The organism is Deltaproteobacteria bacterium (genome assembly GCA_016874775.1).
Lineage (GTDB): Bacteria > Desulfobacterota > Binatia > Bin18 > Bin18 > VGTJ01.
In genome coordinates, this window is the sequence record VGTJ01000010.1 from 1 (window position 1) to 56,826 (window position 56,826).

At 52.5% G+C, this 56,826-nt stretch carries 56 protein-coding genes; 24 read left to right on the forward strand and 32 right to left on the reverse strand.

Annotated elements, in window-relative coordinates:
* Nucleotides 1-508 precede the first annotated feature (508 nt).
* The 5 genes from pqqB to FJ147_02725 are packed head-to-tail and all read left to right on the forward strand — an operon-like array spanning nucleotide 509 to nucleotide 4,209.
* The gene (pqqB, locus tag FJ147_02705) at nucleotides 509-1,432 is read left to right on the forward strand and encodes a pyrroloquinoline quinone biosynthesis protein PqqB (protein MBM4254787.1); all 924 of its coding nucleotides are present in this window, start codon (nucleotides 509-511) and stop codon (nucleotides 1,430-1,432) included.
* A gap of 35 nt (nucleotides 1,433-1,467) precedes the next feature.
* The gene (gene pqqC / locus FJ147_02710) at nucleotides 1,468-2,208 is read left to right on the forward strand and encodes a pyrroloquinoline-quinone synthase PqqC (protein MBM4254788.1); all 741 of its coding nucleotides are present in this window, start codon (nucleotides 1,468-1,470) and stop codon (nucleotides 2,206-2,208) included.
* A gap of 11 nt (nucleotides 2,209-2,219) precedes the next feature.
* On the forward strand, nucleotides 2,220-2,501 hold the full coding sequence (gene pqqD / locus FJ147_02715; protein MBM4254789.1) for a pyrroloquinoline quinone biosynthesis peptide chaperone PqqD: 282 nt from the start codon (nucleotides 2,220-2,222) through the stop codon (nucleotides 2,499-2,501).
* Between the two features lie 5 nt (nucleotides 2,502-2,506).
* Nucleotides 2,507-3,613 (forward strand): pyrroloquinoline quinone biosynthesis protein PqqE, encoded by a 1,107-nt coding sequence (pqqE, locus tag FJ147_02720; protein ID MBM4254790.1) that lies wholly within the window; start codon nucleotides 2,507-2,509, stop codon nucleotides 3,611-3,613.
* The gene (locus FJ147_02725) at nucleotides 3,610-4,209 is read left to right on the forward strand and encodes a hypothetical protein (GenBank protein MBM4254791.1); all 600 of its coding nucleotides are present in this window, start codon (nucleotides 3,610-3,612) and stop codon (nucleotides 4,207-4,209) included. Before pqqE ends, FJ147_02725 begins: the two co-directional genes overlap by 4 nt.
* 50 nt (nucleotides 4,210-4,259) lie before the next feature.
* Here the strand turns inward: FJ147_02725 and FJ147_02730 are convergent, their stop codons facing one another.
* A complete protein-coding gene (locus tag FJ147_02730; protein ID MBM4254792.1) occupies nucleotides 4,260-5,600 on the reverse strand; it encodes a hypothetical protein in 1,341 nt (446 codons plus the stop codon).
* A 63-nt stretch (nucleotides 5,601-5,663) separates the two neighbouring features.
* The gene (locus tag FJ147_02735; protein ID MBM4254793.1) at nucleotides 5,664-8,258 is read right to left on the reverse strand and encodes a M1 family metallopeptidase; all 2,595 of its coding nucleotides are present in this window, start codon (nucleotides 8,256-8,258) and stop codon (nucleotides 5,664-5,666) included.
* A gap of 310 nt (nucleotides 8,259-8,568) precedes the next feature.
* On the opposite strand from FJ147_02735, the gene FJ147_02740 reads away from it, so the two are divergent.
* Complete coding sequence (locus FJ147_02740) at nucleotides 8,569-9,495, forward strand: HAMP domain-containing histidine kinase (protein MBM4254794.1); 927 nt, start codon at nucleotides 8,569-8,571, stop codon at nucleotides 9,493-9,495.
* A 73-nt stretch (nucleotides 9,496-9,568) separates the two neighbouring features.
* Nucleotides 9,569-9,919: an ArsC family transcriptional regulator gene (locus tag FJ147_02745; protein ID MBM4254795.1), complete on the forward strand. Its 351-nt coding sequence runs from the start codon at nucleotides 9,569-9,571 to the stop codon at nucleotides 9,917-9,919.
* 237 nt (nucleotides 9,920-10,156) lie between these two features.
* Here the strand turns inward: FJ147_02745 and FJ147_02750 are convergent, their stop codons facing one another.
* Nucleotides 10,157-10,930, reverse strand: coding sequence for an N-acyl homoserine lactonase family protein (locus FJ147_02750; protein MBM4254796.1), 774 nt, complete (start codon nucleotides 10,928-10,930; stop codon nucleotides 10,157-10,159).
* 131 nt (nucleotides 10,931-11,061) lie between these two features.
* On the opposite strand from FJ147_02750, the gene FJ147_02755 reads away from it, so the two are divergent.
* The 5 genes from FJ147_02755 (at nucleotide 11,062) to FJ147_02775 (ending at nucleotide 17,227) form a co-directional block, all read left to right on the forward strand.
* Entirely contained in the window at nucleotides 11,062-12,786 is a 1,725-nt protein-coding gene (locus FJ147_02755; protein MBM4254797.1) for a PQQ-dependent dehydrogenase, methanol/ethanol family, read from the forward strand.
* A 151-nt stretch (nucleotides 12,787-12,937) separates the two neighbouring features.
* Nucleotides 12,938-14,680 (forward strand): PQQ-dependent dehydrogenase, methanol/ethanol family, encoded by a 1,743-nt coding sequence (locus tag FJ147_02760; protein ID MBM4254798.1) that lies wholly within the window; start codon nucleotides 12,938-12,940, stop codon nucleotides 14,678-14,680.
* Nucleotides 14,681-14,704: 24 nt separating this feature from the next.
* Nucleotides 14,705-15,727, forward strand: a complete 1,023-nt coding sequence (locus FJ147_02765; protein MBM4254799.1) for a transporter substrate-binding domain-containing protein — start codon at nucleotides 14,705-14,707, stop codon at nucleotides 15,725-15,727.
* A 38-nt stretch (nucleotides 15,728-15,765) separates the two neighbouring features.
* Nucleotides 15,766-16,170, forward strand: coding sequence for a hypothetical protein (locus tag FJ147_02770; GenBank protein ID MBM4254800.1), 405 nt, complete (start codon nucleotides 15,766-15,768; stop codon nucleotides 16,168-16,170).
* A gap of 100 nt (nucleotides 16,171-16,270) precedes the next feature.
* Nucleotides 16,271-17,227, forward strand: a complete 957-nt coding sequence (locus tag FJ147_02775; GenBank protein MBM4254801.1) for a hypothetical protein — start codon at nucleotides 16,271-16,273, stop codon at nucleotides 17,225-17,227.
* A gap of 103 nt (nucleotides 17,228-17,330) precedes the next feature.
* Here FJ147_02775 and trpS read toward each other — a convergent pair whose 3' ends face one another.
* Together trpS and FJ147_02785 are read right to left on the reverse strand one after the other, a co-directional pair.
* Nucleotides 17,331-18,308 carry a tryptophan--tRNA ligase gene (gene trpS, locus FJ147_02780; GenBank protein ID MBM4254802.1) on the reverse strand — a complete coding sequence of 326 codons (978 nt, stop codon included), beginning with the start codon at nucleotides 18,306-18,308 and terminating at the stop codon, nucleotides 17,331-17,333.
* Nucleotides 18,309-18,353: 45 nt separating this feature from the next.
* The gene (locus tag FJ147_02785) at nucleotides 18,354-19,511 is read right to left on the reverse strand and encodes a Glu/Leu/Phe/Val dehydrogenase (GenBank protein MBM4254803.1); all 1,158 of its coding nucleotides are present in this window, start codon (nucleotides 19,509-19,511) and stop codon (nucleotides 18,354-18,356) included.
* A gap of 124 nt (nucleotides 19,512-19,635) precedes the next feature.
* Between FJ147_02785 and FJ147_02790 the strand changes: the two genes are divergently transcribed.
* Nucleotides 19,636-20,631: an oxidoreductase gene (locus tag FJ147_02790; GenBank protein ID MBM4254804.1), complete on the forward strand. Its 996-nt coding sequence runs from the start codon at nucleotides 19,636-19,638 to the stop codon at nucleotides 20,629-20,631.
* A 227-nt stretch (nucleotides 20,632-20,858) separates the two neighbouring features.
* On the opposite strand, the gene FJ147_02795 is transcribed toward FJ147_02790, so the two are convergent.
* The 4 genes from FJ147_02795 to FJ147_02810 form a co-directional block, all read right to left on the reverse strand.
* On the reverse strand, nucleotides 20,859-22,004 hold the full coding sequence (locus tag FJ147_02795; protein MBM4254805.1) for an LLM class flavin-dependent oxidoreductase: 1,146 nt from the start codon (nucleotides 22,002-22,004) through the stop codon (nucleotides 20,859-20,861).
* A gap of 409 nt (nucleotides 22,005-22,413) precedes the next feature.
* Nucleotides 22,414-23,301, reverse strand: a complete 888-nt coding sequence (locus FJ147_02800) for a TIGR03619 family F420-dependent LLM class oxidoreductase (protein ID MBM4254806.1) — start codon at nucleotides 23,299-23,301, stop codon at nucleotides 22,414-22,416.
* A gap of 96 nt (nucleotides 23,302-23,397) precedes the next feature.
* Nucleotides 23,398-23,898: an isoprenylcysteine carboxylmethyltransferase family protein gene (locus tag FJ147_02805; protein ID MBM4254807.1), complete on the reverse strand. Its 501-nt coding sequence runs from the start codon at nucleotides 23,896-23,898 to the stop codon at nucleotides 23,398-23,400.
* A 2-nt stretch (nucleotides 23,899-23,900) separates the two neighbouring features.
* Nucleotides 23,901-24,671, reverse strand: a complete 771-nt coding sequence (locus FJ147_02810) for a hypothetical protein (GenBank protein ID MBM4254808.1) — start codon at nucleotides 24,669-24,671, stop codon at nucleotides 23,901-23,903.
* A 61-nt stretch (nucleotides 24,672-24,732) separates the two neighbouring features.
* On the opposite strand from FJ147_02810, the gene FJ147_02815 reads away from it, so the two are divergent.
* Nucleotides 24,733-25,890: a HAMP domain-containing histidine kinase gene (locus tag FJ147_02815; protein ID MBM4254809.1), complete on the forward strand. Its 1,158-nt coding sequence runs from the start codon at nucleotides 24,733-24,735 to the stop codon at nucleotides 25,888-25,890.
* A 114-nt stretch (nucleotides 25,891-26,004) separates the two neighbouring features.
* Nucleotides 26,005-26,421, forward strand: a complete 417-nt coding sequence (gene mscL / locus FJ147_02820) for a large conductance mechanosensitive channel protein MscL (protein MBM4254810.1) — start codon at nucleotides 26,005-26,007, stop codon at nucleotides 26,419-26,421.
* Between the two features lie 15 nt (nucleotides 26,422-26,436).
* Here mscL and FJ147_02825 read toward each other — a convergent pair whose 3' ends face one another.
* The 8 genes from FJ147_02825 to FJ147_02860 form a co-directional block, all read right to left on the reverse strand.
* Complete coding sequence (locus FJ147_02825) at nucleotides 26,437-28,113, reverse strand: response regulator (GenBank protein ID MBM4254811.1); 1,677 nt, start codon at nucleotides 28,111-28,113, stop codon at nucleotides 26,437-26,439.
* Between the two features lie 14 nt (nucleotides 28,114-28,127).
* Nucleotides 28,128-30,014, reverse strand: a complete 1,887-nt coding sequence (locus FJ147_02830) for a response regulator (GenBank protein ID MBM4254812.1) — start codon at nucleotides 30,012-30,014, stop codon at nucleotides 28,128-28,130.
* Between the two features lie 440 nt (nucleotides 30,015-30,454).
* Nucleotides 30,455-30,925 (reverse strand): hypothetical protein, encoded by a 471-nt coding sequence (locus FJ147_02835; GenBank protein MBM4254813.1) that lies wholly within the window; start codon nucleotides 30,923-30,925, stop codon nucleotides 30,455-30,457.
* Between the two features lie 103 nt (nucleotides 30,926-31,028).
* On the reverse strand, nucleotides 31,029-32,258 hold the full coding sequence (locus tag FJ147_02840) for a thiolase (protein ID MBM4254814.1): 1,230 nt from the start codon (nucleotides 32,256-32,258) through the stop codon (nucleotides 31,029-31,031).
* A gap of 141 nt (nucleotides 32,259-32,399) precedes the next feature.
* A complete protein-coding gene (locus FJ147_02845) occupies nucleotides 32,400-33,425 on the reverse strand; it encodes a TIGR03617 family F420-dependent LLM class oxidoreductase (protein ID MBM4254815.1) in 1,026 nt (341 codons plus the stop codon).
* Nucleotides 33,426-33,568: 143 nt separating this feature from the next.
* Nucleotides 33,569-34,723: an acyl-CoA dehydrogenase gene (locus tag FJ147_02850; GenBank protein ID MBM4254816.1), complete on the reverse strand. Its 1,155-nt coding sequence runs from the start codon at nucleotides 34,721-34,723 to the stop codon at nucleotides 33,569-33,571.
* 134 nt (nucleotides 34,724-34,857) lie between these two features.
* Nucleotides 34,858-36,186, reverse strand: coding sequence for a 4-hydroxybutyrate CoA-transferase (locus tag FJ147_02855; GenBank protein MBM4254817.1), 1,329 nt, complete (start codon nucleotides 36,184-36,186; stop codon nucleotides 34,858-34,860).
* 85 nt (nucleotides 36,187-36,271) lie between these two features.
* Nucleotides 36,272-37,024, reverse strand: a complete 753-nt coding sequence (locus tag FJ147_02860; protein MBM4254818.1) for an enoyl-CoA hydratase/isomerase family protein — start codon at nucleotides 37,022-37,024, stop codon at nucleotides 36,272-36,274.
* 168 nt (nucleotides 37,025-37,192) lie between these two features.
* On the opposite strand from FJ147_02860, the gene FJ147_02865 reads away from it, so the two are divergent.
* From FJ147_02865 to FJ147_02885, 5 genes are all read left to right on the forward strand, one after another.
* Complete coding sequence (locus FJ147_02865; GenBank protein MBM4254819.1) at nucleotides 37,193-37,963, forward strand: SDR family oxidoreductase; 771 nt, start codon at nucleotides 37,193-37,195, stop codon at nucleotides 37,961-37,963.
* Between the two features lie 92 nt (nucleotides 37,964-38,055).
* Nucleotides 38,056-38,871, forward strand: coding sequence for an enoyl-CoA hydratase/isomerase family protein (locus FJ147_02870; protein MBM4254820.1), 816 nt, complete (start codon nucleotides 38,056-38,058; stop codon nucleotides 38,869-38,871).
* 10 nt (nucleotides 38,872-38,881) lie between these two features.
* Nucleotides 38,882-40,012: a cobalamin-independent methionine synthase II family protein gene (locus tag FJ147_02875; GenBank protein MBM4254821.1), complete on the forward strand. Its 1,131-nt coding sequence runs from the start codon at nucleotides 38,882-38,884 to the stop codon at nucleotides 40,010-40,012.
* A 42-nt stretch (nucleotides 40,013-40,054) separates the two neighbouring features.
* Nucleotides 40,055-40,291, forward strand: a complete 237-nt coding sequence (locus FJ147_02880; protein MBM4254822.1) for a hypothetical protein — start codon at nucleotides 40,055-40,057, stop codon at nucleotides 40,289-40,291.
* Between the two features lie 18 nt (nucleotides 40,292-40,309).
* Entirely contained in the window at nucleotides 40,310-40,435 is a 126-nt protein-coding gene (locus FJ147_02885; GenBank protein ID MBM4254823.1) for a hypothetical protein, read from the forward strand.
* A gap of 250 nt (nucleotides 40,436-40,685) precedes the next feature.
* Here the strand turns inward: FJ147_02885 and FJ147_02890 are convergent, their stop codons facing one another.
* From FJ147_02890 to FJ147_02905, 4 genes are all read right to left on the reverse strand, one after another.
* A complete protein-coding gene (locus FJ147_02890; protein MBM4254824.1) occupies nucleotides 40,686-41,204 on the reverse strand; it encodes a hypothetical protein in 519 nt (172 codons plus the stop codon).
* On the reverse strand, nucleotides 41,201-41,935 hold the full coding sequence (locus tag FJ147_02895; protein ID MBM4254825.1) for a sigma-70 family RNA polymerase sigma factor: 735 nt from the start codon (nucleotides 41,933-41,935) through the stop codon (nucleotides 41,201-41,203). The genes FJ147_02890 and FJ147_02895 overlap by 4 nt, the downstream gene beginning before the upstream one ends.
* Before the next feature lie 69 nt (nucleotides 41,936-42,004).
* A complete protein-coding gene (locus FJ147_02900) occupies nucleotides 42,005-42,667 on the reverse strand; it encodes an HAD family hydrolase (protein ID MBM4254826.1) in 663 nt (220 codons plus the stop codon).
* Between the two features lie 108 nt (nucleotides 42,668-42,775).
* Nucleotides 42,776-43,378 (reverse strand): dephospho-CoA kinase, encoded by a 603-nt coding sequence (locus FJ147_02905; protein ID MBM4254827.1) that lies wholly within the window; start codon nucleotides 43,376-43,378, stop codon nucleotides 42,776-42,778.
* A gap of 36 nt (nucleotides 43,379-43,414) precedes the next feature.
* On the opposite strand from FJ147_02905, the gene FJ147_02910 reads away from it, so the two are divergent.
* Both FJ147_02910 and FJ147_02915 read left to right on the forward strand, forming a co-directional pair.
* Entirely contained in the window at nucleotides 43,415-44,257 is an 843-nt protein-coding gene (locus tag FJ147_02910) for an alpha/beta hydrolase (GenBank protein MBM4254828.1), read from the forward strand.
* Nucleotides 44,258-44,270: 13 nt separating this feature from the next.
* Entirely contained in the window at nucleotides 44,271-44,879 is a 609-nt protein-coding gene (locus FJ147_02915; GenBank protein ID MBM4254829.1) for a 2-hydroxychromene-2-carboxylate isomerase, read from the forward strand.
* Nucleotides 44,880-44,993: 114 nt separating this feature from the next.
* Here the strand turns inward: FJ147_02915 and FJ147_02920 are convergent, their stop codons facing one another.
* The 7 genes from FJ147_02920 to FJ147_02950 all read right to left on the reverse strand — a co-directional run bounded on the left by FJ147_02920 (nucleotide 44,994) and on the right by FJ147_02950 (nucleotide 50,644).
* On the reverse strand, nucleotides 44,994-45,347 hold the full coding sequence (locus FJ147_02920) for a 4Fe-4S dicluster domain-containing protein (protein MBM4254830.1): 354 nt from the start codon (nucleotides 45,345-45,347) through the stop codon (nucleotides 44,994-44,996).
* Nucleotides 45,348-45,513: 166 nt separating this feature from the next.
* Entirely contained in the window at nucleotides 45,514-46,335 is an 822-nt protein-coding gene (locus FJ147_02925; protein MBM4254831.1) for a hypothetical protein, read from the reverse strand.
* Nucleotides 46,336-46,397: 62 nt separating this feature from the next.
* On the reverse strand, nucleotides 46,398-48,581 hold the full coding sequence (locus FJ147_02930; protein ID MBM4254832.1) for a hypothetical protein: 2,184 nt from the start codon (nucleotides 48,579-48,581) through the stop codon (nucleotides 46,398-46,400).
* A 381-nt stretch (nucleotides 48,582-48,962) separates the two neighbouring features.
* Nucleotides 48,963-49,616 carry a riboflavin synthase gene (locus FJ147_02935; GenBank protein MBM4254833.1) on the reverse strand — a complete coding sequence of 218 codons (654 nt, stop codon included), beginning with the start codon at nucleotides 49,614-49,616 and terminating at the stop codon, nucleotides 48,963-48,965.
* A gap of 94 nt (nucleotides 49,617-49,710) precedes the next feature.
* A complete protein-coding gene (locus tag FJ147_02940; GenBank protein ID MBM4254834.1) occupies nucleotides 49,711-50,028 on the reverse strand; it encodes a hypothetical protein in 318 nt (105 codons plus the stop codon).
* Nucleotides 50,018-50,305 (reverse strand): DUF454 domain-containing protein, encoded by a 288-nt coding sequence (locus FJ147_02945; protein MBM4254835.1) that lies wholly within the window; start codon nucleotides 50,303-50,305, stop codon nucleotides 50,018-50,020. Before FJ147_02945 ends, FJ147_02940 begins: the two co-directional genes overlap by 11 nt.
* Nucleotides 50,306-50,308: 3 nt before the next feature.
* A complete protein-coding gene (locus FJ147_02950; protein ID MBM4254836.1) occupies nucleotides 50,309-50,644 on the reverse strand; it encodes a zinc ribbon domain-containing protein in 336 nt (111 codons plus the stop codon).
* A gap of 149 nt (nucleotides 50,645-50,793) precedes the next feature.
* Here FJ147_02950 and FJ147_02955 point away from each other — a divergent pair, with 149 nt between their 5' ends.
* On the forward strand, nucleotides 50,794-51,528 hold the full coding sequence (locus FJ147_02955; GenBank protein ID MBM4254837.1) for a rhomboid family intramembrane serine protease: 735 nt from the start codon (nucleotides 50,794-50,796) through the stop codon (nucleotides 51,526-51,528).
* 80 nt (nucleotides 51,529-51,608) lie between these two features.
* On the opposite strand, the gene FJ147_02960 is transcribed toward FJ147_02955, so the two are convergent.
* The 4 genes from FJ147_02960 to FJ147_02975 all read right to left on the reverse strand — a co-directional run bounded on the left by FJ147_02960 (nucleotide 51,609) and on the right by FJ147_02975 (nucleotide 55,459).
* Nucleotides 51,609-52,313 (reverse strand): CDP-diacylglycerol O-phosphatidyltransferase, encoded by a 705-nt coding sequence (locus tag FJ147_02960; protein MBM4254838.1) that lies wholly within the window; start codon nucleotides 52,311-52,313, stop codon nucleotides 51,609-51,611.
* A gap of 31 nt (nucleotides 52,314-52,344) precedes the next feature.
* Nucleotides 52,345-52,755, reverse strand: coding sequence for a VOC family protein (locus FJ147_02965; protein MBM4254839.1), 411 nt, complete (start codon nucleotides 52,753-52,755; stop codon nucleotides 52,345-52,347).
* A gap of 110 nt (nucleotides 52,756-52,865) precedes the next feature.
* Nucleotides 52,866-54,248 (reverse strand): transglycosylase, encoded by a 1,383-nt coding sequence (locus FJ147_02970; protein MBM4254840.1) that lies wholly within the window; start codon nucleotides 54,246-54,248, stop codon nucleotides 52,866-52,868.
* A 29-nt stretch (nucleotides 54,249-54,277) separates the two neighbouring features.
* Nucleotides 54,278-55,459, reverse strand: a complete 1,182-nt coding sequence (locus FJ147_02975) for an alanine--glyoxylate aminotransferase family protein (protein MBM4254841.1) — start codon at nucleotides 55,457-55,459, stop codon at nucleotides 54,278-54,280.
* Nucleotides 55,460-55,617: 158 nt separating this feature from the next.
* Between FJ147_02975 and FJ147_02980 the strand changes: the two genes are divergently transcribed.
* Nucleotides 55,618-56,664 carry a cobalamin-independent methionine synthase II family protein gene (locus FJ147_02980; protein ID MBM4254842.1) on the forward strand — a complete coding sequence of 349 codons (1,047 nt, stop codon included), beginning with the start codon at nucleotides 55,618-55,620 and terminating at the stop codon, nucleotides 56,662-56,664.
* Nucleotides 56,665-56,826 lie beyond the last annotated feature (162 nt).

Genomic DNA, 56,826 nt, shown 5'->3' on the forward strand with positions numbered 1-56,826 from the left:
CAAAGGCCTACAGGTCTCCGACGATGAGTTTCAAGCGCTCAATATCAAACCCGGTAAGTTTCATGGCGATTGGAACTATACGCTTCTTCCTCGCTCTTAATCGGTAACTTAATTCTTGCCCATGCCTTACCCTTTGAATTTTGCTAATTTTCGCCAAAATGAAGCCTTTTTGATGCTCAAGAGGAAACGTCATTATCTTGCCTGTAAGTTTTATCAAGAGGGCACGATCTTTTTTGTCATAGACAAACCACTTCTGCCGATATAGTTTATAGAGATCATGACAAGAAGGAGGTGATTCGCACATGACATGGACAACTCCCGATTTCCTCGAAGTGCGCATGGATGCAGAAGTCAGCTCATATATTTTCGTGGACTAATCAGCGATCACTTTGGTATTGTTAAAGGCGAGCTTTTTTCCGCATAAGGGGAAGCTCGCCTTTCCGTACCTGCCTCATGTCTCTCCTAACTAATTACGTAGCGATTGTTGCACGACCGTGAGGAACGTAACGTGCGGGTAAGAGTGCTTGGATCAGCAGCAGGTGGTGGCTTCCCGCAGTGGAACTGTAATTGCGTCAATTGTCACGGGTTTCGCTCAGGCACGCTACGTGCTCAAGCACGGACACAATCTTCGCTGGCTCTGAGTGCGGACGGACAGCGTTGGTATCTGCTTAATGCCAGTCCTGATATTCGTCAACAAATCAATTCTTCTCCTTGCTTGTCGCCCCAGGCCGTCCCACGCGACACGCCGATTCAAGCGGTTCTACTCACTAATGGTGAGATCGACCATATAACTGGCCTTCTCTCTTTGCGCGAGTCGCAACCCCTTTGCGTGTACTCGACGGCCCAGGTGCAGCAGTGGGTGCTAGAGACCAATGCGGTGTTTCGCGGCTTGTTTCGCGCGCCAACCTTGAGCCAATGGAAGATTGTGAAGCCAGACACCCGCCAGGAGCTGGTTGGCATAGATGGTAAGAGTAGCGGCCTCTCGTTTGAAGCAGTGCGTGCCCCAGGAAAGCCGCCTGCGTATCTCACCGGCTTGGTGCCTGAGTCGGATGAAGCGACCATCGCATATAAAGTGACCAATGATGCGACTGGCCGTACGCTGGTCTATCTTCCGGCGGTAAAAAGTATTGACGCGGTGGTCCGCTCCATGTTGGACAATTGTCAGGGCTTCTTTTTCGATGGCACCTGTTGGTCTGACGATGAGTTGGTTCGCTTGGGCCTCTCGCAGAAGACCTCTCTTTCAATGGGCCATGTTCCCATCAGCGGACCAACAGGCAGCTTAGCGCAGTTGGCGTCGTTGCAAGGGGTGCGAAAAATTTATACGCATATGAACAACACCAACCCGCTGCTCATTGAAGATGCGCCCGAGCGGCGGATTGTCGCCGAGGCTGGCTGGGATGTGGCATTTGATGGTATGGAATTCGAGGTTTGAAGAAGTCTGGAGATGGTGAAGACTGAGACGCGTATATGAGTACAACTGAAACCCGACCACTGTGGACACCGAAGGAGTTTGAACAGCAACTACGTGCGGTAGGTGAGGAAGGGTATCATGATAAGCACCCTTTCCATGTATTGATGCACGAGGGCAAGCTCACCAAGCGCCAATTGCAAGCGTGGATTGAGAATCGCTTTTACTATCAGGTCATGATTCCCAAGAAAGATTCGGCGATCATGGCTAAGATGACCACGCCAGTCGAACGACGGGCATGGATTCAGCGGATTATCGACCACGATGGTACACCTGGCCAGGAAGCGGGCGGTATTCACAAGTGGCTGGTGTTGGGTGAGGCAGCCGGACTGCGCCGCGAAGACATGGAAAGCCTTCGCTACGTGCTTCCTGCGGTGCGATTCGCTGTCGATGCCTATTTGACCTTAGTACAGACCCATTCGTTGGTTGAAGCGGTGGGGTCGTCTCTCACTGAACTTTTCGCGCCAACGCTGATGTCGCGCCGACTGCCCGCCTTTGAAGTGCACTATCCGTGGGTGGAGCAGCGCGGACTGGAGTATTTTCGTTCGCGCCTTATTCAGGCGCCGCGCGATGTTGAGTTTGGTCTTGATTACGTGGTAAAGAACTGCACAACCCGAGACTTGCAAGAGCGTGTCGTGCGTGTCTTAACTATCAAGTGCCATATATTGTGGAGCCTGCTTGACGCCGTGCATTTCGCCTATGTCACTCCAGGATTGCCACCGCCGTTGTGGGGAAAGTGAGCGATTGATCGATGGCTGAACTACCGGCTGATTTCCGTCCGCGACTGGCTTCGAAAGCGCGCTTGCGTTGGGACGCGGTTGAGAAGAAGCACATGCTCGTGTTTCCTGAAGCGGCGTTGGTATTAAATGATAGTGCGGCTGCTATCCTCAAACTGTGCGACGGCGAGCGCGTGGTGTCGCAAGTTATCGATGCTCTGGTTGAGCAATTTACTGGGGCGGATCGTAACGTGATTGCGCAAGAAGTGAACGTCCTGCTTGAACGCTTGCAAACCCGCGGTTTGCTGGAGTCGTAGATTATATGGCTGCTCCTCGCCCGTATACGCTCGTTGCCGAGCTGACTTACCGCTGCCCATTACGCTGTCCGTATTGTTCGAATCCCATCGATCTGCAGCTCAAAAAAGGTGAACTGACCACCGAGCAGTGGTGCCAAGTGTTTTCTGATGCTGCTGAGTTAGGTGTTATTCAGCTGCATCTCTCTGGCGGTGAGCCCACGGTTCGCAAAGACCTGCCGGAGTTGATACGTCACGCGCGCAAATGTGATCTGTACACCAACCTCATTACGGGTGGGACGTTAGTGAGTGAGGACGACTTGCGGGAGTTTCGAGACTGCGGTCTTGATCACGTGCAGTTAAGCATCCAAGATACCGATCGCGAAACAGCGGAGCTGATTGCTGGCGTCCGTTCGTATGACAAGAAGTTAGAAGTCGCGCGACAAATTACCAAGCTTGGCTTGCCACTAACGCTGAATGTTGTGGTGCATCGCTATAACATTGGCCATGTGCCAGAGCTTATTGCTCTCGGCGCGGAACTTGGTGCTCAGCGACTAGAGCTTGCCAATAGTCAATACGTGTCGTGGGCATTGCAAAATAGGAACACCCTGTTGCCAACCCAAGCGCAACGTGATGAGGCCGCGGCCATAGCCCGGGAGGCACGCGAACGCTATCGCGGCAAAATGGAAATTGTCTTCGTGCAGGTTGACTATCTGACGAAGGAACCTAAACCCTGTATGGGAGGGTGGGCACGGACGTACATGCTCATCACACCAACCGGCGAAGTATTGCCGTGTCACGCTGCCCACACCATTCCCAATCTCCACTTTGATAATGTGCAGCAGCAATCGTTGAAGACGATATGGCCTGAGTCGCCAGCACTGAATGCGTTTCGTGGCGATGCGTGGATGGAAGAGCCGTGCCGTAGTTGCCCGAATAAAGCGAAGGATTTTGGCGGTTGCCGCTGTCAGGCGTTTCTATTGACCGGTGACCCTGCCGCTACCGATCCTGTTTGTCATCTGTCTCCTCGCCATGATGTCATTGTTGAGGCTATAGCTACGGCAGAACACGTGGACAATGCTCCGCTTGTGTATCGGGATCAAAAAAACAGCGAACGATTATTGAGTCGCTTATGAGCAAACCAGTGGAATCGAGTACGGCAAACGCGAAAGCGACAGACAACCCGACAGGTGCTCCAAGTGGGCGTGGTCGGCAAAAGGGGAAGAAGGGCGTGGATTCCTCGATTTGGGTAATGGGTGGCTTGACCCTGTTGATGGTCATCTTGGCGTATCTGAAAAGTCCTGACTTGCCAATGCGTGGGTTACAGACCTCAATGTCGCTCTTACAGGATGTGTGGTTACCACTGCTGCTAGGATTTCTGCTGGCAGGTTTCTTTGATGTGTTAGTGCCGCGTGAGTTCCTGGTTAAATGGATGGGCGAACAGTCTGGTATCAAAGGGATCTTGATTGGGTGGCTGATCGGTCTTGCTATGCCCGGTGGTCCTTATGTCGTGTTTCCCATTGCCGCCTCTCTGTTCAACCAAGGTGTCGGCGTTGGTCCATTAGTGACTTTCATTACGGCTAAGTCTCTTTTGTCCCCGACCCGCCTATTTTCTTGGGAGGCGCCATTCCTTGGTTGGCCCTTTGCAGCAGCACGGGCGATCCCGAGTTTGCTCCTTCCGCCGTTGGTGGGGATTATCGGCCAACGGCTATTCTCGTATTTCAATCGGTAGTCAGTGGTGTTTGGTATTTGTTGTGTGGTACGTCTATAGGTTCCTTCTTCCTAAGGGAGATCGTTAGTCCCAGCAGCCAGGGCCAGCAACCCGCTCCCAACTTGTAGTGATACGAGTTTTTGCAGAGGGAGTATCTGCAGGGCCCCTTCGGCTTCGATCTGCGCCATGCGCTCCTCGATATGTGTACGCATCGCCACAGCCCGCTCTCTCTCGCCGATGTCGCTTGCCAATCGATACAGTTCTCCCAAATACAGTAGACAATGAAAGCTGCGGCACACGCGTGCATCGAAGGCTTGTGCTCCTGTCGCTTCCTGCTGATAGGCGGGATTGGCCAACGCATTACGCTGCGCGATCAGTCGCTTTGGTGTACGGCGCAGATATTCAGCCACTGAACGAAACAAGCGGTTCTGTGGTAGCCGTTCTCGTAGTGCACTGAAATGCGTTTCAAGAATCCGCACCGTTGCTTCGGTACGTTGCAGTCCGTCTTCCATAGCTTTACGCCGAGACGTACCGGACAGGCTTTGGTCTTCAAGGGCGGGATCGGTGAAATATGGCAGTTCACAAATGAACGATAGCGCATGAGGCACTAACGTCTTGAGATAATCATCAGTGCTGGTTCCGGTTGAGAAAAACGGCGCAGGATCTTCACCAAGATTCTTCGCCATGAAATCGTAGCCTTCGCGTGCACCAAACAGCGGGTAGATCGCGCGATCCCAAGCTTCAATATACGGCACCTCCGGTTCTCCCCCATGCAGTGGTAACCGATGATCCGCTACCAGTTGATGAAGCTGGGGGAACAACGCTGGGAGATGTTGCGAGAGGTAGAAGTACACGCCACAGAAACTGGCATTGTGTAGACTAGAGAGAAAGTCTGGACGGCATTGTTGCATCAACTGCATCACTACCTGTGTTTCAGCAGGAGGCGTGGTGAAGTGCAGCGTCTTATAATGGATCGGAAAGCCCCACTCGACCTGCTCATCTTGTGGTGGACGATAATAATTCAGGGCATACTTGATCGGTGAGAATGTCCCTTTGAACCAACCTTCATTCAGCGCGAGTCCATCTGGATCAGATGCCTTGACGATCAGGAAGGTACAATCGAATTGTTCTCGCAGCTCCGACTGTTCGCACAAAAGACGGCTCAAGAACTCAAGCGTCAGAACGCCGATCGGTTCATTCGGATGCGGAGCTCCAAGAAACAATACGGTACGCTTGCCGTGACCGATGGTGAGTAGTTCGATGGGTCGTCCATCGGTAGACGAGCCAATCACTTGTAGTTTGGCGAGTTCAGGAAATTCATCGACTAGGCGCAACGAGCTGTGATGTAATTCCTCCAGCGTGGGAAAGTCTCGGTAGTCCGGGATACCGGTCAAGATGTCACTCAGTGTCATAATGCTTTACAATTGTATAGGATGGGCATGGCCCACCTCACACGGGTGCTCTGGTAGTGTGGCTTAGACCTGTTGTGTCAAATACCTTGCAATCTTCGCCGCATCTCGCTCTTTTCCCGCGACTGCAATGCGAAGCTTTTCCAGATGTTGCTGCACAGTTTTTTCTGCCTGTTTCACCGGGTGTGAAGCAAAGAAGTTGATGACCTCTGCTTCTCGCTGAGGCGTGACCAACGAGAGAATGCCTTCACACATCCGGCCGATCGAGTTGTCTGGATATTGGCGACCCATCTCGTCCCAATGGTCTTTCATATACTGCCATGCACGTTCGCGGAGTTCCGTGTTGAGGAGCAGGGCGCGCATCAGATAAGGGGCATTCTGCGTACGGACTTCACCATTGATGGTGAGCTGTAACGTTCGCTCGAATAATTCGGGCGAACGAAATGTGGCAAGAGCAAACAAATAGCGTGTCTCATCTTGCGGTGTTTTTGCTTGCTTGTATTGCGAGGTGAATTCCTCGTACTCAGCGAGGTCACCGCAAGCCGCAACAATCGAGACCAGTGCAGGAACGACGTTGCGATCTATTGATGTTGGATTCTGTTTATATTGTGCATAGCGGGTGCGCGCTTCGGCTTGAATCGTTGTGTCTGCGCCGAGAGTGCCGAGCGCAGTCAGCAAGTCACCACGTAACTGGCCGATCAGGTCGCTTTCTCCTGCTTGTGGATTCCAACCCAGTTTCTGCACTATCGGTGTGAGGAGGTGGCGTAGAAACTTCTGTAACGCTGGTCGCTGCGGCGCATCGAGCAGGTAATCGAGATATTGGGCTGATGCCAGTATCACGTTCCAGACATTTGGATCAGTCTCCTCACGGAACAGCGAGAGGAGATCAAGGTACGTCGTCATGGGTGTCAGACCAGCCTGCGCCGCTGCCCAGGTGTCGTTGATGAGATTGAAGCGTTCGACGGCAGTAAGGATTTTGTCCAGGTTGTTTGTCAGGCACTTCTGCAGATCTCGTGAGTACTGCACGCGATAAAAGCCGTGGCCCCCGGAGTTCACTACGACCCACTCCGGTTGTGATGAGAGAGTAAGGCGTATGTCTGTACTGGTCAACAATGCTTTCTGTTCATGAATACCTTGTGCCGTCTTTGCGCGGAGGAAAATCGGCACGTGCCAGAGTTGCGGTTGGCTGTTTCCATCTGACGAATAGCGGAATCTCTGCTGGGAAATGACAACGTCGTTCCCTTGCACCTCCACTTTCAGCATCGGATACCCGGGCTGAAAGATCCACGAATCCATCAGCGCACGTGCTGGTTGTCGCGAGGCTTCCTCTATGGCATCCCACAGGTCGGTGGTCTCAGTATTCGCATATTCATGCTTTTTCAAATAGAGGCTGATCCCAGCACGAAACGCTTCTGCACCGAGATACTGCTCTAACATGCGCAAGACCGCCGCACCTTTTTGGTACGTCAGCACATCGAACATGCCTTGTGCTTCTTCAGGTCGATGCACCGGGAATTCAATCGGACGCGTACTCTGCAAGCCATCGACTTGCATGGCGCTCGCGCGTGAGACCGCGAAGCTCGTCCACTGCTGCCATTCCGGCTTGATGTGATCGACTGCCAACGCCGCCATGAATGTGGCGAACGCTTCGTTCAACCACAATCCATTCCACCAACGCATGGTGACGAGATCACCGAACCACATATGTGCATTCTCGTGCGAGACGATATTGGCGACTCGTTCGAGATCGCGCCGCGCAGCGTTGTGTGGATCAACTAGCAACGCAGTCTCACGATAAGTGACAGCGCCGAGGTTTTCCATCGCACCGAACGCGAAATCTGGGATAGCGATGAGGTCAAGCTTGTCGCCAGGGTAGGGGTACTGGTAGTAGTCACTGAAGAATCGTAACGACGCTGCGCCGATTTCTTGGCCGAAGGGTGCTAAGTGCCGTTTCCCAGGAACCGCCCACACTCGCACTGGTGTCTTGCCCACATGAACCGGCTCGGTGCCCTCAAACTCGCCGACAATGAAAGCAACCAGATAGGTCGACATCTTAATACTGTCGGCGAAGACGACCTCTTTCTTCCCAGTACCAGGAAGAGGAGATTCACGGACAACAGCGGTGTTGGAAATGGCTGTCAAATGCTCAGGAATGATAAAGGTCGTCTGGAATACGGCTTTCCATGCTGGTTCATCCCAACAGGGAAATGCCCGTCGTGCATCGGTAGCTTCAAACTGCGTGGAAGCGAGCACCTTATCGTTGCCTTGGGTATCCTTGTACGTGCTGCGATAAAACCCATGTAACTTGTCGTTGAGGATTCCGGAAAACGTAAGCTGTAGCTCATATGAACCGCGTGCAAGCTGATCAGGGAGCTTCAACAGCGCACGTTGATTGATCTCATCCAGGGTGGCGGTTCCAACGACTTTCTTCCCACTCTTTGAGACAATCGAGACAGCATGAATTTGCAGCTCTGCGGCGTTGAGACAAATCTCCGCCGTTGGCTCTAACACCTCAATTGTTACGATTTCCTCGCCGGCAAAAGTGAAGGCGGTCAAATCTGGAGTAAGGCGGATCTGATAACGATCCGGGCGAACATTGGTTGGTAATTTATACGCCTGCTCATCAACAGCCGACGCTCCATGTGTTTGGGTATCTGCCATAACATGTTCCTCGCTTTGCTCTTACTCATGCCGCTGTAGCCTGTGCATTTCTTGTTACTTAGGGAAACATGCGATCCTTTACGCTGAAACTGATTAAAGAATCAAGAGCGCGCCTTTTCTTGCTTTGGAACCGAGGTAAATTGGTGTGTTTGTATACAGGATTTCACAAGGAGAAAATTCTCCTAACCCTTATTCAAAGAGAGATGTACTCTTAGAAATAAAGATAATTGCAGTTGTTAAATTATAACTTTTGGTATATTTGAAGAGGAGGAGTGGGGTCTTTCAGGTGGTGCGGAAGGGGGAAACAAGGGTGGTAGATGAAAAACACCAGTCAGATGCTGACGCTAAGGCGAGTCAAGCGAGCAGCGAACAACAGCCCGTTGCACAAGAGCGCACCTTGGAGTCTCAGTCGCAACTCGACCCCGAGGTATTAGAAAAGGCTCTGACAGAACTCGATCGCACGAAAAATTTGCTACAGCATGAAGCCGCTGCGCGTCAGCAAGCGGAACGTGAACTGCGGAAAGCCAAAGATATCACCGAAGCAACGATTCGTGCCCGAGAAGAGTTTCTGGCAACGATGAGCCATGAACTGCGTACTCCTCTTAGCGTCGTGTTGGGCTATACCGACCTCTTAGAGGGAGGAGAGTTTGGCGATTTGACCGACCAGCAAACTGAGGTTCTCAAACGAGTGAGAAAAAATGCTGGTGATTTGTTGGGCCTTATTGATGCGCTCCTCGATGCCAGTCATCTCCAGGTGGGCCGTTCTGCCCTTTCTCTGACAGAGATCCGTTTGGGTGAACTCCTCGAAGAGGTATGGAAAGAGACAGAGGAGTTACGGGCCGTCTCACCGCTAGACTTTGTGTTCGAGGTACAAGATCCGGAGATGGGGTTCTCTACGGACGTCGACAAAATAAAGATTGTGTTACGGAATTTGCTCAGCAATGCGCGGAAATTTACCGACCGAGGACAGGTCACTCTCCGAGGACAGCGAAAAGACCTTGGTGTCGAGATCTGTGTCGTTGATACGGGAATTGGAATGGAAAAGGAAGAAGTGCCCTTTGCCTTTCAGCCATTTCGTAAAGTAGGGACTACCGAGACACAACGTCGAGGGGGAGCAGGGCTTGGGCTCTATATCGTCAAGAATTTCTTAGATTTGCTGAAGGGGACGATTACGGTAGAGAGTGAAGTGGGCCGTGGTTCGACGTTTCGGATTTGGCTTCCGCTGACACCGAGATAGTCATCGATCGCTAAACCTTGCGAACTTGACTCCTCGCAGCTCCCCATTCATGGTAAGGTGCGGAGAGTTCGACATGAATATCCAAATTTTCGGTTTGCAAAAATGCGCCGATACCCGCAAAGCGCAACGGTTCTTCAAAGAGCGAGGCGTTCGCTTTCAGTTTGTCGATCTGAAAGAAAAAGGACTCTCAAAAGGTGAGTTACAGTCGGTGGCTGGACGAGTGCCGCTCGATCAGCTCATCGATCGGTCGAGCGCTCGTTTCGTTGAGAAAGGGCTTGCCCACGCTTCATTCAATGCCGCGAAGATTGAGACACTCCTGCTTGATGATCCCTTACTGTTCCGTACGCCGATTGTCCGTAACGGCCGAGAGGCAACCGTGGGGTACTGCCCAGAGACTTGGAAGGATTGGCAAGATCGGGAATGAAGCGGAGAAATGGCGAAGGTAAAAACGGCATGGGCGAAAGAGCGAGTGGGCGGACCGGCGCCCACTCGCCCATGCTACTGATCGCCCATGCTACTGATCGCCCATGCTACTGATCGCCCATGCTACTGATCGCCCATGCTACTGATCGCCCATGCTACTGATCGCCCATGCTACTGATCGCCCATGCTACTGATCGCCCATGCGCCCGTTCGCTTTGTCGCCCGGTCAGGAGAGAGGCTAAGCGAGGGGGGCAGGGGCATGTGGTACTTCCTTCCACTGATCCGGGTCGTGACCGTAGAGGATCGTTGCCCCTTTTTTATCGCGTAGGTCTCGCAGCGTTGCCAGTGACTTGTACATCTCCTGTTCGTCATAGGCGACGGACGGTAACAAGTTCTCATCCATATTGGTCTTGGTGTAACAGGCATCTCCGGTGACGACGAAGTCTCTATCGCCGGTAATGCGAATGCGTAGTGACTGATGGCCTGGTGTGTGGCCGTGGGTTGGAATAATCACCAACGTTCCATCACCAAAGATGTCGAGTTCACCATCAACGGCTTGATAGTTCAATTTGTGATCCCAGTCTTTGCGATCAAAGAGGACTTTCTTACGTAACTGCGGGTCGCGTGCGGCGTCGAGTTCATTTTTTTGTACAAGGATGGTTGACTGCGGAAAGAATTCATTGCCGCCACAGTGGTCGAAATGAAAATGCGAATTGATGACATAGGTGATGTCATTGGGCGTGAGTTTGAACTGCGCGAGTTGCGCCACGATTTCTTCACCCGGCTTGGTGCGTGACACGAAACTCTTCGCCATCGCCTCACCCAATCGCGCAACCGGATCTTGCATGACCTGGCAATGAACGCCGGTGTCGAACACGACATTGCCTTTTGGATGGGTGATCAAATAACTTGGCACTGGGATTGTCAGCATCGTGCCACGCGGGCGATTGGGGAAAAACAGTTTGCTATCGAATTCAAGCCAACCGACTGGCATGGAATAGACTTGCATCATAACGAGCCCCTCCTTGGGTCTCTTTATTGCCCCATTCGGCCTGTCAGGTCTAGGGCGCGCGTTCGCTTCCCTTGATCGAACTGACAAAACTCAGTAGTTTGCCGCCAGCGATAGAGGAATATGGACATTCTATGAAGGAGGAAATTGCTATGGTTCGCCGTGGGCGCGAGATACGTGTATGCACCCTCGCCAGCTTGTTTGTCTTGCTTTCAGGGGCTGCACAAGCTGCGGAAGAAAAAACCTACGACCTCAAACCCGTCACGCAAGAACGCTTGTTGAAGGGCACTGAAGATCCATCTGCCTGGTTGATGTATGGCGGTGACTATAACAGTTGGCGCTATAGTGCATTGAAAGACATTAACAAACAGAATGTGAAGAAACTTGCGGTCGCCTGGATCTTCCAAACTGGGATTCCTGGACAATTAGAAGCCTCGCCGGTTATTGCCGACGGCATTCTGTATCTGACCACGTCCTATAATCATCTCTTTGCGCTTGATGCCGTGACCGGTGAAGCGATCTGGAAATATGATCACCCTTTGCCGGATGATATCCGGATTTGCTGCGGGCCAACCAATCGTGGTGTCGCTATTGCTGACGATAAAGTCTTTATGGCGACGCTCGATGCGCGGTTAGTGGCCCTTGATCGCAAGACTGGCAAAGTGGCGTGGAATGTAGAGATCGATAAATATGCCAACGGTTTTAGTTCGACCGTCGCTCCACTGATCGTGAAGGATAAAGTGGTTGTTGGTATCGCTGGCGGTGAGTATGGCGTTCGTGGATATCTCGACGCCTATGATGTCACAACCGGCGAACGTAAATGGCGAACCTATACCACTCCAGGTGAGGGGGAGAAAGGCGTTGAAACCTGGGAAGGTGACTCGTGGAAATTTGGTGGTGGCCCCACCTGGATCACTGGTTCGTACGATCCTGAACAAGATGTGTTGTTCTGGGCAGCGGGGAACACCTCACCAGACTGGAACGGTGACGCACGTAAGGGCGATAATCTGTACACCGATTCTGTTCTGGCGATGAACCCTGATACTGGCGAAGTGAAATGGCATTTCCAGTTCACGCCGCATGATGTCTGGGACTACGATGGCAACACCGATCTGTTTCTCGTCAATGTGATGCGGAACGGTCGAAACGTCAAAGCCCTGGCGCAGCCCAACCGTAACGGCTTTCTGTATGTGTTGGATCGGACGTCAGGAAAATTTCTCCACGGTGGTCAGTATGTCGATCAACTCAACTGGGCGAAGGGACTCGATGAGAATGGTCGTCCGATCGTTGATCCCAAATATATTCCTCAAGAAGAAGGAAAAGAGTGGATCTGTCCGGGTGCTCCAGGTGGGAAAAATAGTTCATATACCGCGGCGTATAGTCCAACGACGAAGCTGATGTATGTCCCGGTCATTGAGAGCTGCATGCAGATGAAAAAAGCAGCGGCAACGTTCATTCAAGGAATTCCGTTCTGGGGTGGAGGTTGGAATGGCAGCCAGGGCGATGACGGGACAGCCTACGGCCATTTCTCTGCAATTGATACGACAACCGGCGCAATTAAATGGCGGCATAAAGAAAAGTATCCGTTGCTCGGCGGAACGCTGGCCACAGGTGGTGGCCTGGTGTTTACCGGTAACCAAGAAGGACATGTCAAAGCATTTGACGATACCACTGGTAAACTGTTGTGGCAGTTCCAGACTGGCGCGTCAGTGCGTGGACAACCAGCAACCTACAAGATTGGTGGTCGTCAATATATTGCGATGCCCTCTGGCGGTGGTGGCATTGTCGCAACCGTGGCTGGCGAGCCTCCGCTGGCCAGTAAAGGGAGTGCGGTGATTGTGTTTGCGCTGCCGCAGTAAAGCTCTCAGCATTCAGCTATCAGCCTCAAACAAGGAAAAAACGATTTGTCGTCTTTGTCTGGCTGATAGCTGACGGCTAATAGCTAACGGCTTTTGCCTTACCTTGACCCATTTCCGAAAAGACAGTACCTTTCGACCGCGTTCAGCCAGGATGTGGCTGAACACAAGGAGGATCGTGTCCATGCAGCAGTCCTGGTTACGGCGATTCGCCGGAAGTATTGTCGCACTTGTTGTGCTTTTCCCATTGGCCGTGCACGCGCAGAGCGGGAAGAAAGAGTGGGACTTGAAACCCGTAACGACGGCCCGTTTGCTCAATGGTACTGACGACCCGTCATCCTGGTTGATGTACGGCGGGAACTATCAGAATTGGCGTTTCAGCCCACTCAAGGACATCAACACCAAGAATGTCAAAAACTTGCAGGTCGCCTGGATTTTTCAAACTGGAATCCCTGGACAACTGGAAACCGCACCGATCGTCGCCGATGGGATTATGTATGTCGTCGCTGCCTACAATCATGTGTATGCGTTAGATGCAGCGACCGGTGAGCCGATTTGGAAATACGATCACCCGCTTCCAGACGATTTACGAATCTGCTGCGGACCAACCAACCGCGGCGTTGCGTTGTCGGGTGACAAAGTGTTTGTTGCGACCCTGGATGCGCGCATGGTCGCGTTAGATCGTAAAACCGGCAAGGTCATCTGGAACGTGGAGATGGATGACTACAGAGTTGGCTATAGCTCGACTGCCGCTCCGCTTGTGATCAGGAAGAATGTCATCATCGGTATTGCTGGTGGTGAGTATGGGGTTCGCAGTTGGATTGATGCCTATGATGTCGAAACCGGGAAACGCACCTGGAGACGCTACACGATCCCATCCGAAGGGGAGAAGGGTGTAGAAACATGGGCCGGTGATTCATGGAAGACTGGCGGCGGACCGGCCTGGGTGACTGGCTCGTACGATCAAAAGGCTGACATTCTCTACTGGGCAACTGGAAACCCGTCACCGGACTGGAATGGTGATACACGCAAAGGTGATAATCTCTACACCAACTCCGTGTTAGCCTTAAACCCTGATACTGGTGAGATGAAATGGTACTTCCAGTTTACGCCGCATGATGAATGGGATTACGATGGTAACACCGGCATGTTTCTCGTCGATGTGAATCGCAGTGGCGCGATGGTGCCAGCGCTTGCTCAACCGAACCGGAACGGCTTTGTCTATGTGTTAGACCGGAACAATGGGAAGTATCTCCACGGCTCACAATATGTTGAACAACTGAATTGGGCCAAAGGCCTTGATGAGAAAGGCCGCCCGATCGTCGATCCGAAGTATTTGCCGGTGGAAGGTGGCAATAAAGAATATATCTGCCCAGGTAACGTGGGTGGGCAAAACGGGTCATATACCGCCGCGTATAGTCCGCAGACAAAGCTGATGTATGTCCCAGTTATTGAAAGCTGCGGGAAGATGGAGAAGGCGGTGTCTACCTTTATCCAAGGCATTCCATTCTGGGGCGGAGGCCCGGGGGCAACCCAAGCCGATGATCAATCGTCCTATGGTCACCTGTCCGCGATTGATCCTACCACTGGCGCGATCAAGTGGCGCTATAAAGATGACTATCCGTTAGTGGGTGGGACATTGGCGACGGCTGGGGGACTGGTGTTTACCGGTAATCAAATGGGCTATGCGATGGCCTTTAACGATGCGACCGGCGAAGTCCTGTGGAAGTCACAAACTGGCTCTACGGTCCGTGGACAACCAACGGCGTATAAAATCGGGGGGCGCCAATACGTCGCCGTACCGAGTGGCGGTGGTGGGTTGGCAGTGACTATCGTGGGTGAGAATCCCCTAGGAACCAAAGGCAGTGCGATCATTGTGTACGCATTGCCGAGATAGTCTACCACTGTGAATTTTGAGCAGATGAACGTGACGGTTCTGGGCTTGGCATACCTGCGTAGCCTGTCCCCAGTCTGTACTGGGGAGCAGGCATCCAGTCCTGTGAATTGCCAACTGAACGCAAACTGTTTGGCTTCCCAGACTTCGACTGGGCTCAGGACAGGCTTTCTCGGGAATCACGCACCTCACATTTTTTTAGGATATTCATTGCGACGGTTTCTCACTCTTCTGATCCCTCTTTATTGGCTTTTCTCTGCGTTTTTCTTTCCTCCCGCTGTCAGTGCTGCGGATGCGCAAACCGAACTTCGCGTCTGCCTGCTTGAAGACAACCTGCCTTTATCGTCAATGAAAGAGAATAACGGCTTTGACTTCGATACTGCGAAGGCAGTTGCAGGGCTGCTTAACCGCTCGTTTGTCCCAGTGTGGGCAAAGAACTATACCCAGATCCAAGAAATCGAAGAGAGTGATTTTCCGACACGTAAACTTGGGAGAAACGAGTGCGATGCGATCTTCAGTATGCCAGGTGCGGACGCAATTAAAGATGCGCCGAAGGCAGAACTCGGAGCGCCGTACTACGGCGCTGCGTTTGAGTTGATTGGCGCTGAGGGTGCAACGCAGAAGAATTTGCATTCTCTGGGCGATGCTCCGGTTGCAATCCAGGCGCAAACAGTTGCCAACTTCGTCCTGAGTGCCCGTAAGGCGAAGATACGGACATTCTTTTCGGTGCCAGCAGCGTTGGAAGGAATCAACAAAGGCGAAGCGCAACTTGCATTGTTGTGGGGACCGCTGGCCGGCTGGCACTTGCGTAATCATCCAGAAGCGAAGTTAGCGTTTGTGACTGGCTATGAGCCACCTGCGGCTGTCTGTTGGAATGAGCATGTGGCAACACGAAAAACCGATACAGAACTCCGTACCCAGATTGATACGGCATTGGCAAAGCTCACGGCTGATGGAACGCTAAAGACATTCATGGAACGGTATGGCATTCCCTATCACACGCCGTTTGCAGCCACCTACAGCTATGCCGAGATACTGAAACTAAAATAACCCACCTGTGTTTACAGCAGGCAGGAGATACGCACACGATGCAGAGACCTTTCTTCCTGGTTGGTGTCACCCTGTTCACCCTCTTCACTTTTAGTCATATTTCTCACGCGCAGACCCCTCCAACAAAGAATCCGTTTGCTGGAGATGAAAAGGCCATCAAAGAAGGCAAAGGAGTTTTTGAGGGAGTGTGTGCAGGCTATTGCCATGCCACTGAAGCAGCCTCTCGCCCTGGCAGTCGTTGCCCAAGCTTATTTGATTGTGAATGGAAACATGGTGGGGACGATGCCGCTGTTTTCAAAACCCTGCAGGACGGAGTGCCAAAGACTGAGATGATTGGTTTTAAGGGGCGCTTACCAGACGACATGCTATGGAAAATTCTGGCGTATGTCCGTTCGGTGTCGAAATGTCAAGACAGCGGCGCAGCGGCCACACCAGCGCATTAACACACGTAGTCAGTAGAGGAACAAAACGATGAATAGCGAATTACAACAGAGGAATCTTATCCATTCAGCATTCATCGTTCAGCATTCATCGTTCTCTCCCATGCGAGCTACTGGCTACTGGCTACTGGCTACTGGCTTTCTGCTTTTTGCGCTTTCCTCATCCGCGTTCGCCGCGCCGTTCGTCTACGTGACCAACGAGAAATCTGATGATGTGACGGTGATAGATGCTGCGACTGATCAAGTGGTGACATCTATCAAAGTCGGCCAGCGTCCGCGCGGCGTCGTTGTGTCTCCTGACAACAAACGGGTCTACGTTTCCAATGGGAACTCGAATGATGTCTCTGTGATCGACACCAAGGCCAACAAAGTCGTGGGGAAAATAAAAGCTGGTGTTGATCCTGAAGGCATCGATATCACTGCGGACGGCAAGCGACTCTATGTTGTCAATGAGAATGGTGGCGAATTACTGGTCATCGACGCGAAAAGCAAAAAGATTCGCAAGAGAATTGCGACCGGTATTGAGCCTGAGACCGTCATCCTTTCCCCCGATGGGAAACGTGCGTATGTGCCGAATGAGACATCATACGACGTGAATGTCGTTGATACTACCACCAATACGATATTGACTTCGATTAAGGTAGGGGAAAATCCGCGCGGTGTGGCTGTCTCACCAGATAATAAGCGCCTCTATGTCAGCAGTGAGCGGTCTGCTTCAGTCCATGTGGTTGACACTGAAACTAACACTGAGGTTGCCAAGATTCCGATGGGTGAACGTCCGGTGGGTATTGCCATTCTCCCTGATGGCCAGAAAATGTACGTTGCGCACGGACGCTCGAAAGAAGTAAAAGTGGTCGACCTGACTACCAATACTGTCACCAAATCGATTCCCTTAGAAGGCGAACGGGCGTGGTGGGTAGCACTTACCCCCGATGCTAAGAAGCTTTATGTCACTGTGGGACGTGCTAACACTGTTGCCGTCATCAACACCGAGACCGACACGGTTCTGACAACTATCTCCGTCGGTACTTTGCCGTGGGGAGTGGCAGTATCGCGATAACCGGCAGATATAGGCCGGGATGAGCGAAGCATTTCCGGCCTACCCAAAGAGCTGATCGGTCAAAATGAGCCTTGCTGGTTCCCGGTACGGTGGCTACTGCAATTCAGGACCACAATCCAACTCGCTGCCGGACTTCTTTCACTGTTTGTTGCGCAACCGCACGGGCTTTCTGCGCTCCCTGGCGAAGGATGTCTTCCACTTCTTTGGGATTCGCTTGCAATCGTTCACGCCGCTCGCGAATAGACTGTAAATGGGTGATCAGATTGTCAGCGAGAGCCTTCTTACAATCAAAGCAGCCAATTCCCGCCGTTGTACAGCCTGAGCGCACCCACTGAAGACGTTCCTCATCAGAAAAAAATGTGTGCAGCGTGTTGATATTGCACACATCGGGATTGCCTGGGTCTTTGCGACGCACGCGTGCGGGATCCGTGGCTGCTGTGGCGAGTTTCTGTCGAATACCGTCATCACCTTCACCGAGAGCAATGGTATTGCCAATCGACTTCGACATTTTGGCTTGACCGTCGAGACCAAGAATCTTTGGTGTCGTCGATAGCAGCGCTTTGGGTTCAGCGAAATATTCTCCCCAGCGCCCGTTAAAGCGCCGCACGATCTCACGGGCGAGTTCCAGGTGCTGTAACTGATCTGCTCCGACGGGAACGACAGTTGCCTTGTACAAAATGATATCCGCAGTCTGCAGTACCGGATAATCGAACAACCCCGCGTTGATGTTATCGACTTGTTTCTCTGATTTGTCTTTGAACTGCGTCATCCGCCCGAGGTCACCAAAAGGGGTGACAGTGTTGAGAATCCAGCATAACTCAGTGTGTTCTGGCACGCTGGATTGGACGAAGAGAACGGTTCGTTCGGGATCAATGCCACACGCAAGGAGGTCGGTTGCCATTTCCAACGTGCGCTGGGTCAAGGTTTCAGGTTCGTAGTTTTGCGTGATCGCGTGATAATCGACGATGCAAATGAAGCAGCGATATTGTTCTTGCAGAGTGACCCAGTTACGCACTGCGCCAAGATAGTTGCCCAGATGAAGTTCGCCGGACGGTTGAATGCCACTAAATACGGTTTCCATAGCCTCTTTCTTATCCTTCGCGTCCGACTTGAGCAAGTTTTCAGCTTACTCCGCCAGAACTCTTCCCGTGGAAACTTTCTGTCGCCAGCGTTCTTGGCAAATTTGTATTGCTGCTTCGACAGGGGTGCAGTGATTGTCTCGACTGCGCGTGAGGACCAGTGTCGTGTTTGCCGTGATTCGTTCACTCACGGAGCGAAAGGCTGCAGCGACATCGAGGCCTTGGAGATCTGCTAGTGCAGCGAGGACACCGCCACCGTTGGCGACAAAGTCTGGTACGACTCCGACGCCGCGAGCCGATAATTGGTTCGCGATGGCGTTAGTGAAGGGAATATTCGCTCCAGGAGCGATCAGTCTTGCCTGGACTTTCTCGACATTCTTGGCAGTGATCACATCAGGGCGAGCACCGGGGATAAGAATATCAACTGGGAGGGAGAACAGGCGGTTACATGAAAGCAACTTTCCGTGCGGGTAATGACATACTGCGTTGTCACCGTGCGTACGACGAAGTAAGAAAAGCTGCTCGATGTCTAAGCCCGCAGGATCATAGCGAGTACCAGCGATAGTCGAGACTGCGACTACTCGGGCTCCTGCGCGTGCGCAGAACCGTGCTGCACCGCCGCCAACTTTGCCGAACCCTTCGATAGCGACAGTCGCGCCCTGCATTGAGATACCGAAGAACCCTGCCGCGGCGCGAGCCGATTCAACAACACCGAAGCCGGTGAGTTGATCTTCGAGTGGGAGTCCATCAATGACTTGCTTGAGCAAACTTCCTGAACGCGGACGTGCCCCCTCTTGGTGCAACGATTGGAAGTCTTCCTCCGTCGTGCCCATATCAGTGCCAGCGAGATACATGCGCTGTTCAATAAACTGGTGTATCGCTGCGAGAAACGCATTCCACACTGCTTGGCGATCTTGTGTAGTGGAGTCGTACCACACGCCAGCCTTTGCACCACCGCACTGCACTTCGAGCATCAGATACTTGTAGGTCATGGCTCGGGCGAGTCGTACCATCTCCATGAGTGATAAATCTGGCAGCATACGGATGCCACCAGCGCTGACGCCGAAGGCCGTAGTATCGATTACCAACACAGCGCGCATTTGCGAGATCGGATCATAAAAGGAGAAGATGCGCTCTGGGCCACTGGCATCTTGATAAGAGCGGAATGGATCGGTGGATACCGCACGTGAGCGAACATTCGTCATGGGCCATACTCCTTACGAGAGGGGATTATTCAGGATGATTGAGGGCACTGTCAAACGTGGGGACATGTGGTAGGTTCGGCCAGGTTTCGTCGTTGGTGGAAGTCATAGGATAGGAGCTTGTGTTATGGCTGAGACAATAACAGCGGTTGTTGCTGAAGAAGTGGATGGAAAAACGCGTGCGACATTGAAAGAGATCGCAGTGAGCGACCTTCCTGCAGGAGATGTCACTGTCCGAGTTGCGTACTCAACGCTTAATTATAAAGATGGGTTGGCGGTGACTGGGACCGCGAAGATTGCCCGACGCTTGCCGATGGTGTGCGGCATTGATTTGGCGGGTACGGTCGAGGAGTCGAGTTCGGCAGAGTATAAACCTGGGGATCAAGTGCTGATTACTGGTTGGGGACTAAGCGAGTCGCATTGGGGCGGATTTGCGCAAAAACAACGCGTGAAGTCGGAATGGCTAGTGCCAGTACCAAAAGAATTCTCACTGAAACAAGCGATGGCGATTGGTACAGCGGGATTTACCTCGATCCTGAGTGTGATGGCGCTCGAACACGCGGGAGTGAAACCGGGGGAACACGAAGTGATTGTCACTGGCGCTGCTGGTGGGGTTGGCAGTGTTGCGGTAGCGATTCTCGCCAAGCTCGGCTACAAAGTTGCCGCCTCGACTGGTCGCGCGGAACTGGGCGATTATCTCAAGTCCCTAGGAGCGACAACAATTGTCGAACGTGCTGCACTAGAGAAACCGTCTGGTCGTCCACTTGACGCTGAGCGTTGGGCCGGTGGAATCGATTCAGTTGGTGGTGAGACGCTTACGTCAGTCTTACGCGGTACACGCTATGGCGGTGCGGTGGCAGCATGTGGGCTGGCTGGCGGTGCAACTCTTCCTACGTCTGTGTATCCGTTCATTCTGCGTGGGGTGAACTTGTTAGGGATCGATTCGGTGATGTGTCCCAAGCCGCAACGGCTAGATGGGTGGCGACGCTTAGCTCGTGATCTACCGATCGCTAAACTTGATGCGATGACGACCGTCGAGCCGATGTCAAAAGTGCCGGAACTTGGCCAAGCGATTCTCAAAGGGCAGGTACGTGGACGAGTCGTGATTGATGTGAACGCGTAGGAACAGGCTTTAGTACCGTGTCTCGCAAGTTCATTAACGGTGAAATCGTAGGGCACGTACCACGCGCCAGTCAGTTGGCGCGCTGCGCACGCCCTACAACTGCTCACGAAGTGATGAGACACGGTACTAGGCTTGAGGCTCTAGGCTTGAGGGAAGGAGTAAGACTCAGACCTTTGAGCTGTTTCCGTCTTCTCTACAGCCTGAAGCCTAGAGCCTCAAGCCTGTGCTTATCCAACCGCTCTGTTGATCGGAATCACTTTCTGTGCCCGAGGGGGACGAACGCCCATGTCTTCGAGCAATGGCAGGACTTTATCGATAAAATCGGCCATTTCCTCCTCAACGTGACGAAAAGTGAGACCCACAGCGTCGAGGCCCGCTTGTTGGAGTTGGGCTAATTTGCGGGCGACCTGCTCTGGCGTGCCGATCAATTTGGCGCTGCCGACACCAAGAACAACTGCAGCGAGCATCTGCTCTGGGGTACTACCTTGCCCGATGATGGAGGCGGCAGTGCCGATCGTTTGGCCAGTCAGCCCTTCGATCAACTCTTGTGCCGCAGCAAAGTCTCCTTGTGAAAGAATCTCGTCAGCCTCTTTCTCGGCTTGTGCTTCGGTCTCACGACACAAAACAAAGAGATAGGTGATAAACCGGACAGTGCGGCCATGTTTTGCGGCACGCGCGCGGACATCAGCAATTTCTGCGGCAACTTGTTGGGGCGTTACCGCACCGGTGAAATACCAGTCGCAGTAACGCGCAGTGAAATCTTTTCCGGCTGGAGAACTCCCTGCGTTATACAACGGTGGGAGATGGGCCGGTTTCGGATTGCTGATCCCCTGCTCGATCGTAAAATACTTGCCGCGGTGATTAAACCAGTCGGTTGTCCAGAATTTCTCCAACACTTCGACAAACTCCGCGGTTTGTTGGTAGCGTTCGTCGTGCGCGAGAAAGGGGATGTTCATCATCTCAAAGTCTTTGTGCGACCAACCACTAACGAGGTTTAAGCCCCACCGACCATTCGAGACTTGGTCGAGGGTTGAGCCCATCCGCGCGAGAACGCCGGGGTGGAGAAACGCGGTGTGGACCGTGGAAATAATTTTTATCTGTTTTGTGACCATAGCCAGTGCGGCGGCACTGGTGAGTGAGTCAAGCGAGGTTCCCCAAAAATCCGAAGGACCAAACCCTCGTCCGCGTTGCGCCATGAAGAAGACTTCAAGGCCCGCACGATCCAGCATTTCTGCTACACGACGGTTGTAGTCGAAGGTCGGTTCTGTACGCTGCTCGGCTTCGGAGACTAGCATGAAAGAGGACTTGCCTTGAGGCGGCATACACCCAATGGTTGGCGCAAACACACCAAGCTCAAGATGTCGATCTGCCATAGTTTTTCCTCTCTCTGTTGTGGACGAGGACAGTCTACTAATTGTTACTTCTCAATCAGTGTACGCACACACAGAGTTGTTGTTTTCTCTCAGAAAATTTTTGCCAATGTGACAAAGAACGTTTCTGCTGTCAAAGGTCTACGCTCCTGGCAAATAAAGTATGTATTCTCTCAAGAGTTGGCTTGCGGTGCAAATACATTTCCCGTGTTTTTGCACGCGTTCAGCAAAAAGTGCGGTCTCATTTTTTGCCTAAATTTGAGCCCCGCTCGTCCCACATTTCCGCATTTTCCTATGCTATACTCGCCTCGTTTGTGTTCTTCTTGCTCGTAAGCAGTTTGCAACTCGATAGTAGTCGTAAAGAGTGCGTTTGGTTGCTGGAGACAAGTCGGATAAGTTATTGGCGTAGGGGTTACTGGTGTTTCTCAATGGGGTCTTTGATTTCCTTGGTCAATTTTTCCATGTTGTCAATCATGGCAGTAACGTCTGCCTGAAAAGAGCGCGGCATAAACATCATACTGATACCGGCATCTTCATACTTCCTGACGTTCTCGATGGTGTAGGGGACACGGTTGTTGACATTAATAGAGAGAGGAAAGTCAGCAAAATTCTTCCCGGCCTTGGTGCACAAGTCGCGGAGGATTTTCGCTTTTTCTGTCACTTCCTCTGGGGTTTCCCACACCGCATGCCAGCCATCTCCACACTCCACTGCCCGCTTCAGAGCTGGACGCGAGTTACCGCCAAACCAAATGGGAGGATGCGGCTGCTGGCGGGGCTTGGGGGCGAATTTGATGCCAGTAAAGTCAAAGAACTTTCCGTGAAATTCTGGGTTCTCTTGTGTCCAGCAGGCTTTCATCGCCAACAGCGCTTCACGCGTTTGGGCGTCGCGGTCGCGCAGATTTTGTCGCAATACCTGAAACTCTTCTTCCAACCATCCCACACCGACACCAAAAATAAAGCGACCACCAGACAGGACGTCGAGCGACGAGACAATTTTGGCCGTGACGATTGGGTCACGATACGGAACGATGAGGACACTCGTGCCCAGCTTGATCGTTTTGGTGACTGCTGCGGCATAACTGAGTACCGTCAACGGTTCGAGCAAGGGATTGGTGGGGTCTAAAGGCAATTTGCCGTCAGGAGAATAAGGATAGGCCGACTGCAAGTGCGTTGGAAAAACAATATGGTCACTTACCCACAACGAATCGTATCCCAATTCTTCTGCTCGCCGAGCAACGCGAGCAATACTATCTCCTTCGATCATTTTTCCAGCAGCAACCAAATGTACGCCGAACCGCATAGAGCCTCCTCCTTCCAGAGAGATACACACAAGTCGTTGTCTTCACCAAAAGAGACGAAGAGGTGGGGCACTAATCTCAGTCGGATAGATTGCACCTTAGCGTTCTTCGTCTCCCCACGAGGTACGATGAGGAAGCCAGCGAGGGACAGCACGTTGATAGGCCCGATAGTCGGGGCCAAATCGTCGGATCAACCGCGGCTCCTCAATGTGAACAACATAATAATGACTCATAATCGTCAGCGCGAGAGCATAGGTGCCAACGCTGACGGACGACAGCCACAGTGCTTCGCCAAACACCATAACCAGTACGCCCAGCAGGATGGGGTGTTGAAGATACGCATAGGGACCTGCAACTACCAGCCGTTGCGTTCCTCTGCACATCAGAGGGGTACCACCTCCGCGTCGCATCAAGTAGTATGTGCCCGAGAAACTGATGGTAAGTCCGAGAGCAACCAGCACCACGCCACTGTAGGGCAACAGTGGTTGCAATGCCCCGCGTATGAGAGCCTCCCAGCGGAGCATGTACGCTGGAGCGCACACCAAGAGCAGGGTCACGATGACAATCACAGACAGTGTCGAACGCACGAGCGAGAGCATGATCAATGTCCACGAAAAAGCGGTTTGCGTTTTTCGAGCATGGCGAGAACTCCTTCTTTTGCGTCGGCGCTCTTGCGTGCCTGGCTGACGAGTTCATGGAGGTCACGGGCGTTGATCGTCTCACGTGGCGAGATTGCCCGTAGAATGACGGCTTTCATGCCTGCCAGTGAGAGAGGCGCATTGTCGGCAATCGTTCGTGCGAGGGCATAGGTCGTACTTTCAAGCTCACTGGGAGAGACAAGATGATGAATCATTCCAATTTCATAGGCTCGTTTCGCCTCAACTGGCTGACCGGTGAGCAAGATTTGTTTGGTGAACGCAGGCCCGATGATTTCGACCAATTTCTGCCCGAGTGGGAAAGGAACGATCAAGCCCAAACGAGCCAGGGGCATGCCGAACCGCGCAACCTCAGAGACCACACGCAGATCACAATGCAGGGCCAATTCGCAACCCCCGGCGAGCGCATCGCCCTGGACCATCGCAATGGTTGGATGACGCGACCGTTCAATCTGTTGGAAGATCTGCACAACGCCGGTTTCCGGGTCCGCGTCGGCTTGTTGTCGCGAACTGAGTTCGCGCAAGTCGATACCAGAGCAGAAGGCTTTTCCTTCTCCGCGGATGACGACAACACGAACTTCGGGATTGGTTTCCAACTGTTGAAACATCGTACGAAAGCCTTCAATCAGGGCGGTGTTGAGCGCATTTCGTTTCTCTGGGCGATTCATCGTAATTGTGGCAATGCCATCTTGTACCGAGCACAGAATCTCCGACATGCTGAGCCTCCTTCGTAGACATGTGCGGCTCACCTAAGCTGTTTCTTATGGGGAGGTCAAGGTGAAGAAGCGAGAGTATGATTGGCCGGACGAAACAATAGCTCGGCAAGGGCGTGAGCAGGCGTTACAGGGAACGCTTCATCAACGAGCTTCTGCAGATGCGCTGGACCTGGCCGGTTGCTATCGTGATCTTTTCGATAACGCCATCGATGCGCTGATCGTATGTGATCGAGACGGTACTATATTGCTCATCAATCGACGTGCTGAAGCGCTTTTCGGGTATCCTCGCCAAGAAATGACGGATCGCTCGTGCTCGGAGTTTTTCTCGCCGTCGACGGCCCCCCTTGTCCTTCAACGTGTAGACCACAGCGTTGCAGGTGAAACGGTTCTCAGTTGGGAAGCGGAAGTCGTTCGTAAAGATGGGAGTCGTATCCCTGTCGCCGTGCGTTCTGGGGCACTTCCTATCCGTAGTGATCAGACGCCGCACGTCCAAATGGTTCTCCAGGATATTTCACAGAAGAAAAGCGTCGAACGTCAACGTACCGATTTTCTCGAAATGCTGGCGCACGATATTCGCAGCCCACTGAGTGTCGTGGTTGGGTATGCGGACCTCTTGCTGAGTGAAGCAAAACTCCGTGCGTCTCGGGAAGAGGTCGACATGCTCTTGAGCTTGCGCAGTGGCGCGTTTTCGCTCTCGACATTAGTCATGAACTATCTTGATGTCGCTAAGATTGAAACCCGCCCACTGATTTTTGCCAAAGGAGCGGTTGCGTTACAAGAAGTGATTCGTCGCGTTGGTAGACAATACAGCCGTGAGGCTCAACGCCTCCACATCGACTTAGATTTCTCGCTGACGGATGACCTCCCAGCGGTGATGGGGGATGCATTGGCGCTGGAGCGAGTCGTCACCAATCTGGTGCATAACGCCTTGAAGTTCACTCCAGCGCGAGGGAAGGTTACAGTCAGTACTTTCACACGAGGAGAGGACAAGGTAGGGGTTTCTGTGGTCGATAGCGGACCTGGGATGACGCCTGAGGAGATTGCTGTGGTATTCGAGAAATACCGAACGGCGAAAAAGGATCGCAAGCGGGAAGGATCCGGTTTAGGGTTATTTATCGTCAAGGCGTTGGTCGAAGCGCACGGGGGGCGAGTTGAGGTGGAGAGCATTGTTGGTGAGGGAACCTGTATGTCAATCATTTTCCCAAAACACACCAACTGAGAGAGACGAGGAAAGATGCCTGAGAAAGAGAAAAATTTCTATCTATTCTCCTATTGACCTTCCCAGGCCAGTTGCCTAAATCAGTGCAAAAAATTGTACGCGAAAGGAGAGTCTATGTGGGAAGAGTTTAAGAAGTTCGCCGTTCAGGGGAATGTCCTGGACTTGGCGGTTGGTGTCATTATTGGTGCAGCCTTTGGAAAGATTATCGGATCACTGGTCGATGATGTAATCATGCCGCCCGTAGGGTATGTGCTCGGTGGAGTCGATTTTTCCAATCTGTTTGTGAGTCTTTCTGGAAAACCTTTTGAGTCACTGGCTGCAGCAAAAGCCGCAGGTGCGCCGACGTGGAATATCGGCCTGTTTATCAACACGATCATTAACTTCCTCATTGTGGCTGGTGCAGTGTTCTTGTTCATCGTGAAGCCAGCCAACAAACTAAAGGCTCAGCCACCGCCGCCACCACCAGCGCCACCTGAACCGACGCCGCAGGAAAAACTGTTGGCTGAAATTCGCGACCTGCTGAAAAAGTAAAAGATCGCCAACGCGCTATGCCGCCACTGGAATCGGCATAGCGCCAGGTCGTTGCAGTGGTAACCAAATGCGGAACGTTGACCCCTGACCTAGCACACTTTCCACCGAGACTTGCCCGCCTAACAGTTCGAGCATTCGCTTGACGATGTAGAGACCGAGTCCGACCCCTCCGTGTCTCCGGGTCAGCACTTTTTGTTCCCCCTGTCTAAACGCTTCAAAAATCACCGCCAGATCTTCTGGCGAGATCCCGGTCCCTGTGTCGGAAACGGCAATCTCCATTCCTTCCCCTTTTGCTTGCACGTCCACGACGATCTTCCCTCTCTCGGTAAATTTGATGGCGTTGCCGATCAGGTTTTTGATGACAACCTTTAGTTTATTGGGATCCGTATTGACGGCTGGGAGTTCGGGGTCGGTGCGACATTCGAGTTGCAAGCCACTTTGCTGGAACAATTCCCACATCTCGTTTTGTAACTCCATCAACAGTGGAGCAACCGCAACTTCTTTGATATCGACCGGCAATTGTCCAGCCTCCAAACGCCCAACTTGCAGCGTGTTATTGATCAGTTCTAAGAGTCCTTGGGCGCTGCGCTCCAGGCGGCGCAATGTCTCTATTTGTTCCGATGTCAGTGGCCCAAAGGTCTGCTCTAGGAGCAGGTCTTTGTAGCCTAAAATAATCTGTAAGGGGGTCCGCAATTCATGAGAGACAGTAGCGAGAAAGTCAGACTTCAGTCGGTTGGCACTTTCGGCTTGTTCAAGGAGACGGGCATTTTCCAATGCGAGCGAAGCAAATTGCGCGATTCCCATTGCGAGGCGATGCTGCTGAGGAGTGAAGTGGGGAATATTCCGGCGCGACCCAACAGTTTGTACCCCAATGACGTCATTCCCACGACGGAGGACCAGGCAGAGCGCAGCCCGGAACCCAAAGGGGGTCATGAGAGACGACGGAATTTGGGAAGACGACGGGGTATTGTTGTGAGCAATAACTTCTTCGCGCGCAAGGTGGCGGAAAAAGGGGAGTACGGTTGTGCGTGGAGCGGAAAAATTCCGCAACATAGCCCACTGCTCCGAAGAGTAGCCCCAACTGGCAACGGGAGTGTACGCATCTTGCTGGGAGTTCCATAACAAGGCGTGACTGCTCTCACAGCCGAGAACCGACGCCGTCAGTTGACAGAGACGTTCCAAGATGACTGGAGTTGCAAGTGAGGACGTAAGATCTCGACCGACCTGTGCGAGGGTTGTTGAAATCTGCACTTCTTGACGAAGAGCTTCTTCATTCTGGCGGAGTTCTGTAAATGCGCGACTAGCGCGGAGCAGGTACCGAACCCGGTGGCCAAGAAGCACCCAGTTGATGGGCTTCGTAATGAAGTCAGTAGCGCCAACTTCATAGGCTTTATGAATAGATCCTTCGTCTTCCAGACCTGTGAGCATAACAATCGGAATGTGTTCCCCATGTGGCATCTTGCGCAATGCTGCACAAGTCTGGAAACCATCGAGTTCGGGCATCATCACGTCCAGCAGTACGAGGTCAGGCGTGAGTTGTTGAAACATCGTCAACGCTTGTCGTCCGTCTTCGGCCTCTTCGACCAGAAAGCCGGCTTGTTCGAGTGCTTCGCGAACCAGCAAGCGGATTGTCATGCCGTCGTCGACCACGAGAATGAGGGGGGGACGGTGATGATTGAGAGTGTCGGTCATGGTCGTTATCCTTCCTAAAGGGTCGAGCTGAGTGCAGCGCGAGCGTGATCGGAGTCTTTTGGTGTCGTGTGGCTTTGTTCAGGAGACTGGACAGGCATGCGAGGGAGCCACTTCTTCAGCGTTACGGCTAGTTGTTCTTGCGTGAATGGTTTGCTGAGATAGTCATCCATCCCCGCTGCAAGACATTGCTCTCGATCGCCAGTCATGGCGTTGGCGGTCATGGCGATGATGGGAACACGGAAAGCGTGCAGTTGTCGGTTGTCAGTTGTCAGTGCGGAATGCTGAGAGGAATCGCCCGAAACAGATACCTGACTGCTGAGAGCTGATAACTGTTTCTCTTGTTCGCGAATGGTACGTGTTGCCTCATAGCCATCCATCTCCGGCATTTGGCAGTCCATCAGAATCAGGTCATAGGAGGTGTCGGCAACTTTGGCGAGTGCTTCCTTTCCCGTCGCGGCATGGTCTACGTCACAGCCGAAGAACTCAAGCATAATACGCGCGACTTCTTGGTTGACAGGATTGTCATCCACCAAAAGAACGTGTGGGGGTGTCGTGGGAAGCGGAGCGTGGTTCGCTTGTTGGTCTCGACTCGGAAGCTCATTACTTACGTGGCTGTGAGGCGATACTGTTCCTTCTGGAAGATGTTGAGGTTGCAGGGCAAAGTGGGCAGTGAACCAAAAGGTCGAGCCCTGGCCAAGCGTACTTTCGACCCCCACCTGTCCGTGCATGAGCTCGGTCAACTGTTTGACGATAGCTAAGCCAAGCCCAGTCCCACCGTATTTTCGCGTTGTTGAATTATCCGCCTGTGTGAAAGGTTGAAAAAGTCGAGCGCGCGCTTCAGGGGTAAGCCCGATCCCTGTATCACGAATGGAGAAACGTAACTCACACTGGTTCGCGATTCCGGGTTCCAGGTTCAAGGTGCGGGAAGGAGAACTGTGAACGTCAGAGGTTGAACGTTGAACCTCAACCACGACTTCCCCGTGTTGGGTAAATTTAATCGCATTGCCAAGGAGATTGGTGAGAATCTGCCGCAGCCGATATGGATCACCGACGACAAGTGTTGGCACTTCGTGCTGGAGGTTGCAGGTGAGCGTCAGCCCTTTCTTGCGTGCTTGTTCGGCAAGTAATTCAACAACTTCGTCGATGGTTTCCCGGAGATTAAAGCTGAGACGCTCTAACTCGAGTTTGCCAGTTTCGATTTTGGAGAAATCGAGGATGTCGTTAATGAGGCCTAGGAGCGATTCTCCAGAATGCCGGACGGTTTTTACAAACCGTGCTTGCTGCTCATTGAGCCCGCTGTTGAATAAGAGTTCAGTCATACCGATGATACCGTTCATCGGCGTACGGATCTCGTGACTCATGTTGGCAAGGAATTGTGACTTCGCTTGATTTGCTGCTTCAGCTTGCTCTTTGGCCCAGGCGTAATGTTGGATCAGGTTGATGTTCTCGAAGCGTAAGCGAAGTGACTCGACAAGTGACATGTGAAGATGCTGAGCCGTGAAAATCATCACGAGAGAGAAAGACAATAACAAGAGCCCCATACCAAACGCGATAGAACCGTCAGAGGTGATCACGCGGAGCGTCACTGGTAAGAGGATAGGAATGAAGAAACAAAAAAATGCTGCTTTGACAGCGGATAAGACTGCTACTCCACCTGCGGCCATGCCGCCCAAGAAGAAGATCAGAAAGACCTGATGCTCAATGGGGTGCGCGGGAAATAGCAGGACTCCACCGATGCCCCACACGCTTCCAGCGACGGTAGTGCCGATAAGAAATGGTTTCCGCCACTGAAGAATTTCTTCTTCTTGTGGATTTGCCCGTTCGAACTGGAGAACAAGGACAAGCCGCCAGCCACACGGAGACGGCAAGAATCCCTGCTGTCCATATACAGGCAGAGGCATAGGGAATGCTTCCCCACGAAATGCCTAGGATAATACAGATATTGACGACCGAAGCGACGAACCCGGTTTTCGCGTGAGTATAGAGCATTTTGACGCACGCAGCTTCGATACGTCTGTGATGATCAGTGAAGCGGTCTCCTTCCTCAGACGGGAGAGACGCGGACGATAAAAGATCCGAAGTGTGATGTGCGACGTACATGGCTGTCTGTTTCTTACGACGTATGGATCAACCTTCGACCTGTCCTTTTGCAGGCTGCTTGGAAATGGAGACACTGCTCTGACGGTGTACCTATCGGTGCTTGTTGCGCACGCTTTAAAACGTAAGTGCAGACAAGGGGTTGAAGGATTTTGCGTGGGGCTGACCGTTCGTATGAATGGCGAAGGGAACTCGCATTCCGGCGTATTCCCTTCGTTCGTCATGGCGGGGAGAAAAGCAGAGACTATTCGGTGAATTTCCACGTATTTTCTGCCGTGCTGGTGATTTTCCAGCGCGGAATAACAATATTCGGATCTTTCGTGGTTTCAAATTCAACCGCGACCGGAAGACCGATGGCGACGTCTGCTTCGTCATTCATCATCACACCCGCAACACGAACCAGAGAACCATCTGCTTCGTGACAATCATCCAACTCAATCAGGGCAACAACGTAGGGAACTGTCTCGATAAAAGCGCTGAGAATGGGTTGCGTAACCACGACGTAACTGTGGAGAACGCCTTGCCCTGCGGTCTCAAACCAGGTGAGGTCCATTGACGTGCATTTGCTACAGGCTGGGAATGGAGGAAACCATCTGTGACCACAGGTCTTGCACTGGCGGACGAGATATTTGTGTTGTTTGGTGCCCATCCACCACTCGGCAGTATCAAAATCTGGAACGATAACAATTTTGCTGTAATCAATTGCTCCGGGCATGGAAGATCCTTTCTTTAAGAGAACCGGCTTCTTGGCTTAAGGTTCACGTAACCCGTATTATGTATTGCGTGTTACGTGTTACGTAGCCGTGGTGCTGGTGTCGTCATGCCGAAATCCCGCGCAAAATGACGGAACTCGACGTTGCTTCAGTGCCCCAGCCTAAACAGGCAGCGATACGGGCATTCTTCACCTGGCGACAACCTGCTTTGCGGTCGTAGGTGTGTTTGCCCTCGGCTGCGCGCGGGCAGGCATCGTCAACGCGATGGCGCAGTTGCCGTACGTTCTCAATCACCATGCTAATGCCATGTGTATACCCTTCCGAGAGATGGCCACCGGAGAGGTTTGAGGGTAATTCGTGATCGATTTGTAACCGTCCACCTTGAACGAAATCTTTGGCTTCGCCTTTACCGCAGAACCCGTAGGCTTCGAGTTGGATGATGGTTGTGAATGTAAAGGCATCATAACAAGAAATGAGGTTCACATCTTTCTGACTGATGCCTGCCATGCCAAACAGGCGATTCCGCCCATAGTTACCGGCAACATAGTGAATCTCTGGACGAGAATAGTTCCAGGCCGGACTCGGAGCCATGGTGCGCGCCGTGCCGCCCATAATGAACACTGGTGGCTGGCGCAAGTCATAGGCCCGTTCACGCGAAGTGATAATCATTGCTGCCGAGACATCGGTTTCGAGGCAGCAATCAAGCAAACGAAACGGCTTTGAGACCCAACGCGCACGTTGGTGGTCTTCGATGGTGATTGGTGCCCGCATAATCGCTTTGGGGTTAAGACTGGCATGATAACGATGCGCGACAGCCACTTCGGCAAATGTCTTGGTCGTTGCTCCGGTGTCACGCAAATAGCGCATCGCCGACATGCCAAACCACTGTGCAGGAGTGGTCCATCCCCAGTGCATGTAAAACTGATTATCGCCTGCAGCTTGGGTTGGCGGCACCGGACCACTTGGCGCTTGGCCGCCCATACGGCGGCCAGAGCGACCATTCATCGAACGGAAGATCACAATAGTCTTACAATAGCCAGCCTCTAACAAACCGATAGCGTGCCCGACCAGTGCTTCGGTACTGGACCCACCACCAAAAATGTCGAGCGAGTAATTGAGCCGAATGCCAAGCGAGGTGGCGACGTGATTCGAGCTGGTAGAATCGCCAGCTTGATAACTGGTCATGCCGTCGATGTCGCGCGGCTCCAGCCCAGCATCGGCCATGGCTTTTTTCACTGCTTCACACGCCATCGATAGCGTTGTGCGATTCGATGGTCGCATGTGCGGTGTTTCTCCAACGCCGACAATGCAATATTTATCGGTCAGTGCTCCCATCCTTTTTTTCCTCCTGATTTTGAAAAGATTGAATCATCGGGGCATCGAGCCAGTGGATCATTGAAAAATGCGGTCTTCAAACAATGACTCAATGGCCAGATGGCTCAATGACTCAATAATCGAACTCGGCACGAGCTGTTGTTACATCATCTGCTTCCTGATTTCTTGAACAAACTCTTGTGCTCGCCCGCCATCTTGTCGTTCTGGCGAGCCCAGGCCAACGACAACGCGATCGAGCACGCCTTTGTAGCGCGCTGCGAGTTTCTTAGCGATTTCGTCATAGGTGCCGACAATAGCGAGTTCTTCGAGCATATCGTCGGTAATCTCGGCGGCCATCTCATGCCATTGGCCTTTGGCAGCTTTTTCATTCAAGCGATAACAGGTATCGCCCCAGCCATGGGCATCGAGCACCCCTTTGTAGGTGCGCGTCGAAGCGTAAAAAGCAATCTGTTGTTTCACTGGTTGTTTGGCTTTTTCGACTTCATCGCGAGTGGCACCGCTGGCGATAAAGGTCCCAGTAATCAGCGACAGCTCTTCACGTTTACGGCCCGCTTTCGCTAAGCCTTTTTGCAAGTTAGGGACAACCGTTTCATTAATGTATTTGGCTGAGTGAAAGCCGTGAATGTAGAACCCTTCACAGAGCTCACCAGCCAGTTGCGTAATCTGCGGATTCAGGCCCGAGATGTAAATGGGAATCTCTGGATGTGCGATCGGGCCAGGGTTAAAGAATGGCGTCATCAGCGTGAACTGATAAAACTCGCCGATGAAATTGAGCTTGCTATTATTTTGCCAGGAGTCCCAGATCGCTCGTAAAGACAGAATGACTTCACGAAGACGTTTGACTGGAGAGACCCACTTCACGCTGAAACGGCGCTCGTTGTGACCTTTGACTTGGGTTCCCAGCCCAAGGATAAAGCGCCCGTTTGAGTTGGCTTGCAGATCCCAGCATATATTTGCCAGAACCATAGGACTGCGTGGAAAGACAATGGCGATACCAGTACCAAGAGTGATCCGTTGGGTTTCACGAGCGGCAACGACCAGTGGAAAAAACGGATCATGGCTGGTCTCGGTACTCCACAAACCGTCGAAACCCGCATCTTCGGTCTTACAGGCAAGCTGCGCGGCTGCATCAAAGTTTGACGGGAAAAAAGCGGTATCGACCTTCATTGGGTTCCCTCCTTTTTGAGGCGTTGGGCTCTAGGCTCTGGGCTTTTGGACAAGAAAAAAAGAGAGGATCAAGTGACTACGGGAGAATCCGAAACTTTCTCTTCGTTCTTTTTCCCCAAAGCCTAAAGCCTAAATCCCAGAGCCTAATAGCTCCTCGGCATCCCAAGCACGTGCTCGGCCACGAAATTCAGCACCATGTTGTTCGAGATTGGCGCAACCGAGAACAAACGCGCTTCACGGAACTTGCGCTCAATGTCGTATTCTGCCGCAAAGCCGTAGCCACCGTGCGTATCAAGTGCGGCATTGGCTGCCGCCCACGCTGCTTGTGAGGCGAGCAGTTTTGCCATGTTCGCTTCTGGGCCACATGGCTCACCAGCATCGAACATCTCCGCGGCGCGGAAACGCATCAAATCTGCGGCCTCAATTTGGGCGTATGACTGCGCAATAGGGAATTGAATCCCTTGATTCTGCGCGATTGGTCGGCCAAAGATCACCCGCTCTTTGCCGTAACGCACCGCGCGGTCAATGAACCAGCGACCGTCACCGATTGATTCTGAAGCGACCAAGATGCGCTCGGCGTTCATACCATCGAGGATGTAATAGAAGCCACGACCCTCTTCACCAATGAGATTTTCCTTTGGCACTTTGAGATCGCGGAAAAACAATTGGTTCGTTTCATGGTTGATCATCGCATCAATCGGCCGCACTTCGACGGTATCGCCTGCTGCGCGCAGATCGACGAGAAAGATACTCATGCCCATCGTCTTCTTTTCGCACTGATCGTAAGGCGTGGTGCGGGCCAACAGTAACAACATGTCAGAATGCTGCACGCGGGAAGTAAAAATCTTGCCGCCGTTGACGACGTAATAGTCGCCCTCTTTCTTAGCGAACGTTCGGATATGGGTGGTATCAGAACCGGCGTCAGGTTCGGTGACACCGAAGGCCTGGAGGCGAATTTCTCCTTTCGCAATTTTGGGCAGATACTTGCGCTTCTGTTCTTCGCTCCCATGTCGCAAGAGTGACCCCATGATGTACATCTGCGCATGACAGGCAGCAGAGTTGCCACCCGAGCGGTTAATCTCTTCGAGGATAACGCTGGCTTCTTTCATTGACAGACCCGAGCCGCCGTACTGCTCAGGAATGAGTGCGCCCAGCCAGCCGGCTGCGGTCAGCTCATCAACAAACTGTTCGGGGTACTTGTTTGCTTTATCAAGCTTGCGCCAGTACTCGTCTCCATACTTGCTGCAGAACTTACGAATCTCACTGCGAATTTCAGGACATTGTTCTTTGCTAGGCATTACACTCCTCCTTCGTCGGAGAATGAAGAATTCATAATTAACAATTAAAAATGAAAAACGAGAAAGCCTACACGAAGGCTCTATCTTCATTCCGCATAATCTTAATTCTTCATTCTTAATTTTTCATTGCCTTCTTATGGCCAGAATGTTCGTCGAGCAACTTTCTCAAGCTCAGGCCGAAAATCTGGATGGGCGATGGCGATCAACTCCTCAGCGCGACGCCGTTGTGTCTTGCCGAAGAGTTTTGCGACGCCGTACTCGGTGACAACGTAATCAGTAAATTGTCGTGGAGAGGTGATGAAACTCCCTTCTTCAATCAGCGGCACAATTCGGGAGATTTTCCCGTCTGAAGTGACGGATGGCAACACGACAATTGAACGCCCATTCTTGGCGTACACGGAGGCAATGGCATACTCAGGCAATCCACCAGTGCCAGTGAACATCTGCGGGCCAAAGGAATCTGCGACCACTTGGCCGGTGAGATCGACCCGCAGGGCATTATTGATGGCGACCATGTTGTCGTGGGCCGCGATCGTGCGGAGATGGTTCACATAGGCAACGCCGTACAGTTCAATGTGGGGGTTTTGATGAACGAAGTCCCGTTCTTCCCGGCTAAATGCTACAGCAGTCGCGACGGCTCTGCCTTTGTGGAGCGTTTTGTTAGCGCCGTTGAAAATGCCTTTCTGGATGAGCGCCACACCTCCACGTGGAATACGTTCGGTATGCCACCCCATATCATTGCGTTCAGCAAAGATACCGGCTGTGACAATCGCTTCACTGGTGCTGCCGGCACCCACTTCAATTGTATCGCCATCACGAATCAACGGCGCAACGAACGCGGCAATCTTTTTGACGGTGTCGCTCAGTTCGACTTCAGGAAACGGTGGGCGAAACTCTTCTGATCCTGGTAACTCGATAAAGTGATCAATCTCGCTGAGGTGAATGAAGTTGTCACCGCCAGTGCGGATGAAACTTTTGTTCACCTCGGCAATCGACATCTTGGCATATTTGACGAGTTCTTTTTTATCCCACACACCGCCGCCTAAACTGACAAACCCGTTGTGATCCGGCGGTGAGACATCAAGGAGCACCACATCTGGAAGAGGAGCATCGCTTCGTCCCTCGTCGAAAGCTTTGCTCAGCAGCGCGCTGGGGCACACACGGTGATCACTGCGATGCTCATTGATCATCTGGCGGATGGCTTTCGGTAAGTACGGGCTGGTGTACCAGGGCTCGATCATAAAGGCCGAAGCCGCCTCGGGCTTATACCACGGCAGATCTGTTGCTGCGGCGCCTATTGCGACCGTAACGCCTTTCAACTCGTTCAGTCGATGTGCCAATGCTCCAGCGGTAAGTGTAGGGCTTGAGTAGACAGGGATCGCAACGCGATCACCTGATTTGACGGCTTTAACTGCCAGGTCGGCGGTTGTCAGACGACTTGTGTATTCGTTTTGCCAGTCCATAAAGAATGTCCAAAGTCCAAAGTCTAAGGTCCAAAGTTTAGAGTCCAGAGTCAGAGGGCCGACCTCGGGCCCCCGACCCCTGTTTTTAGTCCCGTGTCATCAACAAATCTGGTCGAAGCACAGTTTGTCCCAGTGCCAGGGCATTCACTGTTGCTTTGGAAACCATCACCGCATTCGGATTCTTCTTAGCTAAGCTCTGCGCTAATTCACTAACAGTTGGCATGAGTTCTGCCTTTTTGACGACGCGGTTGAGCATGCCCATCGTGAGGAGTTCGGCTGCCTTGAAGCGGCGACAACCAATGATGATTTCCTTGGCGAGGGCAGGGCCGACATGCGCAACCACATACGCGGTTGACGTTGGGCTTAAGGGCACTCCGAGATCAACCTCAGGGAACCAAAACTCTGCTTCTTCGACAGCAACCCGTAGGTCACACGCCAAGGTAAAAGACCAGCCACCGCCAGCGGCATAGCCATTGACGGCAGCGATAGTGACTTGTTCAAGATTGGCTAAAGTATCGAGCACTCGTCCGACCAGCCGCGCTCGGACTTTGCCGATTGGGGCGAAAATGCGATGACGTTCCGCTGGGTCAGTAATGCCCTTCACCAATGAAAGATCCGCACCAGCACAAAAGGTGTTGCCCGTGCCGGTCAAAATCACTACGCGAATGTCTTTATCGTCACGAACCTGCTGCAATATGCCTTCAAGTTCGAGCAGGACTCCTTCGTTGAGCGGATTACGTTTTTCTGGCCGATTAAAAGTAATCGTGGCAATACGTCCATCTTTATCGAATAAGAAATGATCTGGCATGGATACCTCCTTTGCCGCAGGAGTCTCCATGTAGCCCAGCCTCGGAACCCTGGCAAGGGTCGCGTCATTCCGCTAATAGCATATCAAACTGGGGCTAGGGACTCGGGGTTAGGGGCTGGTACACTCGAAGCGAGTAGCGACACTTCCTTTACCAATCCCCAATCCCCAATCCCCATTCCCCACTCTTAGGGGGAAATTATGGAGCTTGGATTAAAAGGGAAGGTGGTAATGATAAGTGGTGCAAGTCGCGGTATCGGGCGAGCGATCGCGCTGGAGTTCGCAGCAGAGGGCTGTTGTCTGAGTCTCTGCGCCCGTGGGAAGGATACGCTAGATCAGGTTGCACTCGAAGTGCAACAGAAAAATACCGCCGCGCTCGCCGTTGCGGGCGATGTCACCGACGCTGGCGATGCCCATCGTTGGGTGAGAGAAACACAAAAGCACTTTGGTAAAGTCGATATTCTGATCAACAATGCTGGTGGCTCTCGTCCAGGTGGGAATCTGACTGCGTCGCGGGAAGACTGGTTGGGTGGCTTTCACCTTAATTTCTTCTCTGCCTTAGAGTTATGTCGTCTTGTAGTTCCCTTGATGAGTGTGCAGCAAAGTGGGTGTGTGATTAACATCGCCTCAGTGTATGGTCGCGAATGGGGGGGGCCGATGACGTATAACGCGGCGAAGGCGGCGATGATTAGCCTCTCCAAAGAAATGGCACGAGAACTCGCACCACAAGGAATTCGCGTCAACAGTGTGGCGCCGGGATCAATTCTCTTTCCAGGAGGATCGTGGGAAAAACGCCAAAAGGATAACCCAGAGGGCATTGCTGCCTTTGTTAAAGCTGAACTGCCGTTTGGTCGCTTTGGAACCGTAGACGAAGTTGCAGACGTCGTGGTGTTCCTTGCTTCCGAACGGGCACGCTGGATTGCCGGTGCGTGTATCAACGTGGATGGGTGTCAGTCACGGTCGCTAATTTGAAAAAGTAGTCAGCATTCAGTAGTCAGTAGAAAAGAGGTATCCATACAGGTTGCTACTTATACTGACAACTGAGAACCTGCAAGGAATAACGGATGAACACACAATACGAAACCCTAGACCTTCGTCGCGACGGCGGCCTGCTGTGGCTCGTGCTCAATCGTCCACATGCGCTCAATGCCCTCAGCACGACGCTGGTGAATGAACTCCATGCTGTCTTTGATGAACTGCATGACGATCATAGTATACGAGTTGTGATTCTGCGTGGGGCGGGACGAGCCTTCTGCGCTGGGCTCGATCTCAAAGAGACCAGTGCAGGAAGCAGTGCCGCGAGTGGACGTGAGACGGTTGCGCAAGGGCTGCGCGACCAACGCCGTATTGCCGAGCTGGCGATGAAGATTCATCGGTTGCCCCAGCCGTTTATTGCTACGGTGAACGGCCCAGCCTCAGGCGGAGGGTTCGCGTTGGCGTTAGCGAGTGACATTCGTATTGCCAGTGAATCAGCCCGCATGAATGCTGCCTTTATTCGTATTGGTCTCTCAGCCTGTGATATCGGTGTCAGCTACTTCCTCCCGCGTATCGTTGGTTCGTCGATCGCATCAGAATTGTTGCTGACCGGAGACTTCATCGATGCACAACGTGCGCTAGCGACAGGTCTGGTTTCACGGGTTGTCCCAGAAGCTGAACTCGATCGTGCTGCAGAAGACATGGCGCGAAAGATCCTCCGCAATTCTCCGCTCGGAGTACGGCTGACGAAAGAATGCTTACGCTATTCTGTCGATGCGCCAACGCTCGACGCCGCAATCGCGATGGAAGATCGTAACCAGATTCTCACAACCCGCACGAACGATGTCAAAGAAGGTATCGCTGCATTTTTAGAGAAGCGTGAGCCGAAGTATGAAGATGCGTGAGGAGGAGATCATGAGACGGAGCACCGACCGTATGCTCACGACCCACACTGGTAGTTTGCCGCGCCCTGAGAATTTGGTGACGATGCTTTATGCCAAAGACAAAGGTGAAGTGCAGGGCCAGGCTGTCTTTGCACAACGGGTGCAAACGGCAACTGCGGAAGTCGTACGAAAGCAGATCGAGTGTGGTGTCGATATTGTGAACGACGGCGAAGCGGGAAAGGTCGGTTACTCAACCTACGTCAAAGATCGCCTCACTGGCTTCGATGGTAAAGCTGGACCGATGCGGGCGGCGGATGTATTGGACTTTCCTGAGTATGCGCGCCGTGTCTACCGTGTCACTGCGCAACGTCCGGCCTGCACTGGTCCGATCGCCTACAAAGATAAGGAGGCGATCGACACAGAGATCGCTACCTTCAAAGCCGCGCTGCAAGGCGTAGAACCAACCGAAGCTTTCATGAGCGCTGCTTCACCTGGAGTGATTTCGCTCTTTCTCAAGAATGACTACTATCCAAGTCATGCTGCTTATTTGGAAGCCTTGGCCCATGTGATGAAGGACGAGTACAACGCTATTTATCAGGCTGGATTCGTTTTACAAGTCGATTGTCCTGATCTGGCGATGGGGCGTCACTTGCAGTTTGCCAATGAGAGTGTTGCTGACTTTCGCAAGACCGCTGAGTTGCATATTGCAGCCCTTAATCATGCACTTGCGGATATTCCTCCGGATCGGATGCGGTTGCATCTCTGTTGGGGAAACTACGCAGGGCCGCACCATCGCGATATTCCACTACGAGACATCATCGATATTGTCTTGAAAGCGCGACCTTCTGGTCTTTCCTTTGAAGCTGCCAATCCTCGACATGCACACGAATGGAAGGTGTTTCGCGAGGTGAAGTTGCCTGATGGGAAAGTGTTGATCCCTGGTGTTCTTGATTCCACGACGAACTACATTGAACATCCTGAGCTTGTCGCTGAGCGTATCTGCCGGTTTGCTGAGGTGATCGGACGTGAGAATGTGATCGCTGGCACGGACTGTGGGTTTTCTACCTTCGCTGGCCTTTCTGACGTTGATCCGAACATCACCTGGGAGAAATTGAAGGCGATGGCCGAAGGTGCGCGGATTGCATCGCGGCAGCTTTGGTAACAGCACAGAATCGGGTCATCGTGTCATCGGGTGATCGAGCCAATGAAAAAATTACTCAATGACGCGATGGCTCGAGCACCCGAGGGTTTAGTTGTCCTCCATCCCTTGCCCACGTTGACCACCGCGAAACTGCTGCCGCAGCTCCTGTGCTGTCTGGCGAGCTTCATCGGTGAGACGACGAAGTTCCTGAATCTTGGGGAGGTTTTCCGCAATGGTTTTCTCGCGAGCAGAACGCAAGTTTTGCCGAAGGATTTCTGCACGCTCCCGCAGTTGTCGTAACTCATCGAGATCTTGGCGATGATCACGAAGAAAGGCTTGCCGTTTGGCAACAAGTTCATCTTCGAGTGCATCACGCTCGGCGAGTACGCTATCAAGTCGACGAGCCTTCGCTTTCACATCAGCAGAGGTGTTGGGATCATTTAACAACCGACGCGCCATATTGCGCGCGCGTTCGATTCGTTGTCGGCGTACCTCGCGACGTTGCTCAAACCTCTCGCCGAGAAACCCTGCCCCGCGTCGTGGGCGATTGCCTCTGGGGCCGTCTTGTTCGCTGTTCTCTGCCGCGAACGGACGACGAGGAGCGAAGGTCCGCTCTTCTCCTTGGGGAGAAGATTGAGCTAATACGGCTTCCTCTTGTGCGACACAGAGAGTGAGAAATATCATGAGGAGACATTTAATCCTGTTCATTTTCATTCTCGAATAAGTCACTCTCAATTTCATTCGACCACTCCGGTATCGCCTCGTCCGGGGTTTCTTCGGCAATGGCACGTTCGCCTTCATCAGGGTCTAACGTGCCAATAAGTTGGTCCATGCTGGAGACGACTTCTTCAGCCGACACTTTTGATGGAGCCTGCATCATGGCGAAATAGAATAGGAGGGACGCCGCGCAGGTTGCGACAGTCCCAAAAGAGAGCATAGGCCACTCGTGCCACCATCTATGGATTGCAGATGGCGGATGGCGGATGGTGGATTGTCGACTTTGGACTTTGGACAATAACCGCGCTTCTAGCTCCTGCGGAATTTCAACTGCTGGCAGCATGCGAATGAGTTGCCGATTTTCCTCTAGCTGTTGGAGTTGCTTCGTACAGGTAAGGCATTGGGTAAGGTGTGACAGAACCTTCTGGTGTTCCTCAGAAGAAAGAGCGCGGTCAAGATAGGGGCTCAGTAATGGCTGGCAGTGACGACACGTCATCCCACGGCCCTCCAACTGAGTTGCTTTTCCAACGCTTGACGAAGTTGCTCACGCGCACGCGCTATACGTGAGCGTACTGTCCCGATCGGGACGTTGAGGATTGCGGCAATCTCCTCGTATGGCAGATCTTGATATTCGCGCATGACGAGCATCATACGCCATTCTGGGGCCAATGAGTCGAGGGCGGCGCGGACGCGGTGGATATCTTCGCGAGACGCAAGTAGTGCGACGGCATCCGGTTGGTCAGCTGGAGGATCATACTCTTCATCTGACTCTGATTCATTGGAGCGTCGCGGTTTGAGACTGCTCCACGAAAACATCCGCCAACGTCCACGTCGACGCAGTTCATCCAAAGTGAGGTTAGAAGCGATCCGATAGAGCCACGAAACAAAGCTTGGCCCTTTCTCACCGTCTGTTGGTGTTCGTGGTTCGTATGTATGCAAATTCTCTAAGGCACGCACAAATGTTTCCTGCCACAAATCTTCAACGATCGTCCGGTCACGTATCATCTTGTCGATCAGATTCAATACTGCCTTCCCATGTCGTTGTACTAACACGCCAAACGCTTCCTGTTCCCCAGCCTTGGCCCGGAGCACAAGTTGAAGGTCCTCGACCTCTGATACAGGACGATCAGCGGAAGACGATGCGGTCTGAAGTCCTTCAGCAAGGTTCTGGACTGGACCCCTTTTGTCTGGGTGCTGAGACAAACGGTTCCTTTCCTGCGTTGTCACTTATACCCCAGCACACCGACCGGGGACTTTCCTGCCAATAACGAGTGAGTGTGGGGAAAGTTCCCGATGTTAGCGTGAGAGGATGGAATGCAGCTCTGCAACACTAGGGAGGATATGGTCAGGACCTTCGAGGTGCAACACGTCATGCGGACTCGTGCCGGTCAGAACCCCGATCGTGTAGACCCCAGCCGCTTTCCCGGCTTGAATGTCGATAGGCGAATCGCCGATATACACCGTTTCCTGCGGGGCTCGTCCTAAATGACCGAGGCATTTGTGAATGGGTTCAGGATGAGGTTTGCGAATCTCGACATCTTCACGCCCGACGATCCCTCCGAACAAATGTCGGACACCCCAGCGATCGAGAAAGGGCAGGGCGCGACCTGATGAGGTGGCAATCCCAAGCTGAAAGCCACGTGCGTGGAGATCGTGAAGAAGCTCAATACTGCCAGGAATAGCCGTAGTTTCGTCATGATAACGACGCATCCACTCACCCATGCGCTCATCGAAAATGCGCTTCATCGTGCCAACGGCATCGGGATAATCAGGGGGAAAGAGTTTCTCTAAAGGAGAGTTATCGCCAACCCGCATCAATGCGTAGACGCTTTCTTTCTCAACTGGCGGAGCTCCAGCGATACTGAGCACTTCAAGCGCGATCTCGTAGAAAAACTCGACCGAGTTGGCGATCGTCCCGTCGACGTCGAAGATAATGCCTTTGATGTGGTGTGGGTTCATAGAGAAAAAGCAAAGCTGAAGGCTATAGGGTGGAAAATGAAGAATGAAAAATTAACAATAAAAAATTGAGGACAAAGACACGTTCCGCCCATTTTGCATTTTTAATTTTTAATTCTTCGAGGTAACTCGACTCCACGCAGTCTGGACTTTTTGCTTGAGGTTTTCTAACGAACCATCATTCTCAATGACAAGATTAGCATATTTGCGGCGTTCAGCATCAGACAGTTGGCTGGCGATGCGCGCTTCGGTATCTTTGGCAGACATACCCCGTTGCGTGGCAACACGATCGATGACCGCATTTTTATTGGTCACCACCAACCAGACTTCGTCAGCCAGTGGCAGCCAATTGGCTTCAATCAAAATGGCGGCTTCGACCACAATTGGCGTGGTAAAGCCCTCGCTTCGTTTCTCTTTGATGCGACGTGAGATGTCCTGAAACATCAAGGGGTGGACAATCGAATTGAGCTTTTTGCGGGCATCATCACTGCCGAAAACGATAGCCCCCAGTTTTTTGCGATCGATGGTTTGGTCTGGAGCAAGGATGTCTTGGCCAAAGGCAGCGGCGACCTGCTTCCATGCTTCCTTGCCAGGCAGGTAGATTTCGTGGCCAACTTTGTCCGCGTCGATCACAAATGCTCCGAGTTCGCTGAGCAGTTGCGAGACTGTACTTTTTCCTGAACCAATACCACCAGTGAGTCCAATGGTTTTCATGCGTCCTCGTGTATCAGAGAGTATCGTTGCCTTGTTGTGGCAGAGATGTCAGGCTTCTGCAAGAGAGACGCCGGGTTCTCTCGCTCTGAGGAACATGCTATCAGTCAAGGCCGTTTGGAGGGCACGCGCATGCCGTATGCACCCGTCCGTGGGGTCGATTTGTATTATGAAGATCGTGGACAAGGACCGCCGTTGTTGTTGATTCCTGGAGCGTTGGGAACAGGGCAGACAGACTTTGCGCCACAACTTGAGCAGCTTCCCCAACACGGTATACGGGTGATTAGTCCTGATGCACGCGGATATGGCAAATCTCGTCCTCCAGTGCGACAGTTTCCGCTTGATTTCTATGAGCATGATGCACAGGACTTCGCCGTGTTGATGGAGACACTGGGGCTGCAATCGTACGCTGTTGGCGGCTGGAGCGATGGAGCAATTATCGCCATGTTGCTGACATTGCAACGACCACAACAAGTGACAAAACTAATTCCGTGGGGTGGAAACGCCTACCTCGCTCACGAAGATATTGCGGCTTATGAAGAGACGCGCCTGCTGTTGTCGTGGCCGCAACGCATGGTCGACGAGATGAGTGCTGTGTACGGAGATGAATTGCAAGACTTGTGGTCACGCTGGTGCGATGCGATGCAGGCGATCTATCGTGCCGGGGGAGAACTTTGTCAGAAGCGGTTGCATCTGATTCGCTGCCCGACGTTTCTGTTGCATGGCGCGAAAGATCCCCTAGTTCCACTCTTTCATACAGATGTATTGCAGAAGGGGATAGCTAACTCGCGTCTGTATCTGTTCCCTGAAGGCAAACACAACATCCATATTCGCTACGCCCAAGAATTTAACAAGCTGTTAGTCAATTTTCTGTGTGAGTAAAAAGGAGAGAGGAATGGCAAAAGTCGAATTCTTTTATGATTATTCGAGTCCATGGACCTATTTGGCATTCACCAAAATCCATGGGGTCTGCCAGAAATACAATGCAACGTTAGAATGGCGGCCGATTCTTGTTGGGGGAATTTTTAATACGGTGAATCCGTCAGTGTACGAATTCCGCGAGAAAGGGGTCCCGGCCAAAGCCAAGTACTCGGCCAAAGATCTACAAGACTGGGCGCGATTTTATGGGATTACGATTCTCAGCCCGACCGTATTCCCGGTGAATTCGATCAAAGCCCTGCGCGGTGCTATCGTCGCGCTTGAACACCCTGAGAAGTTTCTCCCCTACAGTTATCGGGTATTTGAGTCGTATTGGGGAGAGGACAAGGACATCAGCAAAGATGAGGTCCTCCGTGGCATTGTGCAAGAGGCTGGGCTTGATGCGAACGAGTATTTCGACAAGATCAACCGGCAGGAATACAAAGATCGTATCCGAGTGAATACCGACGAAGTCATTGCACGCGGCGGCTTTGGCACGCCGACGATCTTTGTGAATGGCGCGATGTTTTTTGGGAATGATCGGATTGTGTTGGTGGAAGAGGAACTCCGGCGGACAGGAAAGTAAGAGGTGGTGGGTGCTAGGTGGTGGGTGCTGGGGCGGCTAATTTTGACTTTTGCGTTTTGACTTTTGACTTGCCGTTTCCCCTAACCCCTAGCACCTAACCCCTAGCCCCTAGTCTTATCCGGCCCATCCCCATTTCTTCTTGTTAGCCGCGACTTGGTCTGCGGTTGGATGAGGAATTTTCTTGTGTTGAGCGACTTTGAAATCGCTGCCGTTATCTTTTGTTGCGTAGTTGATCTTAATATCGTCTTTGAAAACGCCCGGAACTGACACTTCTTCGAAGATTGCTTGGTACGGACACTCTGGTTCACAGGCACCACAATCAATGCATTCATCGGGATGAATATAGAGCTGATTGGGATACGTGTTTCTGTCGCTTCCCGTATACTCATAAATGCAATCGACCGGGCACACGGCAACGCATCCAGTATCCACACAGTCACGGCATAGCCTCGTGATCGTATAGGCCATTGTTTCTCTCCTTGTCACCAATCTGTTGTATTCGAAAGTTGGAAACGTAGACTTTGCTGACTCCGTCAAGCGCCCCTTTGGTTATCGTATCACCTGGAGAAGGTCAATGACGGAGTCAGCTTTAAGGTGGGAGGTTCAGGCAGGATATTACATGAGATCTACTGCCTTATCCTGGGTTCTTTGTGTCCAGGGCAACGCGCTGTTCACTTGTCGTGATTGGGCCGCGGCGTGAAAACAGCGTGATGTCATCTGGCAGCTTGGCGCCCTGAAGACTCAGGATCAAACGCATGCGCTCTTCTTGCGCACGACTAACGACCGCAGGCTGATTCTGTTTACGATTCTGCCGCCGGACTGTGCGTTCCTCGACAACCGATTCGACTTCCGCATCCGCGAGGTTGTAGGTTTTTCCTTTCGTTCGGACTGACACTAACTTCTTCAGTTTCTCTTTCTGCACTGGGCTGATTTGCTCAAAAACAATGGCGTTTCCTTGCGGGTGCATGTTCTGCGCAACCGTGCGGATCAGCGCTTCATCTTCTTCAACGGCGAGCTGATGTTCTCGTACCACCAAGCGTGTGCTCAACGGTACCGCGATAAGGAGGAAGATGGCGGCTGCACTATAGGAAAAGCGCGGGGAGATTGTCAGTCGGCTGCCAAAGTCTTGCAGAACCATATCGATACCGACAAGAATGGCAATTGCCGTTAGGCCTAGCCCAAAGACAGTGAGCCCAGTTGGTTGTCCACCAATCACCAGTGTGAGAAATGAAAGCAACGTAAACAGAGCTGCAGTGAGCAGCGCATATGTGAGCCGTTTCGGCTGTTCTTGGTACAGGAGAAACGGAATACCCATCGTCAAGACAAGTGCAACCAGCGGCGCGAACAGATTGCCTTCGCGGTAGACGGCACTTGCAAACCACGCTACGCCGACAGCGATAACTGCTCCGATCACTAAGCCGGCAAGAGGTCGTGTAAAAATAAGGTACTCGCGCATATGTAGACCCTCCATTCGAAGGATTTCCCCTCACCTAGATTGTAGTTTTATCGATATGTTGCTCATTTTGCAACATTCTTGCCATTAATATCAGAGTGAAATCGCCAATAATCTGTGGCCAAACGTAACGCACGGCCAGCCCGCTGATGAGTCGTGTACGTTGCGATGCCTCGCGCATGGAACTGGTTTCGTATTTCCACTAATGCTGCTTCATGAGCAAACGGCTGTAAGACAGCGAAAAACGGCTTGGCGGAACGTGTGGCAAAACGATCCAATGCATCGAGCAACGTCGTTAACGTTTGCGGATGTGCCAACCATTGTCCTGCAACCAATCCGGCTCCGGTGTCCATGACAATCACGTCAATATTTGGGTCCCGATCAAGAATAGTAAAGAGTCGCTCTAAGTTATCGACACTTTGGCCCATTCCAATAGTGTAGCCAGAGTCGAGTGGGTTGCGGAAGCTACCGCCAATAACGGTGAAGAAAGAAGAAAGTTCCTGGTATGAGGCTTCGCTGAGTTCAGGAACAATGAGTCCAGCATGTTCGAACGCATCAGTGATCGATACAGAAGGACCCCCGCTCATCGCCACCAACCCGACACGGGTGCCGGTTGTTGCTTTGGCAAGGTGAAGGAGCTTGATGGCATCAATGGCTTCGTCAAAGGTTTCCGCTGACACCGCTCCAGCTTGACGGACCATCGCATCCCATACCGCGGTCGGGATTGCCAGCGATCCTGTGTGGGAGGAGACCGCACGCTTGCCGGCTTCGCTGCGCCCACCTTTCCAAATTACCACTGGTTTTTTCGCCGCCACTTCACGAAGAAGCGAGAAGAACCGGCGTCCCTCGCGTACGCCTTCCAGATACATTCCAATGATCTGCGTTTCGTTGTCAGCCGCGAGGTAGTCGAGGTAATCACTCGCATCGAGTACTGCAGCATTCCCAAAGCTGACCGCCTTGCTGATTTTTACGCCATGATTTGGCGCAGATAAACTAAATGTGATGACGTGGGTGCCACTTTGGCCGATAAAGCCAACAGTGCCAGACTCACCAGCGGGAAGCTCTGCGTAATTCCGTAAACCGAGGCGTGGATGGTAGAGACCCATGCAATTGGGGCCAATCAATACCATCCCGGCCGAACGGGCGGTTTCGACCATCGCGTGTTCAAGCTTTTTGCCCTCTTCATCCCCAACTTCAGAGAAACCCGAAGTGAAGAGCATCATGCCCCCAACTTTTTGTGCAGCGCAGTCGGCAACGATACGTGGTGCGACCTGTCGGGGAACGGCAGTCATGACGTAATCAATCGGTTCAGGAATATCAGCTAGACTCTTGTAATTGACAACACCGAGCGCAGTGATACCGGGGATCTCACGTTCATCGATCTGCACGGAATACACTTTCCCTTTGAACGTGCTTTGCGCGCGCAGCCACATGTAGTTCATTGCTCGTTTGTCGCCGATGACGGCAACTGCTTTCGGATTAAACGCGCGATCAAGGGCAGTGCGAGTTGCGAGAGAGAGGGGGCGTGGCGGAGCGGGAATTTGCGCACCATGCAATGCGATCCGAGCGTCAACGGCAAGACACCCGTTAGCGTACGCGAATACTGGGTTGAGGTCGAGTTCTTTGATCTCAGGGTGCGTCTCAGGTAAGACTGAGATCTGTAACAATAAGTTTGCTAACGCGTCAAGATCAACCGCAGGTTGTCCACGATGCCCTGTAAGTAGCGGGAACCCTTGTATCTCACGGATCATGGCGTGGGCATCTTGTAGACGGAGCGGAGCCAAACGAAAGGCGACATCTTTCAAGATTTCAACGGAGATCCCGCCAAGACCGAACATACACACTGGTCCGAATTGCGGATCTGTCGTCAATCCGACAATGACCTCCACGCCAGACTTGGCCATCGGCTGGACTGAAACGCCGTCGAGGGCAGCGGCGGGTTGTGATCGTTTGACTGCCTGCAGAATGTCGTCGAAGGCATTTCCCACAGCATCGGGAGTTGTGAGGTTGAGCTTCACGCCACCGACGTCGCTTTTATGGACGACCTCTGATGAGCAGATCTTTAAGACGACTGGGAACCCAAGTTTTTGCGCGAGGGTGATAGCTTCATCGTGCGTCCGCGCGAGTTCGGTTGGCACGACAGGAACGGTGGCAGCGCTGAGCAGGGCTTTTGCTTCGACTTCAGAGAGAAGCTGACGATTGTGCGAGCGAGCTTGTTGAATAATGGTTGCGGCATTTGAGGTGGACATGAGCGATCCTCCGAGCCTGAGAGTGAATTCTGCCTCCTGTCATAGCCGAGAAGCAGGGCTGGGGGCTAGGGGTCAACGGACAGGCTGTCGGCCAAAGGCTTCAGGCTGAAGGGAAAGAAAGCCAGGATAAATGGATAAGGGATAAAGAATAAGGGATAAAGGGAACAACGGGACAAGGGACGTTGTCTTGACGTCTGACTTTTCCTCTTCCCTACAATCTGGAGCCTAAATCAAACCACGAACGATTGGTCCACTCGCGCTGTCGCCGAAGAGACTGTAGCGTGCGCCATGCGCACGGGTAATTCAAGCAGGCGAGCGTAACGTGCGCACAGTACACTCTACCCCAACTGTACGAATATTCCGTGGTCCGATTTAGCGCCTTTATTTTTGTATCCGTAGTCGCAGCTCCGCCACTTCATCGCGTAGCGCTTGCAGTGGCCCAGCAAGGGCTTCCTGCATAAATTTTTCGATGTATTTCCCTTGCATGTCGTTCTCGATGTTCACTTTGTCTCCGGGCTTGCGGGCATGCAAGGTTGTGACGTGGTGCGTGTGAGGGATGATTGCGCAAGTAAATTCTGTCGGTCGACAATGAAAAACCGTCAAGCTGATACCATCGACAGCAACAGAACCTTTCTCGATGAGGTAACGTCCTAATTCGGGTGGGACCGTGAAGGTGTAGAGAAACGAATCACCTTCTGGCTGAATGCTTTTGACAGCACCGACTCCGTCAACATGACCTGAGACGACGTGGCCTGAAAGGCGATCACTCACTCTCAGTGATCTTTCCAGGTTTACCAGAGAACCAGGAGTGAGGTCACCGAGATTCGTCCGTCGCAGGGACTCAGCCGAGACATCAAAGCTGAGCGTCGCATCGCCAATGACTGTGACCGTAAGGCACGTGCCATTGACACAAATGCTCTCGCCAAGGCCGACTTCTGCAAGCGGAATCTGGCTCGTGAGAATCAGTCGTACGCCTTCGTTGATTGGCTCGATTGCAGAGATCGTACCGGTTGTTTCGATAATGCCGCTAAACATAGGGGTTGGGTACTGGGGGTTAGGGGTTAGTAATATGGGGTGTGGGCTGAAGGGGGAGTTTTCTTACCAATCCCTAACCCCCAGCCCCTAACCCCTACGAAGTGATTGAGCGGCGGATAAAACGGCCGACCCACCCTTCATTTTCCCGTTGCGACAAAATCTCCAGTTCTCCACGGTCGAGCCACAATCCTTTGCACGAGGGACACTCTTCAACGGTCACATCGTGGTGTTGGATGGTGGCGAGTTTTGTGCCGCACTTTGGACACTGCATAAGTCCTTGCTGAGTTCCTGTCCCTGGCTGGCCCTGTTTCATTTTGTCGAGCAATTCACGATCGCGCTGGGCGAAGTATCGATCTTCCTCGGCCTTTTCCTTATCACGCAACTTATCAGTCAATCGATCTTTATCGGCCATGATTCTTTCTCCTTCGTAGCGCTCGTCGTTGTTGAGCTAACCAGCGCTTCATTCTGCGTAATAGATTACGGGCACGAGAACTTTCACTACTTAAGAGCGTCAAGCTTAACAGTAAGAACGGAATTTGCGGCATAATGGGAATAAAAATTCCGATAATCCCTAACACCAGAAAGAACAAACCGGACCCTACTTTGAGTAGCCTCCGGATTGGATGTGGAAGTACGTCCCACCACGCATGGAAAAGCTTGCTTATGTTCTGGCGGATTCGCTGAAGCATAGGTTACAGGTCATCACTAATCTTTCCACTACGAGCCTTCTCTACAGTTTCCTCAAACTGCGAGCCCAAGTCTACCCCCAGTTGTTTTGCGCGCTTCTTTGCCCACAAGCCAACGTTACGAGAGTCGCGATAGAAAGACTCGTCCCGGGGGGCACTGGTATCAAAATCACTCAAGCGAGCTGATTCGGTTTGATGGTAGGTTACGCGCGACAGCAAACGCTTCAAGCGACGCGCGCTGCAATACTTGCACGATGGCTTTGCAATCATGTCCTTTTGCGAGAGAAACAGAATACTCTGATCTTTACCGCACGCCTGACAGTGATACTCGTAGATTGGCATACCTGTATTTCCCCTACCATAGATTCGCTGAAGGTGCTATAAGAACTCCTGTGGGTACTGGTGGTAAGGTACGGGTTGCGTACATTGGTCGGTCATGAAAGAAAATGTAGTGCGCGGGTGAGAGTCCCCTCACGCAAGATACCTACTGTATGATCCCACTTCGCACTTCTGTAACGCAACAGCAGGTTCCGTGGGTCAATCACGTGCTCATCGGAGCAAACCTGGCGCTCTTTGCCTATGAACTCGCGCTCGGCCCTCAGGTCGAGAACTTCGTCCAAACCTATGGATGGGTCCCGGCCACCTTCTCTCAGGCGCTCGAACAGGGGACTGTTCCTCCTCTCTCGCCATTATTGTTTTGCATGTTTCTTCATGGCAGTTGGGCGCATCTCCTTGGCAATCTGCTCTATCTCTACATTTTCGGCGGAAATGTTGAAGATCGCTTAGGACATCTCCGTTACTTGATATTCTATAGCGTGGGCGGAATGATCGCGGTTTTAGTCCAGACCTATACAAACCCGACGTCGACGTTGCCCATGATAGGTGCGAGTGGTGCCATTGCGGCAGTAACAGGCGCGTACTTCGTGTTCTGTCCTACCGCTCGTGTTTTAACGCTCTTACCGTTAGGGTTCTCCTTTCCTGTCATCCGTATTCCGGCGGTGTTCTATCTTGTGTTGTGGTTAGGACTCCAGGTTGGGGCTGGTATGCATGCGCAGGCTGCCACTACCACTCCTGTAGTTGAAGTTGCCTGGTGGGCACATGTCGGAGGATTTATTGGCGGCCTTCTTCTTGGGCCCCTCCTCCTCCTCAAACGACGACATCCTCGTCGTCGCCGGTCAACATCCTCATTAGCATGGCACAATCCGCGTTCGGCGTTGCGGTGGTAGAGACAAGCGGAGAGGGATTCCTTGCTCAGTTCTGTATCCGTCGATAAACGTACAGAAAACGTGGGTCGGCTTTTCCTATGTCAAGGGTTTTGTGTGTCGCTTGGATGGGTAGCGTGGAGGTAAAACGACAACACCGTGTAGTAAAGAGGATAGTAGAGAGAAGCAAAAACAACGGATTGGGATGGGGTCGGTAATTGCCAAATGAGCACAAGCAGAAAGAGAACCCACAGTGCCCCTAGCAGATTCGTAAGGGTACGAAATCGAACTGTTCGAGTTGGATAGACATAGCGAATGGGCACAAAGACGAGAACTGCCAACACACAGAGTATCCCACCGTTTACCCAGGACGGAGTCTGCAGGGCGTACAGGTAAAACGCGACGATGTTCCAATACGACGGAAACCCGGTAAAGAAGAAATCTGGCGTTTTCGCTGCGGCCTGACAGAAACCATAAGCGCTGGCAAGCAGTGGTATGGCGATAAAGAATATCGTTCCCGAAGATGGAAGGAGATGGCAATAGTAGAGTGCAGCGAGTGGAACGATGACGAACGTGAAATAATCCACGATGTCATCAAGCTTCGCGCCGTCGAACCAGGGCAGTACTTTCTTGATCTCCACTGCCCGTGCGAGAGTGCCATCTGTGGCATCGATAAGCACGGCAATGAGCATCCATAGGAATGCCGCCCGTACATCTCCATTCACAGATGCCTGCAACGCGAGAAAGCCAGCAATTGTGCCAGAAGCAGTGTAGGCGTGAACGGTCCATGCCAGAGCTTGGCGTAGAATAGAGAACCGTGAAGGAGCGGTGAGCGTTCCCTCAGCCGAGCCGTTGGGCACTGAGGGTTGGTTCATAGAGAACTTGAATGACGTTGCCGTCAGGATCGAAACAATAGAGGGAGCGGCTGCCGTCGCGGTGCGTACGAGGGGTATTGCGCAGGCGGACGCTGTGGGTTGCAAGGACCTCTGCTGCACGGTCGACATCTTCTGGAGTGCTGACGAGAAATCCGAGATGGTCGAGCCGTTGTCCATCTTTGACTGTTGGTGTTGTCACTTTGTGTAAAGCAAGGTTGTCACACCCTGACGACAAATATGCGTTATCAGGGTCTGGTTGCCAGACCACCCGCATGCCGAACACAGAAGAATAAAACTGAACGGAGGTCGCAACATCTGCGACGTTCAATGCCAAGTGTCGAAGTCCCAAGGTCGGAATAGCGGCGCTGGTACTCATAGCCAACACTTACCAGAAGAAGATGGCGGACAGAAGGCCGGAGACAGGGAAAACCCTAATACGCAACCCTCCTATTCCCCTCTTGCGTTTTACGCTTTACAGAGTACGTGCTACGGCTTCTTCACTAACAGATACATCTCTCCTCGTTGCGCCATTGCACCGGCTTCGGTTTCTGCCGCACTCCCCCAGAACAAATCCGCACGTGCTGGCCCGCGAATCGCTGCGCCAGTGTCTTGTAATACAACGAAGCGGAAGAATTCTTTCCACTTCACCTGATTCTGACCATTCCAGACTGGTCGCTTGGCATGGATAAAGGCGAGGCCGCCCAGAGGGTAAATTGAAGGATCAGCGGCGAGCGAGCGCCCGGGGGTGAGAGGTACTCCGAGACTGCCAACCGGGCCACTCGGACCTGTCGGGAATGATTTGAAAAAGATGTATCGAGGATTGTGAAAAAGGATGTCGTCCCGTTCTTCTGGATGTTCTGCGAGGTATCGACGGATTCCCTGTGTGGAAGCTTGGCCCGGTGGTAAGACCCGCTGGTCCAGGAGATAGCGTCCGATGCTGCGATAGGCTCTGCCATTGTCCCCAGCATAGCCAACCCGCATCCGTTCCCCTTTCGGCAAGCGGATTTGCCCTGACCCTTGAATGTGCAAAAAGAACCGATCAACCGGGTCATCTAACCAGACAATCTCATTCCCTCTTCCTCTCAGCGCTCCTTGGCCATCAATTTCGGCCCGTGTGAAATAGGGAGTGGCTGCGCCCCGTGCCGGTAGGTCGTTGGGAACACGATAAAGTGGATAGCGATAGCGCTCGGTTGGTGCTAAGCTGCCGTTGATGACAGGTTCATGATAGCCGGTAAATAAGACGGGAGACGTCACACGGTAAATATCAAAGTCTCGTAAGAGGGCCGTACTGATATCAGGCTCAGTTTCCAACATCTCTGCGAAGGTCTCAAGGCTCTCACGTATCAATGCAACAGAAATGCGTTGATCACCGAAAGCTAGGATTGCTGACTCATCGCGTCGCCGCAACGCCGCAACACTTTGCAACACGGCAGCTTTCAGAGACGAGCGATCAAGGTCATCGGCAAAAAAAGGGACAAGCTCTGGATCTGCCTGTTCAAGCGAGACGTTCCCTATGTTGCTATAGCTGACCGCTGGAAGGGTACTCACAAGGAAAACTACGAGAAAGGCCAACTTCCAACAGAAGGTACGGCACTCAAGAGCGTAACGTGCATACAGAGTCTGCTGAGAGTTTTCCGACCTATCGTTCTGGAGCCTGCGCAGCCGATTATCCTGACTCTCTCGACGTAGTGCAGAATACCCTTCGTGCAATGCGGTTGATGAACGGTTACGACTAGCCCCTCGACGTAGCTCCTGATGACTGTCGGCTGGATCACTATGAGAAGCTGTTCGCTGATTTTCTTGTTGAGATTGCTGCGTCGACCTTCGATTTGCTTTGCTTTGTTCCTGCTGCAGTTGCGACCACCACATCCCCACTTCCTCCTCTCTCGCAGGTCTTTCTATGCCGCAGCATACACTGCTTGAGCGGCACTCACCCCGGCCCCCGGGGTACAAGAGAATTGCTGTTTCCGTAAGATACTCTCTAATGCGCTTAATACCAAGAGGACATTACTACGGGTGCTGGATTCCCCCATTAGGCCTATACGCAACACCTTTCCACGTAACGGCCCCAGGCCAGCGCCAATTTCAATATTATACTCTTCCAACAGTTGTCGTCGAACTCCAGCGTCATCGACACCATTAGGAATGGCAACACTATTCAGGGTCCACAGCCGATGTCCTTCCTGGGCGGCAAGCGTCATGCCCATTGCGCTCAAGCCTGCGGCTAGCGCTTCATGGTTACGGCGATGGCGTTGAAACCGCGCGGTCAGGCCCTCTTCTTGGATCAGGCGCAGAGATTCACGCAAGGCATAGTTCATCGAGATCGGCGCAGTGTGATGATACACACGCTCTTCTCCCCAGTACTTTTCAATCATGGTGAGGTCTAAGTACCAGCTCTGGACTTTTGATTTGCGGGCGCGAATGACATCAAGTGCAGCCTGACTAAATGTGACAGGAGAGAGTCCTGGCGGGCAACTGAGGCATTTTTGTGTCCCGCTGTAGCACGCATCGATCTTCCAGTCATCGATCTGTACTGGACAACCGCCCAGTGATGTCACTGCGTCAACGACGAACAATGCACCGGCTGCATGGACAATGGAGGAGATTCCTTCTAGCGGCTGCCAAGCGCCAGTCGAAGTTTCGGCGTGAACAAGCGCAACAAGTTTTGGGCGTCGACATTGCTTGAGCGCGTCTCGCACTTGCTCTGGAGTAAAAACATTGCCCCACGGTGCCTCGATCACCACTGGTTTAGCACCACAGCGTTCAACAATATCTTTCATGCGCGTGCCAAACACGCCATTGACACCAATGACGGCTTCGTCTCCGGCTTCGAGCAAATTGACGAGGCAGGCCTCCATGCCAGAACTGCCGGTTCCTGAGATCGGAAAGGTCAGTGCGTTTTTCGTCTGGAAGACAAAGCGCAAGAGTTCTTTGGTTTCTTCCATCAAGCGGACAAACTCGGGATCAAGATGCCCAACCAGCGGCGTGGACATCGCTTTGAGCACTCGAGAATGAACGTTACTCGGGCCAGGGCCTAACAGCACCCGGACTGGGGGTGCTAATTCGCCAGCAGCTTCCATACTTCTGTTCCTTACGTATTTGCAACAAATAAAATGCGGCACTCACGCTACCATGAACCAGCGGTATGGTCAAAAACGCCCGGTGGTGTGTGGTTGAGCAGACACTCTTCTCCTTTTTTGCTACAAGTCCACGGAGGGGAAAATAAGGAGACACTATCATGCCCATCCTCAACGGGACTGGTCTTGGCTTGTTACCGACTATGGGAGTTGGTTCGTATGCCTCACCTGCGTGGCTGACGGCAACACGGCGGGTCTTACGTGCCGGAGATGCTGGCCCCGCAGATATGGAAGAAGCAATCCAGGATGCGATTAAGATCGCGGTGTGGGACCAAGAAGAAGCTGGGCTGACGATTCTCACCGACGGTGAAATTCGCCGGCAGCGTTTTCTCTGGAACATGGTGGAAAAACTTTCAGGCCTCAAACTGATCCCGGCGCAACGAAAACTGGGAGTGATGAGCTACGATAGCGCACCACGCTTTGAAACCGTCGAACGAGTGACCGCACCTCAGGGCTTCGGCTTGGTTGATGAGTATCAATATGTCCGCACGTTGACGGACAAACCGCTCAAGATCTGCTGTCCAGGGCCACTGACGATTGCTTTACCGATCACGCCAAAAGGTGGATATGCGAACGGTGATTATCTACCGATGCTCTATGACATTGCTGAATTAGTGAACAAAGAATTGCGCCAACTGGTGACCGCTGGAGCGACATTCATCCAAATCGATGAGCCTTCTGCGGCTGGCCGCACGCCGGTGTTGCCGGTCGAGGAAACGGTGAAGCTCTTCAACAAAACTGTTGAAGGTGTTCAGGCGAAGATTGCTCTCCATATTTGCTTTGGTAACAATCAGGGCCGTCCAGCAATGAAGCGAACCTACAAACCGTTATTCCCTGGCATCCTTGATGTGAAAGCCGATCAGTTCGCTTTGGAATACGCCAACCGTGAAATGGCGGAGTTGGAACTTTGGAGCCAATATGGCGGTGATCGGGAGTTAGCTGCAGGTGTTGTCGATGTCAAATCGATGTATCTCGAAACACCCGAAGATGTGGCTGAGCGGATTCGTGCGGTGGTGAAGCACGCCAGACCAGAAAAGCTGTATCTGACCTGCGATTGTGGATTCTCTGCCTCCTCGCGTGGATTGGCACGTGCAAAGCTCCATGCACTTACTGCCGGTGCTGCGATTGTGCGAAAAGAGGTGAGCTGAATACCAATCTTGCTGAAGAACGCCCTGGAAAAACCTGATTTCCCTCTACAGCATTTCCCACTGCGCAGATTTTGTGATAGAACCTCTCGTGCTGCATAGGTTTCTATCTCCCGTTTTGCCTATTTTACGACGATAGGGAGAATTGCAGCTGTGATGGAGGTG

Coding starts and splice junctions, on each gene's coding strand:
- trpS (MBM4254802.1), bottom strand. CDS start 18,308: ATGGAAACCGTATTTAGTGGCATTCAACCGTCCGGCGAACTTCATCTG.
- FJ147_02850 (MBM4254816.1), bottom strand. CDS start 34,723: ATGCCTAGCAAAGAACAATGTCCTGAAATTCGCAGTGAGATTCGTAAG.
- FJ147_02735 (MBM4254793.1), bottom strand. CDS start 8,258: ATGGCAGATACCCAAACACATGGAGCGTCGGCTGTTGATGAGCAGGCG.
- FJ147_02955 (MBM4254837.1), top strand. CDS start 50,794: ATGATCCCACTTCGCACTTCTGTAACGCAACAGCAGGTTCCGTGGGTC.
- FJ147_02940 (MBM4254834.1), bottom strand. CDS start 50,028: ATGGCCGATAAAGATCGATTGACTGATAAGTTGCGTGATAAGGAAAAG.
- FJ147_02905 (MBM4254827.1), bottom strand. CDS start 43,378: ATGAAAACCATTGGACTCACTGGTGGTATTGGTTCAGGAAAAAGTACA.
- FJ147_02950 (MBM4254836.1), bottom strand. CDS start 50,644: ATGCCAATCTACGAGTATCACTGTCAGGCGTGCGGTAAAGATCAGAGT.
- FJ147_02975 (MBM4254841.1), bottom strand. CDS start 55,459: ATGGAAGCTGCTGGCGAATTAGCACCCCCAGTCCGGGTGCTGTTAGGC.
- pqqE (MBM4254790.1), top strand. CDS start 2,507: ATGGCTGCTCCTCGCCCGTATACGCTCGTTGCCGAGCTGACTTACCGC.
- FJ147_02765 (MBM4254799.1), top strand. CDS start 14,705: ATGAACGTGACGGTTCTGGGCTTGGCATACCTGCGTAGCCTGTCCCCA.
- FJ147_02795 (MBM4254805.1), bottom strand. CDS start 22,004: ATGGCAGATCGACATCTTGAGCTTGGTGTGTTTGCGCCAACCATTGGG.
- FJ147_02890 (MBM4254824.1), bottom strand. CDS start 41,204: ATGACGTGTCGTCACTGCCAGCCATTACTGAGCCCCTATCTTGACCGC.
- FJ147_02875 (MBM4254821.1), top strand. CDS start 38,882: ATGAGACGGAGCACCGACCGTATGCTCACGACCCACACTGGTAGTTTG.
- FJ147_02860 (MBM4254818.1), bottom strand. CDS start 37,024: ATGGAGACTCCTGCGGCAAAGGAGGTATCCATGCCAGATCATTTCTTA.
- FJ147_02920 (MBM4254830.1), bottom strand. CDS start 45,347: ATGGCCTATACGATCACGAGGCTATGCCGTGACTGTGTGGATACTGGA.
- FJ147_02730 (MBM4254792.1), bottom strand. CDS start 5,600: ATGACACTGAGTGACATCTTGACCGGTATCCCGGACTACCGAGACTTT.
- FJ147_02945 (MBM4254835.1), bottom strand. CDS start 50,305: ATGCTTCAGCGAATCCGCCAGAACATAAGCAAGCTTTTCCATGCGTGG.
- FJ147_02880 (MBM4254822.1), top strand. CDS start 40,055: ATGAAAAAATTACTCAATGACGCGATGGCTCGAGCACCCGAGGGTTTA.
- FJ147_02790 (MBM4254804.1), top strand. CDS start 19,636: ATGGCTGAGACAATAACAGCGGTTGTTGCTGAAGAAGTGGATGGAAAA.
- FJ147_02915 (MBM4254829.1), top strand. CDS start 44,271: ATGGCAAAAGTCGAATTCTTTTATGATTATTCGAGTCCATGGACCTAT.
- FJ147_02825 (MBM4254811.1), bottom strand. CDS start 28,113: ATGACCGACACTCTCAATCATCACCGTCCCCCCCTCATTCTCGTGGTC.
- pqqC (MBM4254788.1), top strand. CDS start 1,468: ATGAGTACAACTGAAACCCGACCACTGTGGACACCGAAGGAGTTTGAA.
- FJ147_02980 (MBM4254842.1), top strand. CDS start 55,618: ATGCCCATCCTCAACGGGACTGGTCTTGGCTTGTTACCGACTATGGGA.
- FJ147_02845 (MBM4254815.1), bottom strand. CDS start 33,425: ATGAAGGTCGATACCGCTTTTTTCCCGTCAAACTTTGATGCAGCCGCG.
- FJ147_02870 (MBM4254820.1), top strand. CDS start 38,056: ATGAACACACAATACGAAACCCTAGACCTTCGTCGCGACGGCGGCCTG.
- FJ147_02835 (MBM4254813.1), bottom strand. CDS start 30,925: ATGCCCGGAGCAATTGATTACAGCAAAATTGTTATCGTTCCAGATTTT.
- FJ147_02775 (MBM4254801.1), top strand. CDS start 16,271: ATGCGAGCTACTGGCTACTGGCTACTGGCTACTGGCTTTCTGCTTTTT.
- FJ147_02935 (MBM4254833.1), bottom strand. CDS start 49,616: ATGTTTAGCGGCATTATCGAAACAACCGGTACGATCTCTGCAATCGAG.
- FJ147_02770 (MBM4254800.1), top strand. CDS start 15,766: ATGCAGAGACCTTTCTTCCTGGTTGGTGTCACCCTGTTCACCCTCTTC.
- FJ147_02810 (MBM4254808.1), bottom strand. CDS start 24,671: ATGTCGGAGATTCTGTGCTCGGTACAAGATGGCATTGCCACAATTACG.
- FJ147_02855 (MBM4254817.1), bottom strand. CDS start 36,186: ATGGACTGGCAAAACGAATACACAAGTCGTCTGACAACCGCCGACCTG.
- FJ147_02900 (MBM4254826.1), bottom strand. CDS start 42,667: ATGAACCCACACCACATCAAAGGCATTATCTTCGACGTCGACGGGACG.
- FJ147_02805 (MBM4254807.1), bottom strand. CDS start 23,898: ATGCTCTCGCTCGTGCGTTCGACACTGTCTGTGATTGTCATCGTGACC.
- FJ147_02930 (MBM4254832.1), bottom strand. CDS start 48,581: ATGTCCACCTCAAATGCCGCAACCATTATTCAACAAGCTCGCTCGCAC.
- FJ147_02965 (MBM4254839.1), bottom strand. CDS start 52,755: ATGAGTACCAGCGCCGCTATTCCGACCTTGGGACTTCGACACTTGGCA.
- FJ147_02800 (MBM4254806.1), bottom strand. CDS start 23,301: ATGCGGTTCGGCGTACATTTGGTTGCTGCTGGAAAAATGATCGAAGGA.
- FJ147_02755 (MBM4254797.1), top strand. CDS start 11,062: ATGAAGGAGGAAATTGCTATGGTTCGCCGTGGGCGCGAGATACGTGTA.
- FJ147_02885 (MBM4254823.1), top strand. CDS start 40,310: ATGATCACGAAGAAAGGCTTGCCGTTTGGCAACAAGTTCATCTTCGAG.
- FJ147_02725 (MBM4254791.1), top strand. CDS start 3,610: ATGAGCAAACCAGTGGAATCGAGTACGGCAAACGCGAAAGCGACAGAC.
- FJ147_02745 (MBM4254795.1), top strand. CDS start 9,569: ATGAATATCCAAATTTTCGGTTTGCAAAAATGCGCCGATACCCGCAAA.
- FJ147_02830 (MBM4254812.1), bottom strand. CDS start 30,014: ATGCCTCTGCCTGTATATGGACAGCAGGGATTCTTGCCGTCTCCGTGT.
- FJ147_02750 (MBM4254796.1), bottom strand. CDS start 10,930: ATGATGCAAGTCTATTCCATGCCAGTCGGTTGGCTTGAATTCGATAGC.
- FJ147_02970 (MBM4254840.1), bottom strand. CDS start 54,248: ATGTGGTGGTCGCAACTGCAGCAGGAACAAAGCAAAGCAAATCGAAGG.
- FJ147_02760 (MBM4254798.1), top strand. CDS start 12,938: ATGTGGCTGAACACAAGGAGGATCGTGTCCATGCAGCAGTCCTGGTTA.
- FJ147_02785 (MBM4254803.1), bottom strand. CDS start 19,511: ATGACGAATGTTCGCTCACGTGCGGTATCCACCGATCCATTCCGCTCT.
- FJ147_02865 (MBM4254819.1), top strand. CDS start 37,193: ATGGAGCTTGGATTAAAAGGGAAGGTGGTAATGATAAGTGGTGCAAGT.
- pqqD (MBM4254789.1), top strand. CDS start 2,220: ATGGCTGAACTACCGGCTGATTTCCGTCCGCGACTGGCTTCGAAAGCG.
- mscL (MBM4254810.1), top strand. CDS start 26,005: ATGTGGGAAGAGTTTAAGAAGTTCGCCGTTCAGGGGAATGTCCTGGAC.
- FJ147_02925 (MBM4254831.1), bottom strand. CDS start 46,335: ATGCGCGAGTACCTTATTTTTACACGACCTCTTGCCGGCTTAGTGATC.
- FJ147_02840 (MBM4254814.1), bottom strand. CDS start 32,258: ATGGGAGCACTGACCGATAAATATTGCATTGTCGGCGTTGGAGAAACA.